This window comes from Bacillus cereus group sp. Bc010 (genome assembly GCF_027716745.1).
Taxonomy (GTDB): domain Bacteria; phylum Bacillota; class Bacilli; order Bacillales; family Bacillaceae_G; genus Bacillus_A; species Bacillus_A pacificus.
The window spans coordinates 172,155-229,825 of sequence record NZ_JAQFUY010000002.1 but is presented as its reverse complement, the minus strand read 5'-3'; the positions used below and the strand labels follow the sequence as shown (position 1 = coordinate 229,825).

Below are 57,671 nucleotides of genomic sequence, written 5' to 3'. Positions count from 1 at the left end.
TAAGGGGCAACAATAAGTATGAACGCTCTCGCTGGCAAAACGGTATTGATTACGCGTGCCCAGCATCAAGCAAAACAAATGAGTGTAGCGGTGAAAGAAAAGAGCGGAATTCCATTGGAAATTCCGCTTTTGCGTATGGAAGGTATGTCTCATAGGCAAATTCAACATATAGCAGGGCAGTTACATTCGTATGACTGGGTTATTTTTACGAGTAAAAATGGGGTAGCTTTTTTTCTAGATCGTTTGAGACAGAAGCTACCTGTAACGACTAAAATTGCTGCAGTAGGTGTGAAAACAAAGTTAGAGTTAGAAAAGCGAGGCTATGAAGTGGACTTCGTTCCAACTTCATTTGTTGCAGAAGTATTTGCAGAAGAGTTTGTAAAAAGACTAAGTGGAAACGAATGCATTTTATTTCCGAAAGGGAATTTAGCAAGAGACGTAATTCCAGTTGCGCTTCGTGAAATGGGTGTTTCTCTAGATGAGCTAATCGTGTATGGTACGAAAGAAAATGTAGAGAAAAAGCAAGAGCTTATAGAAGCGTTAGAAGTAGGGAAAGTAGACATTATTACATTTACGAGCCCTTCCACTGTTACTAGTTTTGTTCGTTTACTTGAGGGTACAAACTGGAGAGAATGGACAAAAAAATGTACAATTGCTTGTATAGGGCCTATTACGGAAAAAGAGGCGAGCCTTTATTTTCCGCATATTATTATGCCGAAAGAGTACACTGTAGAAGCATTACTACAATGTGTTTGTGAATCTATAAAATAAAAGAATGGGGATAGAAATCTATGAACTCTTTACAATTTAATCGTCATCGTCGCTTAAGACAAAGCGGGGGCATGCGTGCGCTTGTGCGTGAAACGTTTTTACATACGGAAGATTTTATTTACCCTATTTTTGTATTAGAAGGAGAAAATGTTCGTAATGAAGTGCCTTCTATGCCAGGCGTATATCAAATATCTTTAGATTTATTGCAAGCTGAAATGCAAGAAGTTGTTGATTTAGGTATTCGTTCTGTTATTGTATTTGGTTTACCTGCTGAAAAAGATGAAGTTGGATCATCAGCATATTGTGATCATGGAATTGTGCAACGTGCGATTCAGCAAATTAAAGGTGAATTCCCTGATCTAGTAGTAGTTGCGGATACATGTTTATGTCAATTCACAAGCCATGGTCATTGCGGTGTAATTGAAGATGGTATTATTTTAAATGACGAGTCTCTTGCAGTTCTTGCAAAAACAGCTGTAAGTCAAGCGAAAGCAGGGGCGGACATTATTGCGCCATCAAACATGATGGACGGATTCGTAACAGCAATTCGCCACGCATTAGATGAAAATGGTTTTGGACATGTACCAGTTATGTCATACGCTGTGAAATATTCATCAGCATTTTACGGACCATTCCGTGATGCTGCGCACGGTGCACCGCAATTTGGTGATCGTAAAACATATCAAATGGACCCAGCGAACCGCATGGAAGCATTCCGTGAAGCAGAATCAGATGTAATGGAAGGGGCAGATTTCTTAATTGTAAAGCCAGCTCTTTCTTACTTAGATATCGTTCGTGATGTGAAAAATAACTTTAACTTACCAGTCGTTGCTTATAACGTAAGCGGTGAATATTCAATGATTAAAGCGGCAGCGCAAAATGGGTGGATTAATGAAAAAGAAGTTGTACTTGAAAAATTAATTAGTATGAAACGCGCAGGAGCAGATTTAATTATTACGTATCATGCGAAAGATGCAGCAAGATGGTTACAAGAAGGAGGCGCTAAATAATGAAAAAGTTTGATAAGTCGATTGCAGCGTTTGAAGAGGCTCAAGATTTAATGCCTGGTGGCGTAAATAGCCCAGTTCGTGCCTTTAAGTCTGTCGGTATGAATCCGTTGTTTATGGAGCGTGGAAAAGGCTCTAAAGTATATGATATCGATGGAAATGAATACATCGATTACGTATTATCATGGGGTCCTTTAATTCATGGTCATGCAAATGATCGTGTTGTTGAGGCTTTAAAAGCTGTTGCTGAAAGAGGTACGAGCTTCGGTGCTCCAACGGAAATTGAAAATAAATTAGCAAAACTTGTTATTGAGCGTGTTCCATCAATTGAGATTGTGCGTATGGTTAACTCTGGAACAGAAGCGACAATGAGTGCGCTACGTTTAGCTCGTGGTTATACAGGCCGTAACAAAATTTTGAAATTTATCGGTTGTTATCACGGTCATGGTGACTCGTTATTAATTAAAGCGGGTTCTGGTGTAGCGACGCTAGGTTTACCAGATAGCCCAGGTGTACCAGAAGGTGTAGCGAAAAATACGATTACAGTAGCGTATAACGATTTAGAAAGTGTGAAATACGCTTTCGAACAATTCGGTGATGATATTGCCTGTGTCATTGTAGAACCAGTAGCAGGGAATATGGGTGTTGTTCCTCCGCAACCAGGATTTTTAGAAGGTCTTCGTGAAGTAACAGAGCAAAATGGTGCATTGCTTATTTTTGATGAAGTAATGACAGGATTCCGTGTTGCTTATAATTGTGGACAAGGTTATTACGGTGTAACACCTGATTTAACTTGTTTAGGTAAAGTAATCGGTGGTGGATTACCGGTAGGAGCATACGGTGGTAAAGCAGAAATTATGCGCCAAGTTGCACCGAGCGGACCGATTTATCAAGCAGGTACTTTATCAGGTAACCCACTAGCAATGGCGGCAGGTTATGAAACGTTAGTACAGTTAACGCCAGAATCGTATGTAGAATTTGAGCGTAAAGCTGAAATGCTAGAAGCTGGCTTACGTAAAGCGGCTGAAAAACATGGCATTCCGCATCATATCAATCGTGCGGGTTCTATGATTGGTATCTTCTTTACAGATGAACCAGTTATTAATTACGATGCAGCAAAATCTTCAAACTTAGAGTTCTTTGCGGCTTACTATCGTGAAATGGTAGAACAAGGTGTATTTTTACCGCCATCCCAATTTGAAGGTTTATTCTTATCGACAGCACATAGTGATGCAGATATTGAGGCGACAATTGCAGCGGCTGAAATTGCAATGTCAAAATTAAAAGCTTAATTGAATAAAGAAAATCGCTCTCCGTAAGGGGGGCGATTTTTTTTATTCATAAAGTCAGCTTTCCGTACATAAATCTGTAATGACATATAGTTTGGGAGGGGGAAAAGAAGTGGCAACAGATCATTCATTACGTTTTTCATTAAAAGAATCTGTTTGGTTCCAAAAAGGACAGGAAGTCGAAGAACTTTTGTCAATTTCGTTAGATCCAGACGTTGAGATAGAAGAGCTTGATCATGAGGTAATTGTGAGAGGGCAATTAGATTTAATGGGAGAGTATGTTGCACGAAAAGATGATTCAGCTTATTCATTAAGAGATCTATCGCCAGCGAAGTCCATTGATTATGTAGAAACAAGAGAAGATGGGGTTAATGAACTTGTTCATTCCTTCCCGCTTGAAATATCAATTCCAAGAAACCGTGTGAAAGTAATTGAAGAACTATATGTATCTATCGAGGAATTTGATTATGAACTAAAGGAAAATGGTTGCTTACAATTATTAGCGGATATATCTATTACAGGTTTATGTGATGAAGAAAGAATTGAGGATGAAGAGGAAGAAACGGCGTATGCTGAGTTAGAGGATGATTCTGCGCAAGAGCATGAAACTAGACCAACGCCACAAGTCGAAGAGCCAGCCTATAAGGAATCAGATGAGTGGGAAGATTACGCATTTGAACCGTTCCAACTAGAAGAAAGAAAAGAGCAGGAAGTAGAAGAAGAGGAAATAGAAGAACATGAATTTGTAGAGCGTGAAGAGGAGAAAGAAACAACGCCGCAATTTGAATTGTTCGGAAGAAAAGATTTCAAGAAAGAACAAGCGAAAAAACAAGAAGTACAAGAAGAGGAAACGTATTCACAGCGGGATGAAAATGCGCTTTATTTAACGAAATTATTTACGAAAGAACCGGAAGAAGAATTTACAAAGTTACGAATGTATTTTGTGCAAGAAGGAGATACGATCGAATCTGTTGCAGAACGTTATGAAACATCTGTACAAAACTTATACCGTGTCAATCAAACAGAAGATATATATTTAACTACAGGACAAATTATTTATATTCCTGTTTCAAGAGCAAAAGCGAAATAAGGGAGTGTTTTCACTCACTTATTTTTCTAAAGGCTATGTTTTGAATAGAAAGGGTTATTCGTATGGATATGGAATTACGAAATCGTTATGAACCCATTGTAAGGCAATATAGATTGGATACGCAGCATATGGAAGAGCACGGAAGTGTGACGAAAATTTATACGAATCAAGGTCCATATGCGCTCAAGAAAATAGAAGGCAGAAAGTTAGAGCGGAATAACTTTTTGCATCATATTCAATATTTGAAGGAGAAAGGTTTTTCAAATTATGTACCTATATACCATGCGACGGACGGAAATTATATTTTAAGTGATGGTACGTATAATTATTATTTAATGCCTTGGTTAGAGCGTGCGGAAGGGAACGGCGAGGATAATGATCAATACCATAAAATGTTTCAGACTCTCGGAACGTTGCACCAAAAAACGGTAAAAGAAGAAACGTATACAGAAGAGGATTTAGAAAAACATTATACAAATATATCCGATCGCTGGGAAAATGATGGAGAGATGTTAGAAGAGTTTCTTGTAGAATCGGAAGCGAAGTGGTATATGTCTCCGTTTGAATTGCAGTATTGTACGTACTATCATCATGTAATGAGGGCGCGTGAGTTTGCAACGAAGCAATTAAATGAGTGGAACGATGCGATGAAAGAAAAAGAAACAACGCGCATTACTTTTGTACATGGTAACGTATCGCTTAATCATTTTTTATTTGATTATGAACGGAATGGCTATTTTATTAGTTTAGAAAAATCGAAGTTTGCAACACCTGTGCAAGATATTGTAGGGTTTTATTCTCGGTCGTTAAACACATATCCAATTGCGCGAAGTGATCGGTTTGAATGGTATCAAATGTATCAAAAAAATTTCCCTTTTACGAAAGAAGAGCAACTACTCATGTTTGCGTATATGACGTATCCATCGCAATTTATTCGGCAAATCCAGTCTTATAAGAAAAGAAGAGAGCGGCGTAATGAGGAAAATGAACTTCTCGGAGTAAAGAGTTTGCAACAAGCGCATTGGCTCGTTAGTAATATAGAATATTTTCTTTCGCAATTACAAGCTGCCCAGCAAGGGAACGGATAAAGAAGATAAGTAGAAGATGCTACTTATCTTCTTTTTTTACTCAAAAAGCTGTAGTCTTAAATTTATCTTGACGAATAAGGTTTCGTTTTTTACACTATTGTATATAATAATTAACAATCATATAAATGCCTTGAAGGGGAAGAGTATAACAAGAAACGTCTTCAGAGAGGAGAATCATTAGCTGGGAGATTCTCTAGATAGTTATGTTAGAAGGTAGCCCTGGAGCATCTTTTCTGAACGGAGTAGTTCTCATTAGGAAAAGACGGATTTGTCCGTTATCAAATTAAGAGTATAAGCAAATTCCTGAATTTGTTTGTAAATAAAGGTGGTACCGCGATGTCCCTCGTCCTTTTTTTGGATGAGGGGCATTTTTTATTTTAAGGAGGGAAAATAATGTCAAACACGGAAAAGAATTTACCAACTAAATATGATCATATGTCCGTTGAAGAAGGCCTTTATCAGTGGTGGCTAGAAGGCAAATATTTTGAAGCAACAGGAGACGAGAAGAAACAACCGTATACAATTGTAATTCCACCTCCGAACGTAACTGGTAAGTTACACTTAGGTCATGCTTGGGATACAACTCTTCAAGATATTTTAACTCGTACGAAGCGTATGCAAGGTTACGATGTATTGTGGCTTCCAGGAATGGACCATGCGGGTATCGCAACACAAGCGAAAGTAGAAGGGAAACTTCGTGAAGAAGGTATTTCACGTTACGATCTTGGCCGTGAGAAATTCCTTGAAAAGGCTTGGGAATGGAAAGAAGAATACGCTTCTCACATTCGTCAACAATGGGGGAAAGTTGGTTTAGGACTAGACTATTCTCGCGAACGTTTCACATTAGACGAAGGTTTATCTGATGCGGTTAATAAAGTGTTCGTTCAATTATACGAAAAAGGCTTAATTTACCGCGGTGAATATATTATCAACTGGGACCCGGCAACACGCACAGCTCTTTCGGATATCGAAGTAATTCATAAAGAAGTTCAAGGTGCATTCTACCATATGAACTATCCGTTAACAGATGGATCTGGTCACATTCGTCTTGCAACAACTCGTCCAGAGACGATGCTTGGTGATACAGCGGTAGCGGTTCATCCAGAAGATGATCGTTACAAGCATTTAATCGGAAAAACAGTTACACTTCCAATCGTAGGCCGTGAGATTCCGATTATTGCTGATGAGTACGTAGAAAAAGATTTCGGAACAGGTGTTGTAAAAATTACGCCAGCTCATGACCCGAATGACTTTGAAGTAGGTAACCGTCATGACTTACCACGTATCTTAGTAATGAACGAAGATGGAACGATGAACGAAAAAGCTGGTAAGTATAACGGCATGGATCGTTTCGAGTGTCGTAAAGCGTTAGTGAAAGATTTACAAGAAGCGGGCGTATTAGTAGAAATCGAGCCTCATATGCATTCAGTAGGTCATAGTGAGCGTAGTGGTGCAGTTGTTGAGCCTTACTTATCAACACAATGGTTCGTAAAAATGGCTCCGCTTGCTGAGAAGGCAGTAGCGCTTCAGCAAAAAGAAGAAGAGAAAGTAACGTTCGTACCAGATCGTTTCGAAAACACATATTTACGTTGGATGGAAAATATTCACGACTGGTGTATTTCTCGTCAATTATGGTGGGGACACCGCATTCCAGCTTGGTATCATAAAGAAACTGGTGAAGTATACGTAGGTACAGAAGCGCCAGCAGATATTGAAAATTGGAATCAAGATAACGACGTACTTGATACATGGTTCAGTTCAGCGTTATGGCCATTCTCAACACTTGGTTGGCCAAATGAAGATGCAGCGGACTTCAAACGTTACTATTCAACTGATGCACTAGTAACTGGTTATGACATCATCTTCTTCTGGGTATCTCGTATGATTTTCCAAGGTTTAGAGTTTACAGGCGAGCGTCCATTTAAAGATGTATTAATTCACGGTTTAGTTCGTGATGAGCAAGGACGTAAAATGAGTAAATCTCTTGGTAACGGTATTGACCCAATGGAAGTTATCGAGAAGTACGGTGCAGATGCAATGCGTTTCTTCTTATCAACAGGAAGTGCACCAGGTCAAGATTTACGCTTCAGCATGGAGAAAGTAGAATCTACTTGGAACTTCATTAATAAAATTTGGAATGCATCACGTTTCGTATTAATGAACATGGATGACATGAAATATGAAGAAATCGATTTAACTGGTGAAAAATCAGTTGCAGATAAGTGGATTTTAACTCGCTTAAATGAAACAATCGAAAGCGTAACACGTAACATGGATAAATATGAGTTCGGTGAAGCTGGTCGCTCATTATACAACTTCATCTGGGATGATTTCTGTGACTGGTACATTGAAATGGCGAAACTTCCTCTATACGGTGAAGATGAAGCAGCTAAGAAAACAACTCGTTCTATTTTAGCTTACGTATTAGATCAAACAATGCGTCTATTACACCCATTCATGCCATTCGTAACAGAGAAGATTTGGCAACATTTACCGCATGAAGGCGAATCTATTACAGTAGCAGCGTGGCCAACAGTACGCGAAGATTTACAAGATGCAGAAGCTGCAGCAGAAATGCACCTTCTAGTTGATATCATTCGTTCTGTTCGTAACATCCGTGCAGAAGTTAATACGCCAATGAGCAAAAAAGTTCAAATGCAAATTAAAGCAAAAGATGAGGCTGTACTTGCTCAGCTTACGAAAAATAGCTCTTACATTGAGCGTTTCTGTAACCCAAGCGAGTTAACAATTCAAACGGATTTACAAGCGCCAGAAAAAGCGATGACTGCAATCGTAACAGGTGCAGAGTTATTCTTACCGTTAGCTGACCTTATCAATCTTGATGAAGAGAGAGCGCGTCTTGAGAAAGAACTTGAGAAGTTCGATAAAGAAGTAGAACGTGTACAGAAGAAACTTTCAAACCAAGGTTTCGTAGCAAAAGCTCCTGCAGCAGTTATTGAAGGAGAGCGTGCGAAAGAGCAAGATTACCTAGAAAAACGCGAAGCAGTTCGCCAACGTTTAGCGGATCTTGAGAAATAAAAATGTTTTTTAGAGACTCACTATATTGGTGAGTCTCTTTTCTTTGCGTATAATAGGAATATGAAGGTTGTCTTTTGAAAGGGGAAAGCATACGTGATACATACATACGAAGAAGCGATAGGCTGGATTCATAGCCGGTTGAAATTTGGTATTAAACCGGGATTAGAAAGAATGAGATGGATGCTAGAAGAGCTCGGAAATCCAGAGCGTCACATAAAATGTGTTCACCTTGCTGGTACAAATGGAAAAGGTTCAACGTTAACATATATGCGTTACATGTTAGAAAATGCAAAATATAAGGTAGGAACATTTACCTCCCCTTATATTGAAACATTTAACGAGCGTATTAGTGTGAATGGAACACCAATTGCAGATGAAGAGATTACTGAACTTGTAAAGATGGTAAAGCCAGTCGTTGAAAAACTAGATGAGACGGATTTAGGGGAAGCGACTGAGTTTGAAATTATTACTGTTATGGCAATTTGTTACTTCGGTAAAGTTAATTTCTGTGATGTTGTTTTATTTGAAACAGGACTTGGAGGACGCTTTGATTCTACGAATGTGATTCATCCAGTTCTCACGATTATTACGAATATCGGTCACGATCATATGCATATTTTAGGTAATACATTAGGAGAAATTGCATATGAAAAGGCGGGGATTATTAAGTCTGGTGTTCCGGTTATTACTGGTGTGCAAGATGAGGAAGCGCTGCAAGTCATTCAAAAAGTTGCAAAGGAAAATCATGCGAATGTATACGAGATGGGCAACCATTTTACATCGTTACATAAACAGTCTAGCGAAGATGGAGAACATTTCGATTTCACTTGCCCTTTCGCCTCTTTTGAAGATGTGCGAATTTCAATGAAAGGCAGCCATCAAGTAGGAAACGCAGCACTTGCACTTATGGCAGTCATGTATGTAAAAACATACTTATCATTTTTAATTGAGGAAGAAGAAATAAGAACGGGATTACAGGAAGCGTATTGGGTGGGGCGCTTTGAAAAACTGCAAAGTAATCCGGATATTATTATAGATGGTGCTCATAACCCAGAAGGTATTGAAAGTCTTGTGAAAACGGTAGAATCACATTACAAAGATAAAAATGTAATAGTTTTATTTACTGCCCTTGGTGATAAACAATTGCACAATATGGTAGGTCAATTAGAAAGCATCGCCGATGAAATTATTTTTACAACATTCGCCTTTGATCGTGCTATTTCTGCTGACAAACTTGCATCGTATGCAAAGGAAGAGTCAAAATTAGTTTTTGAAAATTGGAAAGAGGCAATTGATACGAAGGTTGAAATGCTTGGAGAAAATGATGTTTTTATCATAACAGGTTCTCTTTATTTCATTTCGGAAGTTCGAAAATATATTCGCGAAAAAAACTAGATAGTCTTTGCTATCTAGTTTTTTTGTTCTACAAATGAAGTCAAATGCATACATATAAGATAAATATATAGGGTTATTTGGCGAATTCCTCTGACAAATATCTCGTTTTTTTGTGAAATGAATATGATATGATGCGGACAACGATAAGAGGTGAGGTGTGAGTGTATGGACAAGCAATCACGAACGATCTCAGTGAAAGTGAATGGAACAGAAGCGAAGTATGAGGAGAAGAAGAAAGATGAATTTGACTGGATGGTAGTAGAAAGTGAAAGGCCAAAAAACGTTGTTCCGTTTCAAAAATCGAAAGTAGCGTCTACGGAAAAAAATCGAAAGAAGTGGAGCAATACGTTAATTGCAATCGTTGCAACTGCAATTATTATTGGTACGGCGTTTGGGATGGGGATGCTACAGTTACTGAAAGGACAAGGTGCGACAGGAGGAAGCGAAGTAACAGCTTCGAAGCAGATGCGAAAGGAAGAATCAAAGGTGGGCGGAACGGTAGAACAAACACCAGCACCAAAAGAGGAAAAGACAAAAGCACAGACAGGAACGTCATTAGATCCAATGAAATTATTTTTTGTTCAAGGAGGAATCTATTCTTCTGAAGAAAAGGGACAGGCCGCTCTTGAAGAGTGGAAAGGTAATGGAGGTGTAGCAGCCTTAAAACCGAGCGGTGATAAGTATGCATTAGTTGTTGGTATTGCTAGCGATGAACAAGGCATAAACCAATTAATGACGCAGTATAAAAATGATAATGTCTCCGTATTGAAAAAGGACTGGGATATAATAGATAAAGCGTTACTTAAAGATGATAAAGAAGTTGGGGCGTTTTTAACAAAAGTACAGCCATTATATACTCATTTAGCAAAATATGCTTCTAGCGTACAAGCTAGTGAAAAAAGTAATGCAAAAGATATAAGTGCAATCGAAAAAGAGTGGAAAGCGATTGAAAAAGAAGGGAAAAGTATGAAGCAGGAAGAAGCGAAGAAATTGTATATGTACACGTCAGTAGCTGTGCAAACAGTGAAGGACGGAAAAGGTGATAAGGAATCTTTAGCGAAATTAAATCAAGTTATCATTGATGGTATACTTTCATACGAAAAAATTGTTTCACAAAAGGTGAAATAATAGGATAATGAAATGACGAAGGAAGAAGTGTAGATGCTTCTTTCTTTTCTTTTGAATTTAGAGTAAAGTGCTTTCTCTATGACAGGAATATAATCGTGTTTTAGTAAGGAAGTATTATTTTGTTTAGAGAAAATAATATTTCTTTTATTTGTGGACAAACTATTCCTTTGATACGATTGATATAAATGATTCTGCTTCATGTGAGAAAGGAAGGAGAAAATATGAAAAAAATTATTTTAGCTTCAGGATCACCTCGCAGGAAGGAATTGCTTGAGTTAGCGGGTGTGCCATTTGAAATTGTTGTAAGTGAAGTAGAAGAAACGATTGGTGCGTATTCATCGCCTTCTGATATTGTTATGTCCCTTGCCCTGCAAAAAGCATCTGCGGTAGCAGAAAATAACAGTGATCATATTGTGTTAGGTGCAGACACAATTGTTACATATGAGTCGCGTATTCTTGGAAAGCCATCTAATGAGGCTGAGGCGAAAGAAATGTTGCAATTATTATCAGGGAAAACACATGAAGTGTATACTGGTGTTGCAATTATAGCAAAGGACAAAACAGTCACTTTTTACGAGCGTACAGAAGTTACGTTTTGGGAATTAACAGAAGAGGAAATTGATGCATACATTGCATCGAAAGAGCCTTTGGATAAAGCAGGAAGTTATGGGATTCAAGGTAAAGGATCTATTTTTGTTCAACATATTCAAGGAGACTACTATAGTGTAGTTGGGTTACCAATTTCACGTCTTGTTCGGGAATTAAAACAATTTAATATTGATGTAACCCATGCGTAAAATTGCATGGGATTTTCTTTGAGAGAACAAATAAAGGGGTGGAGAAATGAACGGTATTCGTGATGTTGTCAAAGAAGAACAGCCACGGGAGCGTTTATTGTTAGAAGGGGCTGGAAGTTTATCCAATCGGGAGCTTCTTGCAGTGTTACTCAGAACAGGTTCTAAAGAAGAAACAGTTTTGAAGTTATCAGATAAAATTTTACATCATTTTGATGGTTTACGTATGTTGAAAGATGCAACGTTAGAAGAGCTTGTCAGTATACATGGTGTCGGGGTTGCGAAGGCAACTCAGCTTATAGCTGCTTTTGAACTCGGTAGAAGAATGTTGCGTTTAGAATATCAAAATAGATACAGCATTCGAAGCCCGGAAGATTGCGCCACATATATGATGGAAGAAATGCGCTTCCTGCAGCAGGAGCATTTTGTATGTCTATATTTGAACACAAAGAATCAAGTTATACATAGGCAGACGATTTTTATTGGAAGTTTAAACTCATCAATTGTACATCCAAGGGAAGTTTTTAAAGAAGCGTTTCGCCGTGCAGCAGCCTCTATCATATGTCTTCATAACCATCCCTCAGGAGATCCCGCGCCGAGCCGAGAAGATATTGAAGTAACAAAACGCTTAGTAGAATGCGGCCGAATTATCGGAATTGAAGTGCTCGATCATATTATAATAGGTGACCATAAATTCGTGAGTTTAAAGGAAAAAGGTCATATTTAAGACTATGCTTTTTACTTATTTTGTTTTATAATGTGATTTATGAGTTTTTTGTAGAAAATTATCTACAAAAAGGATAAAGATATAAAAAACGTACTGTTTTTATAATATAAAGTAAGAAAAAATGAGTCCGTGAAAACAAGAAAGGAAGATAAATAATATGTTTGGATTTGGTGGCTTTACTCGCGATCTTGGAATAGACTTAGGAACTGCGAACACGCTTGTATATGTAAAGGGAAAAGGTGTAGTTTTACGTGAACCTTCAGTAGTAGCGTTACAAACTGATACGAAACAAATCGTTGCTGTAGGTAGCGATGCAAAACAAATGATTGGTCGTACACCAGGAAACGTTGTGGCACTTCGCCCGATGAAAGACGGTGTAATTGCTGATTACGAAACAACAGCAACAATGATGAAATATTACATTCAACAAGCTCAAAAATCAAATGGATTCTTCTCACGTAAACCTTATGTAATGGTATGTGTACCATCTGGTATTACAGCTGTAGAAAGACGTGCAGTAATTGATGCGACTCGTCAAGCTGGTGCTCGTGATGCTTATCCTATCGAAGAACCATTTGCAGCAGCAATTGGTGCAAACTTACCTGTTTGGGAACCAACTGGTAGCATGGTTGTTGATATCGGTGGCGGTACAACAGAAGTTGCAATCATTTCTTTAGGTGGTATTGTAACAAGTCAATCAGTTCGTGTTGCTGGTGATGATATGGATGATTCAATCATTCAGTACATTAAGAAAAGCTACAACTTAATGATCGGTGAAAGAACAGCTGAAGCATTAAAATTAGAAATCGGTTCTGCAGGCGAGCCAGAAGGTATCGAGCCTATGGAAATTCGCGGTCGTGATTTAGTAAGTGGTTTACCAAAAACAGTACTAATTCAACCAGAAGAAATTGCAGATGCATTAAAAGATACAGTAGATGCCATTGTAGAATCTGTTAAAAATACGTTAGAGAAAACTCCACCTGAATTAGCGGCAGATATTATGGACCGTGGTATCGTATTAACAGGTGGCGGAGCATTACTACGTAATTTAGATAAAGTAATTAGTGAAGAAACAAATATGCCAGTTCTTGTTGCAGAAGACCCATTAGATTGCGTAGCAATTGGAACGGGTAAAGCATTAGACAATATCGATCTTTTCAAAACTGCTGCTCGATAATATTGCAAAATAAAAATCAATGAAATTAAGAGGGTGTGAACGTGCCACAGTTTTTCTTAAACAAAAGATTAATTGTTTTGTTAGTTAGTATTATTCTTCTCGTGGCATTGATTGGAATCTCATTGAAAGAACGGAACAGTTTAACATGGCCAGAGCAGTTTGTTAAAGACACTGTCGGTGTTGTAGAACGTGTATTCCAAAAGCCAGCGAAATACGTAGCTGGATTCTTCGAAAATGTAGAGGATGTAAAGCGCACGTATGAAGAGAATAAAGAATTAAAAGCAAAATTAGACAATTATGCAGGTCTATCAGGGAAAGTAAAACAATTAGAAGATGATAAAAAGAAACTACAAGAGTTAACGGGTAAAGATAAGTTAAATAGCGGTTATACTGAAATTCCAGCGACTGTTGTTTCTCGTAATCCAGATAAATGGTACGATTTAGTTGGACTTGATAAAGGGGCACAGCAAGGAATTAAAAAAGATATGGCTGTATTAACTCCACAAGGTTTAGTTGGACGAGTGAAAAGTGTATCTCAGTTTACATCATCAGTAGAATTGTTAAGTTCTATGAGCCGAACAAATCGTGTTTCTGCTATCGTACAAGGTGATGAGAAAATCTTTGGATTGATTGAAGGGTACGACAAAGAAAAACACTTACTTCTGTTCACAAAGATTGGCTCTGATGCAAATGTAAAGACCGATCAACTAGTTGTAACATCTGGACTTGGTGATATTTTCCCGAAAGGTCTTGTAATTGGAACCATCGTTGATGTTCAGCCGGATCCATATGGTTTAACAAAAACAGCTTATGTAAAGCCAGCCGCTGATTTAAATGACGTAGAGCATGTTGTAGTTGCGAAACGTGAAACGCCTTCAGCGCCATTAGAATAGGAGGGGGAGAAGAGATAATGAAGATTTTAAAAAGAGCAGCTCTTCCTCTTTTGCTCCTTTTTGCTTTTTTATTTGAAAATATGTTTGCTACTATTGTTCCAACAGAGGTTTTTTGGAAAGACAGTATAGCATCACCTCATTTCTTTATCATTGTGTTATGTTTTATTACTGTGTACTATAGTCCGGTCCAAGGGATTTATTACGGACTATTATTTGGTTTCTTATTTGATACCGTATACACGGAACTTGTTGGTATATATATTTTTGCGTATCCGATTTTAGTTTATTTAGTTTATAGTGTGATGAAGGTACTACAATTGAATTTATTTATTGTTACTTCTATCGTACTAGCTAGCATAGTAGCATTAGAGTATTATGTGTATGGATTTTTAACTTTGTTAGGACGTACTCATATGTCGGCGTATGTCTTTTTCACAGATCGTCTCCTGTCTACTTTATTGCTAAATGCAATTTTCTTATTGATAGTTTGTTTCCCACTGAGACGATATTTAGTGCGTCTTTCAAAAGCGATGGAAGAAAAAGAAAAAAGGATTTTCTAATTTTATGTCGAATTGAATCGGTGGGGTGAACTTTAGTGGAAGAAAAAAAGCAACAAAATGTAACAATAAAAGGGACAAAAGACGGAATAACCCTTCATTTAGATGATTGTTGTTCATTCTCTGAATTATTGAAGGAATTGGATGAAAAGCTTTCTACACATTACTATGATGGTGATGGACGCTCTTTAATTGAAGTGCATGTGAAAGTAGGAAACCGTTATTTAACAGAAGTCCAACAAGAAGAGATTCGTACGTTAATTCGTAATAAAAAGAATCTCGTTGTGGATTCGATTGAAAGTGATGTTATAACGAAAGAGGAAGCAATAGCTTGGAAAGAAGAAACAGAAATCGTCCCTATTTCCAAAATTGTTCGCTCTGGACAAGTTTTACATGTAAAAGGAAATTTATTGTTAATTGGTGATGTTAATCCAGGCGGAACGGTTATCGCTGGGGGGAATATTTTTGTCGTAGGATCATTAAGAGGAATTGCACATGCGGGGTATTATGGGGATTCAGATGCTGTAATCGCTGCATCTGTTATGAACCCGATGCAACTTCGAATTAGTGATGTGGCAATGCGGGCTCCGGAAGAGAAAGAAGACGGAGCGGAGGCGGCAGAATGTGCGTATATTAATGAGAACAATCACATTGTTGTCGATCGACTGCAACTTCTCACTCATCTTAGACCTAATTTAACAAAGTTAGAAAGGGGAATTGTATAGCTGTGGGAGAGGCAATAGTAATTACATCTGGAAAAGGCGGTGTAGGTAAAACTACAACGTCTGCGAACATTGGGACAGCCCTAGCGTTATCTGGAAAGAAAGTGTGCTTAATTGACACAGATATCGGTCTTCGAAACTTAGACGTAGTAATGGGGCTGGAAAATCGTATTGTATTTGATCTTGTTGATGTCGTTGAAGGGCGTTGCCGTTTACCTCAGGCTCTTATTAAAGATAAACGTTTTGATGATCTTTATTTATTACCTGCAGCACAAACGAGTGATAAATCAGCGGTAACACCTGAACAAATGGATGAATTAATACAAGTATTACGTCAAGATTATGATTACATATTAATTGATTGTCCTGCGGGGATTGAGCAGGGATTTAAAAACGCGGTAGCTGGTGCGGATAAAGCAATTGTTGTTACGACGCCAGAAGTATCCTCAATGCGCGATGCGGATCGTATTATCGGGCTTTTAGAAAAAGAGGATATTGAACCACCGAAACTTGTTATTAATCGTGTGCGTAGTCATATGCTTCATGAACAGGATATGTTAGATGTTGATGAAATCGTACGTACATTGTCAATCGAGCTTCTTGGTGTTGTCGAAGATGATGATGAAGTTATTCGTGCTACAAATACAGGTGAGCCTGTAGCGTTGCAACCGAGCGGAAAAGCAGCGTTAGCTTATCGTAATATTGCAAGACGTTTGTTGGGTGAGAATGTCCCATTACAAGCATTTGAACAAGAAAAGGTATCGGTATTTACAAAGGTGAAAAACTTCTTTGGAATCCGTTAAAAGCACTTCGCATATTTGCGGAGTGCTTTCTTTTTTCTTCACACGAATATCTTCCATACCTAGCTCATACATATGTACAAACTGTATACAACTGTTTCTATGTACATTAGCTTAACGAAAGAAAGGAGACAGTATGAAGAATAGACGTGTAGAAGAAATTAAAAAACGGATTGCGAAGAGGAAGGCAGAGCAAGAAAGGATGGAGGAAGAGCAGTATTTTGCTGGAGGGAATTTTGATAGTGAAACAGTCTTTATTGAAGATGGAGAAAAGGAAATTCATCCTTTATTTCGAAAAGAAGTGTTTTTCTTCAAAGTATTGTTATCAGCAATATTAGTTCTTTCTGTCGCTATTTTATATAAGAATGCACCAGCTTCTTTCGACGGTGCTAAAGCTGTTACAGAAAAAGTGATGAAAGAAGAGTTTCAGTTTGCTACTGTAGCGAAATGGTACGAAAAACAGTTTGGAAAACCGCTCGTGTTCTATTCGCCTAATGAGAAAAAAGAAGAAACGATTCAGCAAAAAGATTATGCCATTCCTGCTTCCGGAAAGGTGATGCAAGGGTTTCAAAAAAATGGCCAAGGTGTATTTGTACAAACAGCTACAAATGCAACTGTTGAGTCAGTGAATGAAGGGCTAGTAGTTTTTGCGGGCAAGAAAGAGGAACTTGGTAATACAGTTCAAATTCAGCATGCAGATGGTACGGAGTCATGGTATGCAAATTTAAATGATATGTCAGTGAAATTATATGATTATGTTTCAAAGAAACAAAAAATTGGAACAGTGAATAATGATGCGAATAATAAAAATGGTAAGTTTTATTTCGCAATAAAAAAGGACGAAAAATTTATTGATCCGATTCAGGTGATTTCATTTGATTAAATATAGAGATGTTTTAACAAAGATTTCAGTACATCCGTTGTTTTGGGTTATTATTGTCATTGGTATTTTCACGGCACGTTTTAAAGAGTTACTACTGTTATTTTGTATCGTTCTCATCCATGAACTTGGGCATGCTTTTGCAGCGGCACACTATAATTGGCGTATTAAGAAGATTCAACTTTTGCCGTTTGGTGGTGTGGCTGAGCTTGAGGAACATGGGAATAAATCATTGAAAGAGGAACTAGTTGTTGTAATTGCAGGACCTATTCAACATATTTGGATGATGGCGGTAGGCTATATGTTGTTTGAAGCTGGTTGGCTTCATGCGGAATTATATTATTTCTTTATGTGGAATAATATAATTATTTTAGCGTTTAATTTACTACCTATTTGGCCTCTTGATGGTGGAAAAGTATTGTTTAACGTACTATCATATCGTTTTCCTTATTTACAAGCACATGAAAAGATGATGAAATTATCATGTGTTTTTTTTAGTGTCATACTAGGAGGGCAGTTACTTTGGAATAGTAACAATATTATGATGTGGGTACTACTCATATTTTTAGCGGTGTCGTTATATCAAGAATGGAAGCAAAGACGGTATGCCTTTATGCGTTTTTTATTAGAACGTTATTATGGGAACAAAAGAGGAATTGAAAAGATTGCACCGATTGAGGTGCAATCAGAAGATCATTTATATAAGATATTCACAAAATTTCGTAGAGGCTATAAGCATTCTATTATCGTCCGCGGAAAATATAAAGAACATTACACATTGGATGAAAATGAATTGCTTTATGCGTATTTTACTGAAAAACGAACAACTTCATCTGTTGAAGAATTAATCGGTTAGTGTTGACGTTAGCACTAACCTTTTATTATTGTAAAAGCAAAGAAGATTATAAAGTGAGGAAAGTATTTTGAAAACGTTATATATGAACTACGCTGGATCGGAAAAACGCGTTGCAATTGAAGAGAAGAAGAAAATTGTTGAGTTTTTATGGAAACGAAATGAAGTACAAGAGATTGTTGGGCATATTTATGTTGGACGTATCGTAAGAACGATTGCTGGAATGAATGCAGCTTTTGTAAATATAGGTTTAGAAAAACATGCTTATCTTTCGTACGATGATGTACCATCTTCTTATCATATACATGAAGGAAAAGCGGTACTCGTACAAGTTGTAAAAGAGGCAATTGATACGAAAGGGCCAAAATTGACAGCAAATATAGAATTTACCGGGAAATATGTCGTTTATATGCCATATGATGAAATGCGTGCGGTTTCTCGGAAAATAAAAAACAATAAAAGAAGGCAACAATTACTCCAAATTGAAGTAGAAGGGAAAGGAGGTTATATTTTCCGCTCAGCTTCTGAAAAAGGAGAAATTGAAGAAATACAAGCTGAAATGCAAAGGTTACAGCAGTTATATGAAGAGTTAAAAAGAAAAGAGGGACAAGGAAAGGCACCGTTACTAGTCCATCGACCAGCAACCTTTTTAGATCGTGTATTTCAAGAGAACCCAATTGAAACGATTGAAAAAGTAGTTGTAGATACAAGAAGTATAGTAAAAGAATTAGAAGAAAAAGTCGGTAAAGAAAAAATATCTTTTTATAATGAAAAGTCTTCAATGTTTAACCATTTTGGCATAGAGCGTGAGATTGAGAAAGCACTTCAAAAAATTGTTTGGCTCCCAAATGGTGCTTATTTAATTGTGGAACAAATGGAGACGATGACTGTAATTGATGTGAATACGGGTAAGTTTACTGGAAAACAGAATTTACAAGATACAGTCCTTCGTACAAATGAAGTAGCAGCTGAAGAGATAGCGCGTCAATTAAGACTCCGTGATATTGGTGGTATGATATTAATTGACTTTATTAATATGAAAAGAAGAGAAGATAAAGAAAAGATAAGAGAATGTCTCATCGCTGCTATGCAAAATGATCGAACATATACAAGAGTGCTCGGGTTCACAGAGTTAGGGATTTTAGAGATGACACGTAAACGTAAAAAACATTCTTTACGCGACGTATTACTTGAAGAGTGTGCACCGTGCAAAGCGACAGGCTATGTCATGTCGTATGAAACGATTGCGTATGAGCTAGAGAGAGAGCTAATTTCATATGGCAATATAGAAGATGAGGCAGTATTAATCTCTGCACCTAAAGAATTACAAAAACAATTTTTGCAAAAAGAATTACAAAAAAATATTCCATTTGAAATTTATTTCAAAGATGATATGATCGAAAAGTACGCTATTATCCGTTTTGGAAGTAAAAAAGAAATTATAGAACGGAAAAAATAGTTATTAGAACTTTCATTGACAATAGTCTATGATTCATGATAACATCTTTATGTTATAGTTTATAGCACCTAAACGGCTATATGCTACAACCGCACAAGACAGGTTCCTTAAAGGCATTTATGTCTACCTCGTTTTTGGCGAGTCTTAGTAATTAAGAGGAGGTGCAAGTATGTACGCAATTATCGAAACAGGTGGAAAACAAATCAAAGTTGAAGCTGGTCAAGAAATCTACATTGAAAAATTAGATGTTGAAGCTGGTGAAACTGTTACTTTTGACAAAGTTCTTTTCGTTGGTGGCGAAAACGTGAAAGTTGGTAGCCCAGTTGTAGAAGGTGCAACAGTTACTGCGAAAGTTGAAAAACACGGTCGCGCTAAGAAAATCATCGTTTTCAAATACAAAGCGAAAAAGAACAATCGTAAGAAACAAGGTCATCGTCAACCTTACACTAAGCTAGTTGTTGAAGCTATCAACGCTTAATTCTGGTTAACATGATTAAAATTACGATAAGTCGCACGAAATTAGGAAGTATCCAATCATTTAAAATGACTGGACATGCCGATTATGCGCCACATGGACAAGATCTTGTCTGTGCTGGAACTACAGCGGTTGTGTTTGGTTCCATAAATGCTGTGGAAGAACTTTGTAATGTGCAGGCAACTATTGAACTCGGAAGTGATGGTGGATTCTTAACGTATGAATTGCCTAATGATTTAGACGTTCATACAGCAGAAAAAGCACAGATACTTTTAGAAGGATTGGTTGTTTCGCTTAAGACGATCGAACTTGATTACGGAAAGTATATCCGTTTAATAGAAAAAGTGCAGGAGGTGTAACGTATGTTAAGATTAGATCTTCAGTTTTTCGCATCTAAGAAAGGTGTAGGTAGTACAAAGAACGGTCGTGACTCTCAGTCAAAACGTCTTGGTGCTAAACGCGCAGATGGTCAAACGGTTACAGGTGGTTCAATTCTTTACCGTCAACGCGGTACAAAAATTTATCCAGGTGTTAACGTTGGTCGTGGTGGCGATGACACTTTATACGCGAAAGTTGACGGCGTAGTACGCTTCGAGCGTCTTGGCCGTGACCGCAAACAAGTGAGCGTATATCCTGTTGCTCAAGAAGCATAAGAACTCACGGAAAACTCTAACCTGAGTGCAGGTTAGAGTTTTTCTATATTAAGGAGTATCTAAATGAATAAAAAATGGACAATTATAGATGCATTGCGCCATTCAAGACATGATTGGCTCAATCGTATGCAGATGGTGAAAGGAAACCTTTCCCTTGGAAAAGTGGAAGAAATTCATAGTCTCATCGATCGTTTTGTCCAAGAAGCGAGACAAGAATCCAATCTGATGGGGCTATCAATGCCTTTATTTTCAGAGTGGATTTTAACATATAATTGGAAACAGCAGCCGTGCTTATTGGAGTACGAAGTATTAGGGAATTTACATAACTTATCTCACTTAGATGAGACTGTATGTACATGGACGAATCAATTTTTCTCAATGCTTCAGCATAGTTTAGACGTATATGTTGAAAATTATGTTTGTATCACAATTGAATGTGACGCGGAGAATGCTCGTTTCTTTTTTGATTTTCGTGGTAAGCTAACGAGTGTAGAAGAACTACAGAATTGGCTTGCGAACCAAAACAATAAATGGTATTCCATTTCTTATACAGTAAGAGACGAAGAAGTCTCAGTTATATTACAACCAATTGAAAAAAGTGTGGTGAAATAATGTTTGTAGATCAGGTCAAGATATATGTAAAAGGCGGCGACGGTGGTAACGGAATGGTTGCGTATCGTCGTGAGAAGTATGTTCCAAAAGGTGGCCCAGCAGGTGGCGACGGTGGTAAAGGTGCAGATGTTGTTTTCGTTGTTGAAGAAGGCTTACGTACATTAATGGATTTCCGCTACCAACGTCATTTCAAAGCTGATCGTGGTCAGCACGGAATGAGTAAAGGGCAGCACGGTCGTAAAGCTGAAGATTTAATCGTTAAAGTTCCACCTGGAACGGTAGTAAAAGATGAAAAAACAGGCCAAATTCTTGCGGATTTAGTAACACATGGACAATCAGCTGTTATTGCAAGAGGTGGCCGTGGTGGTCGTGGTAACTCACGTTTTGCTACTCCAACGAACCCAGCGCCAGAAATCGCTGAGAACGGGGAACCAGGTCAAGAGCGTGATGTCATTCTAGAACTTAAAGTACTAGCAGACGTTGGACTTGTTGGATTCCCAAGTGTAGGTAAATCTACATTATTATCTGTCGTATCATCAGCACGTCCGAAAATTGCAGAGTATCACTTCACAACAATCGTTCCAAATCTTGGTGTTGTTGAAACTGGTGATAACCGCAGCTTCGTTATGGCTGACCTTCCTGGACTAATTGAAGGCGCACATGCTGGCGTCGGACTTGGTCATCAATTCCTGCGTCATATTGAGCGTACACGTGTAATCGTGCATGTAATTGATATGTCTGGTTTAGAAGGCCGTGATCCATATGAAGATTACGTAACGATTAATAATGAATTAAAAGAATACAATCTTCGCCTAACGGAGCGTCCACAAGTTGTTGTTGCAAACAAAATGGATATGCCAGATGCAGAAGAAAACTTACAAGCATTTAAAGAGAAAGTGGGAGACGAAGTAAAAATCTTCCCAATCTCAGCTGTAACGAAACAAGGTGTTCGTGATTTACTATTTGAAGTAGCGAACTTATTAGAAACAACACCTGAATTCCCAATACATGAAGTAGCGGATGAGTCTGATACAAGTGTAATGTACAAACTTGAGACTGAAGGTGTTAAATTTGACATTACACGTGAAAGTGATGGCACGTTTGTTATCTCTGGTTATGATATCGAGAAAACATTCAAGATGACAGACTTCTCACGTGATGAATCTGTACGTCGTTTCGCTCGCCAAATGCGCGGAATGGGTATTGATGAAGCGCTTCGTGCACGTGGCGCAAAAGACGGAGATATTGTAAAAATTCTTGAATATGAATTTGAATTTATCGACTAAGACTGCCGAAATACGGCAGTCTTTTTTTATCTCACTTTAATGGGCAGTAAGACCCTTATCTCAAAATGTAGCGAAAGCAAAGAAGTTAGGTGGAGGGAAGAAAAACCCCCCACTGATTAAAGGTTCACTTTATATCGTAAAAGTCTGATTTATACAGGAAAAAATCCCCACTAATTAAATTTTCAATTTATAATAGAAAAAGAAGTGGTTTTATAAGAACTTTTTATGGGGAGAAAGTGAACATGTATAAAATATTAATCGTAGAAGATGATGAGAAAATCGCGGGGATATTAGAGGAACATTTAGAAAGGTATGGCTATCAGTCATTTAGAGCGAGTGATTTACGGCATATAAAAGATGAGTTTGTAAAAGTAAATCCACATCTCGTGTTACTTGATATTAATTTACCGTATTTTGATGGTTTCTATTGGTGTCGTCAAATCCGCACTGTATCGAATGCACCAATTATTTTTGTTTCTGCAAGAACGGGGGAAATGGATCAAGTAATGGCAATTGAAAATGGCGGAGATGATTACATTACGAAGCCATTCCATTTAGACATTGTAATGGCTAAGGTGAAAAGTGCACTTCGTCGTGGGTATGGTGAGTATGCTTCTGCGGCAGAAAGCGATTGTTTAGGTGTAAATGGACTGTTGTTATTCCCATCTCAGCACGTTGTTGAGTGGCAAGGACAACAAACAGAACTGACAAAAAATGAATTTTACTTATTAGAGTGTTTAATGAAACAAGCAAATCAATATGTAACGCGCGAAGAATTGTTAGAAGCCCTCTGGGATGAGGTAGCTTTTGTTGATGATAATACATTAACCGTAAATGTAAAACGTGTAAGGAAGAAACTAGAGGAGCTCGGCATTAAAAATGCAATTGTAACGAAACGTGGATACGGTTATGCGCTTCTTACAGAGTGGGGAGAAGGACATGAAGGTTAAAGATTACCTTATGGACCGCTTTTCTTTAATTCTTTCTTACATTATTAGCCTCTGTTTATTTGGGCTCGTTTTGCAGTTGCAAAGTCTTTTAGAAAAGCGATCTATTGATTGGAATACATGGTTATACGGACTTTTATTAGGGATAGTTGTGTTTACTGTATACCTTATTTACGATTACCGAAAACGGAGTGTATTTTTAAGGAGGATCGAAAAATATGTTACTAGCGGAAATACATTACATGATTCCTTATTTATTGATACTTCTTATACGGCAGAGCAAGAGATGGTCGTTGAATCGTTTACGCTATTAAGACAGCAATATATGAATGAAGTTTATAAACAACATGCAAAAGAACAACAGCAAATGATATTTATGAACCAATGGATTCATCAAATGAAAACACCGGTATCTGTTATTGAGTTGCTATTACAGAAGTTTGGTAAAGAGCATCGTGAAGCAAGAGCGACAGTTGAAAGTATTCGTGAAGAAAATAATCGCATACTAAATGGTTTAGATTTAGCGTTACATATGGCAAGGCTAGAGAAGTTTGCGAAAGATTATAAAGTAGAAGTAGTAAATGTGATAGATATTATTAGAGGTATTATTAATGAAAATAGAAAGTCCTTCATTCAATCGTCTGTATTTCCGAAAGTGATGTTTGAGGAAGATACTTGTATGGTTGCCTCTGATAGAAAATGGCTTAGTATTGCTATAGGACAAATTGTTGTAAATGCAATTAAGTATACAAAAATTTCGGAAGCAGAGAAAAAGGAAATTCACTTTCAAATTGAAGAGAAAGATCAAAAGGTGTTATTACATATTAAGGACAATGGAATCGGTATTCCAGAGCAAGATGTAAAGCGTATATTTGATCCATTCTTTACAGGGGTAAATGGCCGGAAAACGAGAGAAGCGACTGGAATGGGTTTATATATTACGAAGGAAATTTGTGATAATTTACATCACGGTATGTATGTGCAATCGGCTGAAGGGGAAGGGACAACATTCACGTTCCAATTTGCAAAAGATGAAGAATATCATACATTAATGAGAAAAATGACAAAACTGTAAGATAACAAAACGTTTTGTAAGGGAAATCACTCGTTTCTTTTTCTTATTTTTCTTATAGTAAATGTAAGAAGAAAACACATAGGGGGATTAGAAATGAGTGTTCTTGAAGTAAAAGGATTAACGAAGGTGTACCAATCAAAAGGTTCAGTAGCGACGACTGCTTTAAACGATATAAATTTTAAAATAGAAGAAGGCAAATTTGTAGGGATTATGGGTCCTTCAGGGAGCGGGAAAACAACGCTTTTAAATTTATTAGCAACAATTGATAAGCAAACTTCAGGTCATGTGCTTGTAAATGGGGAAGAAATTAATCAAATGCGTGCTGCAAAATTAGCGGAGTTTCGCCGTACACATTTAGGATTCATTTTCCAAGATTTTAACTTACTTGATACGTTATCGATTAAAGAAAATATCATTTTACCACTTGTAATGGCGAAGAAATCTGTAAATGAAATCGATGCAAAAGTGCTTGAGATTGCAAAGTTTTTAAATATCGAGGGCATTTTAAATAAAAAGGTATATGAAGTATCAGGTGGCCAACAACAACGTGCAGCAGCTGCGAGAGCGATCATTCATGAACCGACGTTAATTTTAGCAGATGAGCCAACTGGAAACTTAGATTCTAAGTCGGCAAAATCATTAATGAGCGCGTTGCAAGATTTGCATGAACAAAAGAAAGTAACAATTGCAATGGTAACGCATGATCCAGTAGCGGCGAGTTATTGCGAACGTATTCTTTTCATACGTGATGGAGAGATTTTCTCAGAAATACATAAGGGAAGAACGAAACAAGCCTTTTTCCAAGAAATTCTGGACGTACTTGCGATGCTAGGAGGGGAATATCATGAACTTTCGCCAGCTCGCGCTTAATAATGTAAAAGGAAATTGGCGTAACTATAAAGCGTTTCTTATAAGCAGTTGTTTATCGATAGTCGTATTTTTCATGTATGCTTCCTTCATTTATCATCCAGATGTTGTAGGCGGTAATATTAGTATGAGGGAGATGATTTCAAAAGGGTTAGAATCGATGAATTATATTGTAGTCATCTTCTCAGCACTCTTTATTTTATATGCAAATTCAACGTTTTTACGAGCAAGGAAAAAAGAGTTTGGTCTATTAACATTAATAGGCGGAACAAAATCTCAGCTTGGCCGAATGATTATATTAGAACAGCTTATGTTAGGTAGTATTGCAATTGTAGTAGGTATTGGACTTGGTATGCTTTGTTCCAAATTATTCTTCCAAGCATTAAGCGTAATATTGAAAATAGATAAAACACTTCCACTCGTATGGAATAGTAAAGCGGTTTTGATTACAGCGGGTGTATACTTTATTTTATTTTTAATCTTATCATTGTTTAGCGTTTGGACAGTAGGACGCTTGCAAATTATTGATTTATTAAGAGAAGCAAGAAAGCAAAAAGTAGAGCCTTTTGCATTTACATGGTTATGTGTAGCCGGTATAGGATGTATTATTGCTGCATATGTTCTTTGTTTCCAAGTAACCATTATGAATTTTATTATATATTTCTTACCAATTGTAGGATTGACCATTGGCGGAACGTATTTACTATTTACACAAGGAAGTACAGTTGTATTACAAGCATTGCAAAAACGAAAACAATCTTTTTATACATATCCAAATATGTTCGTACTTAGCAATCTTATTTATAAAATGAAGGATAATGCTCGTTTTTTATTTGTAATTTCTATCATTACGGCGGTAGTATCTTCAGCAGTTGGTACGCTTTATGTATATTTTGAAAATATGAGTGCGAAAACGATAGAGCTTACGCCACATGCTATTTCATATGAGGAAAAGGGATTAAATACGCATAGCCTTATTAATGAAGAAAAAGTACAAGAGATTGTAAAAAGAAATGGGTTTGAAGATGCACGAAAAGTAACCTATGTAAAACTACCTGCAACACAGAAAATAATGTTGTTTAACAGTGAACGTGAAGTACCAATGGCGATTATTTCAGAAAAAGAATATAACGCGGAAGTGCGTAAACAAAAGAAAGAGCAAATTACAGAGGTTCATAATGCACCAGGTAGCGCGACGATGGTTATGGTTGATGCAGCAAATGAACTTATGAAAATAGATCGTACGAAACCGTATGAATTTAAGATTAACGGACAAAAGCAGTCTGTTCAATTAAACGAGCCAACGTCATATTCTGTTTTTAACGATAGCGAATATCTTATTGTGAATGATCAAGATTTTGAGAAATACGCAAAGCTCGTACCAGATGAAGAAAAGACGAAATATTACGGTTATTATATCGAGGATTGGAAAAATACAGAAAATCTTGTATTAGATTTGAAAAATGAAATTGCACCAGAAAAGCAAGGAGAATTGAGAAATTCAGTGTTTGCGTATAAGGATATAAGAGAAGGTGGAGCAATTACAATGTTCATCGGTTTCTTCGTAGCAGTACTATTCTTCTTCTTCGCTTGTAGTATGACATACTTTAAATGGTTTAACGATAAAGAGCAAGATCGTATTCAATTTAAATCGTTAAAGAGAATCGGTATGACAGATAAAGAAATTCGTAAAATTGCAATTCGACAAATGGGCGTTATCTTCTTTATCCCAATTGTAATTGGTGCCATTCATAGTGGATTTGCTCTTCATACGTTAGGAAAAATGCTTTATCTCGATTTATGGAAATCAGGTGCGCTTGTAATTGGAGCATACATTTTAGCTTCTGCGATTTACTTTATGATCGCGCAAAGAGGATATTTAAAACACGTGCAAAGCTAGAGAAACCTCTAGCTTTTTGCCTATGTAGTAAGTTACAGGAGGACGATAGATGAATATTCGGCAACTAGCGCTGCAAAATATAAAAGGAAATTGGCGTAATTATAAAGTGTTTTTCTTAAGTAGTTGTTTTGCAATATTTGCGTCTTTTGCATACATGTCTGTCATTGTACATCCGTATATGCAGGAGACGATGTGGTATCAAAACGTACGCTGGGGACTTATCATATGTAATGTTATTATCATTTCTTTTTTCGTCATATTTATTTTGTACTCTACTTCTATTTTCATAGAGGCACGTAAGAAAGAATTAGGATTATATATGTTAATGGGAGCGACGAAATCTAACGTAATTTGCGTAATTATGACCGAGCAAATGTTGATCGGAGTATTTGCTAATATTTTTGGCATTGGGCTTGGCATGATCTTTTTAAAGCTCTTCTTTATGGTGTTTAGTATGTTACTGGGGCTTCCGAAAGAACTCCCTGTCATATTTGACGTAAGGGCGATTGGTGTAACATTTATTACATATATGGTCGTTTTTATTTTGTTATCTTTTATAAGTGCTTTACGTATATGGAATATAAAAATCATTCGGTTATTGAAAGAATTTCGAGCAGATAAAAAAGAGAAGAAAACATCAATGTGGCTTTGTATATTCGGTTTTATTTGTTTAGGGATAGGATATGCGTTAGCGTTGCAAGCGACGATGCCAACGATAGCGTTATACTTTTTCCCTGTGTCTATACTTGTTTTTTTCGGAACATACTTTTCTTTTACACACGGTACAATCCAATTGTTAGAAATGATTAAACGAAATAAAAAGATTATGTATACATATCCGTATTTATTTATAGTGAATCAATTATCACATCGAATGAAGGAAAATGGTCGCTTTTTCTTTATGCTTTCTATGGCAACGACATTTGTAGTTACAGCAACAGGTACGGTGTTCTTATATTTTTCTGGTATGCAAGATATGTGGCGTGGCGGGGGCGTGCACTCATTTTCTTACATAGAAAAAGGTGCTTCTTCTCATGAAGTCTTTGCGGAGGGCACGGTTGAACAATTATTGCACCAATATGGATATGATGATTTTCAACTTATGAGTTTTGTTGGAGTGTATGCATCTTTTCAGTCCAATAAAGGAGAAACAGAAGTAGCGCCGCTTATAAAGGAAAGTGAGTACAATCAAGAGGCGCGAAAACAAAAACAGAAAACGTATCATCCTAAAAAAGGAACAGTTACACTTGTTTATTATAATAAATACAATAATTCGAATGTATATAATCAAAAAGAGATTCAATTGCAAGTAATGAATCAACCATATCAATTCGGATTTAACGGTCAGAAAGAAGGGGTTCAATTTAACCATCATCCTTCGCACATTAATGGTCTGTTCTTCGTTATGAATGATGAAGATTTTGACAGTATAGCAAATAAGGTTCCGGATTCTGAAAAAATGATATATCGAGGCTACACATTACCCAATATCGAAAATACGAAAAAATTAAATGAAGCTTTACGGAAACATATAAAACAAGATGATAATAACGCATTTCGAAGTAATATGGAGTTATATGTGAATATGAAAGAGTTCGGCGATATTACTCTATTTGTAGGCTCATTCATTAGTATATTATTCTTTCTTACTTCATGTAGTATTGTATATTTTAAATGGTTTCATAATATTTCATCAGATAGAAAGCAGTACGAAGCGCTATCTAAGCTTGGAATGACGAAAGAAGAAGTGTGGAAGATTTCTCGCTGGCAATTGTGTATGCTATTTTTTGCGCCAATTATAGTAGGGAGTATGCATAGTGCAGTTGCGTTATATACGTTTCATAATACGGTCTTTATGGACGGATCATTAAGAAAAGTAGGCGTATTTATTTTGTTCTACATTGCTGCATGCATTATTTATTTCTTCTTCGCCCAAAGAGAATATAGGAAACATTTAGACTAGCAAATGCTAGTCTTTTTTTAATATTCGAAATTTGCATAGAAGAATATAAAAAAGTATGGTATAACAGTAAGAAAACGAAAAAGAGGGGAAAAGACGATGATTCGAGTAGGATATTTAGGACCAGAAGCAACATTTACAAATATGGCGGTGAGTCGTTTTTTTCCGGAAGCAGAGCATGTACCGTATCGAACGATTCCAGATTGTATGGATGCAGCTGCAAATGGAAATGTAGATTATGCAGTGGTACCACTAGAAAATGCCATAGAAGGTTCAGTGAATATAACGATTGATTATCTTGTACATGAGCAACCACTTTCTATTGTAGGAGAAATTACAGTGCCCATTCAGCAACATTTACTTGTACATCCGCAGTATGCAGAAGTGTGGGAAGAAGTATATGCAGTGCATTCTCATCCACACGCTATTGCGCAATGTCATAAGTTTTTAAATGAAGAATTAAAAGGGATAACTGCTCGAGATATGACATCAACAAGTGCTGCAGCGCAATATGTGAAAGAACATCCTGAAGAAAAAATTGCGGCTATTGCAAATGAAGCGGCTGCAGAAAAATACGGATTAACGATCGTAAGACGAAGTATTCATACACATAAAAATAATCATACACGTTTCCTAGTGCTCCATAAGAAAAAGAAAGCAATACTCTCAAATAATGGAGAAAACCGCGGAGAGAAAACGACGCTTATGATAACGTTACCTGCTGATTATGCAGGGGCACTATATCAAGTGTTATCAGCTTTCGCATGGAGAAAATTAAACTTATCTAAAATCGAATCGCGCCCGATGAAAACAGGACTTGGAAATTACTTTTTCTTAATCGATGTCGATAAAGCATACGATGACGTATTATTGCCAGGCGTAACGATGGAACTTGAAGCACTTGGTTTTTCTGTTACGGTGCTGGGGAGCTATTCTTCTTATTGGTTGTAAGAGATGATTCTTTGATAATGAATAATTGGTTTTAGTGAATTCAAAAATGTCACCTTGTACCTAATAGATTATAAAGAAAAGGAGGATGCCATATTAAATATATCATCCTCCTTTTCTTACAGGCCTAAAAAAATCTAAAATGTAATATCCAATTTCGATAAGTAGTGGGTTAAATAGTAGTGTGGGATCAGAGGTAGAGCAGAATATCAGTCATAGAGGAAATTTAGAGAGGTCTTCTTGTTTTTTACTTATATAGATTGATTTAATTCGTAAAATAGCTCTACACTCTAATAACATGTACACTTATAAAAGTACTTTGATTAAGTTAGAATGCTAATGAGGGTGGTGGAAACATGAATGTCAGCTTATCAGCAACTGGATTTTGGAGGATGAAAGATTTAGAAAAGGAATATCCCGGAGATTTGTATTTAAATGAGGATGATGGGGGAATAGTATTATATATTCGTATACCTAATAAAGGACTTATTATGAGTTTTTTGGAACTGCCTCTTAAAATTCCCTTTATTACTGGAACTACTATAAATGGTGCTCAAATTACTCTTGTTGATTGTGTAAGAATAAGTACTGAGAGTAGGATAGGTTCAGAAGAGGTATTTGGATATCAAGCGACATTTATGCTTGATGGTGCAACTTTCAATCAAGAAGAAAAAATTAATTTTACACAAATGAAAATTGAAATACCAGGAATAATTCAATGGGGAGATACTTCAAACTATGTAAGGCCAGATTTAGATGATAAACATACACTTATAGGTTTAGAGATTGCAGAACCTATTAAAATATATGAGTGTGAAGAGTACAGCTTACTTTATTACTTGGATTTTAGCTCTCCATTTCAACTGATGAAAGAGGAGATAAATTTAAAACAAATTCCATATCTTATAATTGAATCTAGAACCGTCCAAACATTAGATTGGTTTATGGGGATAGCCAACCAAATGAAAAGGTTAATAGAAATAGCTATAGGAAAACCATTAGGTTTTGATTCTTTGATTGTAGAATCACCGGAAATTTATTATGAATTTGAAGGTAGAAAGAAACATAATAAACCATTAAAAGTTATACATGCATTTAAACAAAATATCAGTAGAGAAAGCAGCTCTAAACAGATGTTAAAGCATGATTATTTATTTAACTTAAGGGAGCTTGGACAAGCAAATTTTCCGCAATGGCAAGAAATATCGACTATTATGGAACCAATAATAGAACTGTATATTGATAGTCTATATAATGAAAATTTATCAATGAGTCGACATTTTTTGAATGTGGTACAGGCCTTAGAAACCTATCATTCTCGTAGAATTGCATATTCTCTTGATGCCTTTGAGATAAGGGTAGCTAAATTACTCGAAATCAGACCTGAACCCTTTCGAGAACAAGATAATAATTTCTTATTAGGTGGTAGTTACAAATTTGTTACATTAAGAAGTCGATTGGCTGATTTATTATTAGCGGACTTCAGTTTTTTCTTTCATACAGGAGACTTTAAACTGATGGATTTTCCTCAGTTAATTGCTAGTACAAGAAATTACTATACTCACTATGATCAAAAATTAGAAGAAAAGGCCCTTAAAGGTGATGATTTAATAAATGCTTATCATGTCCTCCAAAACATCTTGGAATTCTATTTACTTAAAGAATTTGGATTTGAAGAAGGCTTTATCCACGAAAGAATAAGAAAAAGAATACAGCCCATAGTAATTAGTAATGAAATAAAGAAAGCTGATAAAAATAAAAGCTATAAATAACTTATGAAAATTTGAATAATTACTATGGTTTCATTGGTATTACAATTATGCTTAGTAGTAACTATAGAAATTATATTGAATTTTATAAAATACTTTTTTGGATTTCTGTTAAATGGAATTTTGAACTCTACACAACAATACAAGTTTCGGTACTGTTAACAAATAATTAGAAATTTATAATAGAAAAAGCTGAATAAAATTATGTCTGTAATGACAACGCTAGTAGGGGAAATATAATTAAACTTTTTCGAAATACATTTAGTACGAATATGTGAGTTGAAAATTAAACAGTATTCGTTTGCATATGCAATAAAAATAAAAAGACCGACACATATTAAGACTAGTATGCGTTAGTCTTTTTATTTTTGAATTTTTACTTTGATAATATCTATAAGTGGGATTCTTTATTTTAACTTCGCAAGACGCTCTTCTAATTGACCACGCCAAACGTCAGCTAGTGCTGGAACAGCAAGAATCTTTTCGATGCCATCTCTATCTTTTCTATTATGAAAATAAATTTCGTTAGAGAACAAGACAGAAACATTGCTCGGTTGACGCTCTAGTAATGTGATTTTTGAATCTTTACGTACAGTACCTTCCTGAAGAACGCGGCATAGGTAGCCAGTAAATCCAGTTGCTACAATGCGCGGCAGTATGCCAGGAATGCCGAGGCGTTTTGAAATCGTACTACAAGGTACTCTTGCTTGTGTCACCTGAATGATTGCTTCACCTAATTTGTATGTATCTCCGATGCATACATCACGTTCTAACATATTTGTTACGGTAATGTTTTCGCCAAATGCAGAAGCGGGGAGTGTTGTTTGGAATTCCTCTTCCCATAGTGCGTAATGCTCGTGTGGATACACGCAAACGGCGCGATCAGGTCCACCATGGTGTTTTAAATCCGCTACGTCATCACCAAGGAAGCCATCTTTTGAGAGAAAAGCTTCTTCGGTAAGTTCTTTACATATACCAGTAATCATTTCTTTATCTTCGCTATATTTCATTTGTTTCGGTTTGCCAATGCTAAAGTGAACGAGTTCAATTCCCATATTTGATCTCCTTTACGATTGATTACAATATTATAGCATTAAAAAAGCACAGAGAATGATAAAAACTCTGTGCTTTACATTAATAAACGAGAAAACCAGCTTTATCTAGTGCCTCGCAAGCTGCATCTAACTTTTCTTTTGAATCTGCCTCAATAGTATGTAAGTGAATACCGTCTGTTAATTGCGAAAGATAGGACGCATTTGTGTTTTCGATTTTTTGTAAATATTGCTCTACATCAAAGCGATTGCTTACCATGATGGATGCTGTTAAGTCACCGTATACAGGATGCTCAACTTTTACATCTTTAATTGTAACGCCGTGGTCAACAAGCATTGTAAGTTCTTGATGTACTTCTGCTGGCTTATGTTGGCATACAATTACGCGTTCGAAAGCTTGTTGTTTCTCTTGTGGTTTTAAATATAAATAGCCTTGAGCAGTTGCAATGATCGGTTCGTTTCGTGCTTTAAGCAAGGAAATATCTTGCACGATAACTTGTCTACTTACATTCGTTTTTTTCGATAGCTCATTCCCGGATAACGGTTCATTTGCAGCGAGAAGCCACTGAAGGATAAGCTGTCGTCTTTCTTCACCTAAAATCTTTTTTTGTTCATTTTGTTTCATTATGATTTAACACCTCTATAAAATTGATTTCCAATTGTGTGTAGTGCATGAATAGTAGTATCAATTTGATCTTTCGTTGTTTGTTGTCCGAAAGAGAAGCGGACGTATTGTTTTGCCTCTTCATACGTTTTTCCAATTGCAAGCATTGTTTTCGAAGGTTCTTGTTTACCAACTTGGCAAGCACTTCCGGTAGAAATGGCAATACCGCGGCGATTACATTCTAGCATTGTATATTGACCTTCTATTCCTTTTATTGTAACCCCAATAATATGTGGTAAACAAGAAGTAGAATGACCTTCTACTTCAATTTCTAGAGGAAGTGCTTGTAATCGCTCTAAAAAGTAGGATCGTAACTCTTTAAAACGTAAACTTTCTTCCTGTTGATTTTTCAATATATTCTCAGCAGCTGTTAAAAAAGCTGCGATGCCAGGAACGTTCACTGTACCTGGACGAAATCCTTTTTCGTGAGAAGTCCCCGGAAATATTTGTGTCCAGCGAACTTGCGGATTGATATAGCAAGCGCCGACACCTTTTGGTCCGTATATTTTATGTGCTGAAACAGAAAGACTATCAATCCCCATCTCAAAAACATGAATAGGAAGTTTACCAAAGGTTTGTACACAATCTGAATGAAATAAAACGTTATATTTTTTTAAAAGTGCCCCAATCTCTGCGATATTTTGAACGGTTCCGATTTCAGAGTTTCCGTGCTGTATACTTGCTAGAACAGTATCTTCTGTAATAGCTGCTTCTAAATCTATTAAATGAATGAGTCCATTTTTATCAACAGGAATTTCAGTAATTGTATACCCTTTTGATTGTAAGGATTGAAAATAACTTCGAATGGATGCATGTTCCATAGGTGTAGTAATAATATGCTTCTTATTTTGGGCATTGAGAAGGGACTGAATCGCAAGGTAGTTCGATTCTGACCCACCGCTCGTGAAGAATACTCCTTGCTCCTTTCCGCCAATCATTTCGGCAAATGTTTTTCTACAAACTTGTAATAAAGAAGAGGCCGTTCCTCCAATATCGTGTAAACTTTGTTCATTTCCGAAGTATTGCGATGCTGCTTTCATATATGTTTGTAATGCTTCCGCGCTCATAGGTGTAGTAGCTGCATAATCAAGATATATCATCATGTAAGTTCCTCTCTCTAGTAAGAGTTACATTTCTTTTATTTTTTAAATGGTAGTGAAAATAAGAATTATAAAAAAACTCTTGTCATTATTTTAAAACTATGTAAATATAGGTGTCAAGACAGTTGAAAAGTGTAAAGTAGGAGGCAACAATTATGCCAAGTGCAGATGTCTTAATTATTGGAAGTGGCGTTGCGGCACTTCGTGTTGCAAAAGAGATTTGTCACGAAAAGAATGTGATTATTATCACAAAGGAAACGAATCGTAATAATAATACATATTTAGCGCAAGGTGGAATTGCCGCAGCGATAGCTACATATGACAATCCAAATGATCATTTTGAAGATACGTTAGTAGCAGGATGTCATTATAACAATGAAGATGCGGTTCGTTATTTAGTTGAAGAAGGGCCGAATGAAATGAATCATCTCATTGAAAATGGAATGAAATTTGATGGAGATGAAACGGGCCCTCACCTTGGAAAAGAAGGTGCACATCGGAAGCGTCGTATTTTACATGCAGGTGGCGATGCAACAGGAAAGAATTTATTAGAGCATTTCATTCAAGAAGTAGTTCCGTACGTTACGGTAGTGGAACAGGAAATGGTGCTTGATTTTATTATAGAAAACGAAAAATGTGCTGGAGTTTTAACGCGAGATAGTGAAGGGAAGTTGAAGCGTTACGATGCAGATTATACGGTGTTAGCCTCAGGCGGGATTGGTGGTTTATATGCCTTTACTTCTAATGACAAAACAATTACGGGTGATGGACTTGCGATGGTGTACCGCGCGGGTGGGGAGCTTGTAGATTTAGAATTTGTACAATTCCATCCAACGATGTTATATGCGGGCGGGCGATGCTGTGGCCTCGTCTCTGAAGCGGTCCGCGGTGAAGGGGCTGTCCTTATAAATGGAAAAGGGCAGCGTTTTATGATGGATATACACCCAGACCACGATCTCGCTCCGCGTGATGTAGTGGCAAGAGCGATTCATGAACAGCTTTTGTCGGGTGAAAAAGTGTATTTGAACATTGAGTCTATCCAAAATTTTGAAGAACGTTTTCCAACTGTATCATCATTGTGTAAAAAGAATGGTGTTCATATAAATGAAAAACGCATTCCGGTCGTACCTGGTGCTCATTTTCATATGGGCGGCGTGAAAACAAACTGTGATGGAGAGACGTCCATTCCACATTTATATGCGGTTGGTGAAGTAGCTTGTAACGGTGTTCATGGAGCCAATAGATTAGCGAGTAATTCATTATTAGAAGGTCTTGTGTTTGGAAAAAGAATAGGACAACATATTTTAACGAAAGCGACAAAAGACAGATTGAACAACTTTGCTGAGAAGGAAAAGAAGTTTATCGTTCTGAATCATTTGCCGACGAAAGAAGAAATACAAGAATGTATGATGAAATACGTTGGGATTGTGCGAACAGAACAAAGTTTATCTTATGCAAAGAGATGGCTTAGTAAATACGGTGTTCGAAATATGATATTGCAACATGATGCTCTTACAAATGAAGAGATAACGATTGTGAATATGTTAACAGTTTGTGAGCTTATCGTCGTATCAGCTTTGCAAAGAGAAGAAAGCATTGGTGGCCATTATCGAAGTGATTATCCACATAGAAATAGCGTGAAAAAAGAAATCGTTCGAGTGAAAAGAAAACTACAACTTGTGTAATGAGGGGAAGAGGGGCTTTATGAATACGATAAAGGTTAAAGAAGCATTAAATCGATTTTTTCTAGAAGATATAGGAGAAAGAGATGTAACATCTCAGCTTATTTTTCCAGATAATTTACTTTCAAAAGGAACGTTTCTTGCAAAGGATACAGGGGTCTTTGCGGGACGTTTAGTCATTGAAGAAGGGTTTAAATTAATTGATGAGAGAATTGAAGTGGAGCTTCATAAAAAAGATGGAGATCTTGTAGAAAAAGGCGAAATAATTGCAACTGTCCAAGGACCAATCGCATCGTTATTAACGGCAGAGCGCGTTATATTAAACATTATCCAGCGTATGAGCGGGATAGCGACAATGACATACGAGGCTGTTCGTGCCTTAGATAGCAGCCATACACGCATTTGTGATACGCGAAAAACGATGCCAGGGCTACGCATGTTTGATAAGTATGCAGTCGTGTGCGGAGGCGGATTTAATCACCGCTTCGGCCTATATGACGGTGTCATGATCAAAGATAATCATATTGCTTTTGCTGGTTCTATTACGAAAGCTGTTACATCGGTGAAAGAAAAAGTAGGGCATATGGTGAAAGTAGAAGTGGAAACAGAAACAGAGGAGCAAGTGAGAGAAGCTGTAGCTGCTGGTGCAGATATTATTATGTTTGATAACCGTACACCAGATGAGATTCGGGAGTTTTCAAAGATTGTACCAAGTGCCATCGTTACGGAAGCATCAGGAGGCATTACAATTGAAGATTTGTCGAAATACGGAAAAACAGGGGTAGATTATATTTCACTTGGATCGTTAACACATTCAGTGAAAGCACTTGATATTAGTTTCAATATTGAGGCGTAAGGAAAGTGGCTTAGAGGGGGAGAAAGGAATATGAGTATTTTAGAAAAAGTACAACCGATTGAAACGATGTTACCAGAGCGTTATTACACGATGTCAACAGAAGATATGGAAAAGCGGGTTCGTGAAATTAAAGAAAAAATGGGGGAAACACTATTTATTCCAGGCCATCATTACCAAAAAGATGAAGTGGTACAATTTTCTGATGCAGCAGGAGATTCACTTCAGCTTGCGCAAGTTGCAGCGAGCAATAAAAAGGCGAAATATATTGTATTTTGCGGTGTACACTTTATGGCAGAAACAGCAGATATGTTAACGACAGATGATCAAATCGTTATCTTACCAGATATGCGTGCAGGTTGTTCGATGGCAGATATGGCAGATATTGAACAAACAGAAAGAGCGTGGAAAGAGCTCACAAAATTATTTGGAGATACGATGATTCCGTTAACGTATGTAAACTCTACAGCTGCAATTAAAGCGTTTTGCGGTCGTAATGGCGGAGCGACAGTAACTTCTTCTAATGCAAAACAAATGGTATCTTGGGCGTTTACACAAAAAGAGCGTCTCGTCTTTTTACCGGACCAACATTTAGGAAGAAATACAGCGTACGACTTAGGTATCCCGTTAGATAAAATGGCAGTATGGGATCCGTATACAGATTCATTAGAGTACGAGGGAGATATAGAAGAAATTCAAGTGATTTTATGGAAAGGACATTGTTCTGTTCATCAAAATTTTACAGTGAAAAACATTGAGAACGTACGGAAAAATCAGCCGGACATGAACATTATTGTACATCCAGAATGTTGCTACGAAGTTGTAGCTGCTTCGGATTATGCAGGTTCAACGAAATACATTATTGATATGATTGAAGCGGCTCCATCCGGAAGTAAATGGGCGATTGGTACAGAAATGAATTTAGTGAACCGAATTATTCAACAACATCCAGATAAAGAAATTGTTTCACTTAATCCGTTTATGTGTCCGTGTTTAACGATGAACCGAATTGACCTACCGCACTTATTATGGGCACTTGAAACGATAGAAAAAGGAGAAGAAATTAACGTTATTAGCGTAGATAAACAAGTGACTGAAGAGGCAGTTCTTGCATTAAATCGTATGTTAGAGCGTGTGTAAAGCAGCGGATTCCCGTTGCTTTTTTTCGTACATATAATCATAACGAGAACAAAATGGGCATACATTGTTTTGAAGAAATCATTGCGATTATCTTATACTTATTCCGCTTCTAATGATATTGAAAATCGAAGAAGTGATACAAGTGAAAAGAGGTTAACGTTATTTAGAAAGGGTTACTTCATGAGATTTGTTACTTATAGATAAGTTATACAGGAGGGGGAAAATTTGAAAATTCATATCGTGCAAAAAGGGGATACCCTTTGGAAAATTGCGAAAAAGTACGGAGTGGATTTTGATACGTTGAAAAAAACAAATACACAACTTAGCAATCCAGATTTAATTATGCCAGGTATGAAAATTAAAGTACCATCAAACAGTGTACACGTAAAACAGCATGCTGGAGCAGGTTCAGCACCTCCAAAACAATACGTAAAAGAAGTGCAACAAAAAGAATTTGCAGCAACGCCAACGCCGCTTGGAATAGAAGACGAGGAAGAAGTTACGTATCAATCAGCACCAATTACACAAGAGCCTGCCATGCAACAAACACAAAAAGAAGTGCAAGTAAAACCACAGAAGGAAATGCAAGTGAAACCACAGAAGGAAATGCAAGTGAAACCACAAAAAGAAGTACAGGTAAAACCACAGAAGGAAATACAAGTGAAGCCGCAAAAAGAAATACAGGTGAAACCGCAAAAAGAGGTGCAAAAAGAACAGCCAATTCAAAAGGAAAAACCAGTTGAAAAACCGTCTGTTATTCAAAAACCACCTGTTATAGAAAAACAAAAACCAGCGGAAAAAGAAAATACGAAGTTTTCGGTAAATGTGTTACCGCAACCGCCGCAACCACCAATAAAAACGAAAAAAGAATATAAAATTTCAGATGTAATTAAAAAGGGAAGCGAGTTAATTGCTCCTCAAATTAATAAAATGAAACCTAATAACATCATTTCTCCGCAAACGAAAAAAGATAATATAGTGTCACCGCAAGTAAAGAAAGAAAATGTAGGAAACATAGTGTCACCGCAAGTAAAGAAAGAAAATGTAGGAAACATAGTATCACCACAAGTAAAGAAAGAAAATGTAGGAAACATAGTATCACCGCAAGTAAAGAAAGAAAATATAGGAAACATAGTGTCACCGCAAGTAAAGAAAGAAAATATAGGAAACATAGTGTCACCGCAAGTGAAGAAAGAAAATGTAGGAAATATAGTGTCACCAAATGTATCGAAAGAAAATGTAGTTATTCCGCAAGTAATACCGCCAAATATTCAAGTGCCAAACATAATGCCAATGTTGGATAATAATCAACCACCAAATATAATGCCAATCATGGATAACAATCAACCACCAAATATAATGCCAATCATGGATAACAATCAACCACCAAATATAATGCCAATCATGGATAATAACCCAATACCAAACATAATGCCGATCATGGATAACAACCAAATGCCGAACATGATGCCGATCATGGATAACAACCAAATGCCAAATATGATGCCAATCATGGATAACAATCAAATGCCGAATATGATGCCAACCATAGATAACAATCAAATGCCAAATATGATGCCGATCATGGATAATAATCAACCACCGAATGTGATGCCGCCGAATCCGTATTATCAACAACAAAATCCATACTATGGTATGCCGTATCAGCAAGGAGCGCCGTTTGGACCACAGTATACGTCTATGCCAAATCCCAATATGATGCCGATGGATAATAATATGCCGCCGCTTGTGCAAGGAGAGGAAGATTGTGGATGCGGTGGAGAGAGTAGGCTATATAGTCCACAACCTGGAGGGCCGCAATACGCGAATCCTTTATATTATCAACCAACTCAATCAGCATATGCACCACAGCCAGGAACGATGTATTATCAACCAGATCCACCAAATGTATTTGGGGAGCCAGTTTCAGAAGAAGAGGATGAAGAAGAAGTTTAAAAAAAGGTGGGATGATTATTCCCACCTTTTTTGTATGTAAAGTCGTTCTGAAAACGGAAGAGCTATATCAAATGTTAGAAAATTCCCAGTGAAATATTAACAGTGTAAAAACCTGCTCTGTTACTCATCATAAGAGGGAGCTTTGCAGAAGAGAAGCTCATTCTAACAGAGGGGGTTTTTCTATTGAATACGAAAGTAAAAGTGATTGCTGCTTCTTTGTTAGTTACTAGTGCATTAGCTGCATGTGGTACACCAAAAAACAATGCAATGGATGGACGTAACTACAATTACGAGCGTACATCTTATAATGATACTCACCAGTATCGTGATAATGTGACGCGTAACGATCGTTATACAGACTATGTAACATATAGAAATGGTCGTAACGATACAGGATACAACTATTACCGTGATGTAAATTACAACGGTCAAATTGCTAATCCGCATCCAACACGTAATATTACAATGAACAATTCATACATTAACAATGATGGTAAAACTGCAGAAAGAATTACGAATCGTGTGAAACGTATGAATAACGTGGACCGCGTGTCTACAGTTGTATATGGAAACGATGTAGCGATTGCAGTAAAACCACGTAATACAGTGACAAATGAAACGGCGATGGCGAACGAAATTCGTCAAGCTGTTGCAAATGAAGTTGGAAACAGAAACGTATATGTTTCTGTAAGAAATGACATGTTTACTCGTGTCGATGCAATGAGTACACGCTTACGTAACGGTACAGTTACAAACGACTTTAATCGTGACATAGTAAATATGTTCCGAGACATTCGTTACGGTTTAACTGGTACAGTACGATAGCGAAATAAAAGAGGAAGGGTAGCCCTTCCTCTTTATTGCTTTTGACTATAGTATACATTTGAACTCTATATACTTTATCTATAGAGTGCTTCTTCTAGCATTTTTTCACCATCTTCTTTTATTTTATCAGGATTGTTTTTATAATGGGAATCCCATTTGTTATACTCTTTACATTCATCGCTATTTAGAAACTCTGGACAACCGTTACTTGAGGAAGATTTAGTATTGTATTCTGAATTATTATTTTCACTGGAAATATCAATATCATATTCAGAAGAGGTGTTATTAACGGAATCATCATCTTCGTTGTCTTCATCATTAATGGGATTGGTATTAAGATATGAATCGTTTTCGTAAATGTCATCTTTTATTGAATCATTTGAGCAACTTGATAAGATGAATAGAGATGTAATAAGTAAGGTTAGTTGTAGTATTTTGTTCATAATAACTTTTCTCCAATTCTATTTTAAAATTCGATTAATCAATTATTGCATTTTAAAGCTTTTAATTCCATATAAAACCATTTTTATTGAATAGAAAATATATATAGAATAAATACAAAACAAAGATAATAAAAAATATCTTGTTTTTTATTTTTATTAATGTTATATTAGCAAAGCGATGAGCTAATTTACGTAAGACGAGAGATATGCTTAAGTGCTAAACACGCGAATGTGGTCGCCTGGTCTCTCGCCGTAAACGCATCAAGACGCCTGCTTTGCAGGCGTCTTTCATTTTATATAAAACAAATGCTAGTGCAGATAAGGATAAAACTTTATCTGCATTTTTTTATTTTTGAGAGAAATGTAATACGGTCATTTATATGGATAAAACCCCCATTTCCGGAAAAACTACTAATGAAAGTATGATCTTGCCTAAAAGAGGTGAACGGAAATGAAATGGATACTGATTGCGATGCAAGCTTTCGTTATGATGTTTTGTTTCGTTTATGGAACGAGTGCGAAGGCGGAAGGGCCAGTACCAGAAGTAACAGAGAAAGACCCTCAAGTTACAATTTTATTAGAGCGAATGTATGTTGATGGAGAAGTAAGTGAGGAAATCTTTACAGAAAAAGTAGCAAACTTAGAAAAGTTTTTACAGCAGTATAAAGAATGGCAGCTCGTTGATCGTGATGATGTACAAATCGTATTACAAAAGAAAGTTGACGATATTTCTCCGTTATTAAAAACGAGCGGTTATTTTGGAGTGTCAGAGGAAGGGATATTACAAATTTTCAAAGGTGTACCGAAAAGCGATAATGCGATTCATTCCTTCTTTCAAATTGATATGAAAAAGCTCGAGAGTTATGAGCGTGCGAAATTGAAACGTGGTATTCGTATTAAATCAAAAGAAGGTTTTGTGAAGACGATTGAAAAAATGAAACAATATGCAGTGCAAAATAAGAAAAAAAGCAGCTCATGGTGAGCTGCTTTTTTTCTTATTTATTTTTATCTAAAATTTGTTTTGCGATTTCATCGATTAGCATATCTTTTCCGATTGGATTGAAAGCTTTCGTAGGAAAATAACAGAAGTTTCAAATAGAGAACATTTGTTGGGGCAGTCTCGCTTTTCTATCATTAAATATGTTAAAATGGAATACATGATTTAAGAGGGAGAGATCGTATTTTGTTTGAATATGTTACAGGTTACGTGGAGTATGTAGGACCGGAATATGTCGTAATTGATCATAATGGAATTGGTTATCAAATTTTCACACCGAATCCGTATGTATTTCAAAGAAGTAAGCAAGAAATCCGTGTCTATACATATCATTATGTGAGAGAAGATATTATGGCGCTTTACGGGTTTAAAACACGTGAAGAGCGTTTATTATTTACAAAGTTGTTAGGTGTGTCTGGTATTGGACCAAAAGGCGCTCTTGCAATATTAGCTTCTGGTCAAACAGGACAGGTCGTTCAAGCGATTGAACATGAAGACGAGAAGTTTTTAGTGAAGTTCCCGGGCGTCGGAAAGAAAACAGCACGCCAAATGATTTTAGATTTAAAAGGAAAACTAGCAGACGTTGTACCAGATGCATTTGTTGATTTATTCTCAGACGAAGAACGTTTTGATGAGAAGAAAGGTTCGTCAGCTGAGCTTGATGAGGCGCTGGAAGCTCTGCGCGCACTTGGATACGCAGAACGAGAAGTTTCTCGCGTTGTACCAGAGTTATTAAAAGAATCATTGACGACGGATCAGTATATTAAAAAGGCACTTAGTCTTTTACTAAATGGTAAGAGGTGAGTATAATGGACGAACGTCTCCTTTCAGGGGAATCTGCATATGAAGATGCGGATTTAGAATATTCATTACGGCCACAGACGCTCCGTCAGTATATTGGCCAAGATAAAGCGAAACATAATTTAGAAGTGTTTATTGAAGCGGCGAAAATGCGTGAAGAAACGTTAGATCACGTGCTTTTATATGGACCACCAGGTCTTGGTAAAACGACGCTTGCGAATATTATTGCCAATGAAATGGGCGTAAATGTTAGAACAACTTCAGGACCGGCAATTGAAAGACCAGGTGATTTAGCAGCTGTATTAACATCGCTTCAACCAGGGGATGTATTATTTATTGATGAAATTCATCGTTTGCATAGATCAATTGAAGAAGTACTATATCCTGCGATGGAAGATTTTTGCCTTGATATTGTAATTGGAAAAGGACCTTCAGCACGGTCTGTACGTTTAGATTTACCGCCATTTACATTAGTTGGAGCAACGACGCGTGCAGGTGCGTTATCAGCGCCGCTTCGTGACCGTTTCGGTGTGCTTTCAAGATTAGAGTATTATACAGTAGATCAGCTTTCTGAGATTGTTGAACGTACAGCAGAAGTATTCGAAGTTGAAATTGACTCGTTAGCCGCACTAGAAATTGCAAGACGTGCTCGTGGTACACCTCGTATTGCAAATCGTTTATTACGACGTGTACGAGATTTTGCACAAGTTCGTGGTAACGGAACGGTTACGATGGAAATTACACAAATGGCATTAGAATTGCTGCAAGTAGATAAATTAGGTCTAGATCATATTGACCATAAATTATTGCTTGGTATTATTGAGAAGTTCCGTGGTGGTCCAGTTGGATTAGAAACGGTTTCGGCAACGATTGGAGAAGAATCTCATACGATTGAAGATGTGTATGAGCCGTATTTATTACAAATTGGCTTTTTACAACGAACGCCAAGGGGTCGAATTGTAACGCCACTTGCATATGAGCATTTCGGAATGGAGATGCCAAAAGTATGACGGAGATGCCAAAATTGCTTATTACAGCAGGGATCTTACTTATCGTTGTTGGCTTAGCTTGGAAGTTCATTGGAAGACTTCCAGGCGATATTTTTGTGAAAAAAGGAAACGTTACCTTTTATTTTCCTATCATTACATGTATTGTGTTAAGTATTGTATTATCTTTTATTATGTATATAATAAATCGATTCAAATAAGAAATAGGTGGATATAGTTATGGATATTAATCTGTTTGATTTTCATTTACCAGAAGAACTTATTGCACAAGTCCCATTAGAAGAGCGTGAAACATCAAGATTAATGGTGTTAGACCGTGAAACAGGCGATATTGAGCATAAACATTTTACGGACATTCTTTCTTACTTACATGAGGGGGATTGCTTAGTTTTAAATGAAACGAAAGTAATGCCTGCTCGTCTGCACGGTGTGAAAGAAGATACAGGCGCACACATTGAAGTACTTCTTTTAAAACAAGAAGAAGGCGATAAGTGGGAGACGCTTGTTAAGCCAGCGAAACGTGTAAAAGAAGGAACTGTTATCTCTTTTGGCGAAGGAAAATTAAAAGCAACTTGCACAGGAACTGCAGATCAAGGTGGACGTCAGCTTGAATTTTCATATGACGGCATCTTCTATGAAATTTTAGATGAACTTGGAGAAATGCCACTTCCTCCATATATTAAGGAAACGCTGGAAGATCGCGATCGCTATCAAACAGTATATGCGAAAGAAATCGGTTCAGCAGCAGCGCCGACAGCAGGACTTCACTTTACAGAAGAGTTACTGGAGAAGTTAAAACAAAAAGGCGTTGAGTTAGCTTTCATTACACTTCACGTAGGGCTTGGAACATTTAGACCAGTTTCTGCTGATACGATTGAAGAACACCATATGCACGCAGAATATTACCATATGTCTGAAGAGACGGCGGCATTATTAAACCGTGTAAAAGAGAATGGTGGACGTATTATTACGGTAGGTACGACTTCAACTCGTACGTTAGAAACAATTGCGACAGATCATGACGGCAAGCTTTGTGCTGCTTCTGGTTGGACAGACATTTTCATGTACCCAGGTTATGAATTTAAAGCAATTGATGGTTTAATTACAAACTTCCATTTACCGAAATCAACATTAATTATGCTTGTAAGTGCATTTGCAAACAGAGATAATGTACTTCATGCTTATAATGAAGCAGTAAAAGAAAAATATCGTTTCTTTAGCTTTGGTGATGCAATGTTCGTTGCCTCTCACGCTAAAATGGGAAACAAATAAAAGGAGTAAATTATGACAGCAATTCGTTATGAATTTATTAAAACTTGTAAACAAACAGGTGCCCGTTTAGGACGTGTACATACGCCGCACGGTTCATTTGATACACCAACATTTATGCCAGTTGGTACACTTGCAACAGTTAAGACAATGTCACCAGAAGAATTAAAAGCAATGGATTCTGGCATTATTTTAAGTAATACGTATCATTTATGGTTACGTCCAGGTCACGAAATCATTCGTGAAGCAGGCGGTTTGCATAAATTTATGAACTGGGATCGTGCAATCTTAACGGACTCTGGTGGTTTCCAAGTATTCAGTTTAAGTGACTTCCGTCGTATTGAAGAGGAAGGCGTTCACTTCCGTAATCACTTAAATGGAGATAAATTATTCTTATCACCAGAAAAAGCAATGGAAATTCAAAATGCATTAGGATCAGATATTATGATGGCATTTGATGAATGTCCTCCATTCCCAGCTACTTTTGAATATATGAAGAAGTCTGTAGAGCGTACAAGCCGCTGGGCAGAGCGTTGTTTAAAAGCGCATGAACGTCCACAAGATCAAGGTTTATTCGGTATTGTACAGGGTGGGGAGTTTGAAGAGCTTCGCCGTCAAAGTGCAAAAGACCTTGTTTCAATGGACTTCCCTGGTTACGCGGTAGGTGGTTTATCTGTAGGTGAGCCGAAAGATATTATGAACCGTGTACTTGAGTTTACAACACCACTTCTTCCAGACAATAAGCCACGTTACTTAATGGGAGTAGGTTCTCCTGACTCATTAATCGATGGTGCAATTCGTGGTATCGATATGTTTGACTGCGTACTTCCAACTCGTATCGCTCGAAATGGTACATGTATGACAAGTGAAGGCCGTCTAGTTGTCAAAAATGCGAAATTCGCAAGAGACTTCGGTCCGCTTGATCCAAACTGTGATTGCTATACATGTAAAAATTACTCTCGTGCGTACATTCGTCACTTAATGAAATGTGATGAAACGTTCGGAATTCGTTTAACGTCTTATCACAACCTTCATTTTCTGTTAAACTTAATGGAGCAGGTGAGACAAGCTATTCGTGAAGACCGTCTTGGCGATTTCCGCGAAGAATTCTTTGAACAGTATGGCTTTAATAAACCGAATGCTAAAAACTTCTAATACATAATTTAAAAGGAGGAACAAAAGATGAATCCAGGTATGATGAATATCGTTATGATCGTTGCGATGTTTGCGATTTTCTATTTCTTATTAATTCGCCCGCAACAAAAACGTCAAAAAGCAGTTGCTCAAATGCAAAGTGAGTTAAAAAAAGGTGATGCTATCGTAACAATCGGTGGCTTACACGGTACAATCGAATCAGTAGATGAGACGAAAATCGTTATTAAATCTGGTGGTTCACACTTAACTTTCGATCGTAATGCGATTCGTGAAGTTGTGAAAAACTAATGAGGAAGGCCCTGCATGAAATGTGCAGGGCTTTTTTTAGTTATTTTGTTTGGACATATTTACACCGAAAATGCCACCAAGTGTACTCGCACCCATTAATGCTAATTGGTAAAGTAACTGTGAGTTCGATAAAGTTTGAGAGAAACCTAAATAGTTAACTAGAAAAACAAGTATAGTGAATGTAAGTCCTGTTGTGAAGCCTACTAGCCAACCTTTCCCTTGTGCTTTTTTGCCGGCAGTAAACCCGGATATAAGCATAGATAAAAGTGCTAGTATAAAAATAGTAACAGCTAATGTTCCTTCATTCATATCTGTAAATTTTAATAAAAGAGCCATAATCATGCTAGTAACTGTTGCGAGAATTAATAGGATAACGATACCGAAGCCGATTGCAGTTGATAATTTTTTCGTTCCATCCATTTATACATTCCCCCTTTTTAATACAAGCATATTTTCCTTTTGCCTAAGTTAGACTATTTTCTTTTTTATAGGGGAGTCTATACGTAAAAAGGAGATGTAGAAATGGAATGGGTATCAATCATTGGCCGGACGATGCTTTTGTATATCATCATCTTAATTATTTTTCGTCTTATGGGTAAACGTGAAATTGGAGAGCTAAGTGTATTAGATTTAGTCGTATTCATTATGCTTGGTGAAATGGCAGTAGTCGCAATTGAAAATACCGATAAATCACTTTGGCACCAATTAGTTCCGATGACTTTTCTCATGTGTATACAAATTATTTTGTCAGTTATTTCGTTAAAGTATCAACGATTTCGGCATTTAATAGAAGGTGAGCCGGCTATTCTTGTAAATGCGGGAAAGATTGATGAAAAGAAGATGAGAAAGCAACGTTATAATATAGATGATTTAATGATGCAATTAAGGGAACAAGGAGTTGGAGACATCCGGGATGTAGAATACGCTATTTTAGAACCATCTGGGAAGTTATCTGTCTTTCAAAAACAAAAAGGCGGGCAGGATGTATTACAGTTTACTCTTCCTCTTATTATCGATGGCGAAATTCAATCGAATCATTTGCAAATGATTGAACATACAGATGAGTGGCTTGTTGGAAAATTAAAAAACTTAGGCTATAACGATGTAACACAAATTTTATACTGTAGCTTTCAAAATGGACAATTTTTTGTTGATTTGAAAGAAAACTAGAGGCTTACTATATGGAATAGTAAGCCTATTTACTTCAAAAATGAAAGTTTTCGAATGATAGGGAGACGACTTAACTCTTCTTTTCGAATGAGCTTGAAAATGAAGAGGAGCACAATATAAACGAGTGTTGTTAAAGCGATTTCCCATAATGTTTGTATGCCAAGTGAATGAGAGAAAACTATATACTTATGAAGGTAAAAACCGAAGGAGCCTGCGATACCGATGGCAAGTCCGCCAAAAATATAGTCTTTTGCGTAAATGGTAAATGTAATTTTCTTTAAAACAGTAGCATAATGAAGAAATGTTACCGTTACGATATTTGCTGCAATTGCAAGGGCAACCCCCATCATTTGAAACTCTGGCCTTGAAGCTAGTACGAAAATAACGATTAATTTCACGATTGCACCAATAAACGTATTCATCATGGCCGCACGTGCTAAGTTTAAAGCTTGTAAAACAGAGGTAAGTGGACTTTGAAAATAATGAAATAAAAAGCAAGGTGCAAGAAGCTGGATGAACGCTGTTGCACTATCCGATCCATACATAAGAGTTAAAACAGGAGAAGCAAATACGTATAATATAACGACTGACCACCCGCCAGTAATGAGTGAGATCCGAAGAGCTTGTTGTAAGCGGTGTTCTACTAATTTATGCTGTCTTTTTGCCATTGCCTCGCTAATAGATGGAACGAGTGCTGTCGAAAGAGCGTATGTAATAAAGGCTGGTAGTGAAAGAAGCGGGAATGCATACCCGTTTAATATACCGTATTGCTGAGTTGCGACGGAGGCAGCAACGCCGGCAATCGCTAAGCTTTGCATAACGACGATAGGTTCAAAAAAATAGGAAACGGAACCGATTAAACGACTTCCTGTAGTTGGAAGTGCAATATCCATAAGAGAATAAAATGTCCCCTTGCTTTCCTTTACAGTAGTGAAAAATCCCGAGCGTATAGATAAATGTTTTTCGCGCTGGAATAAAGTGAGTAAAAATAATAACGATGCCACTTCACCGAGAACGGCTGATAACATAGCACCAGCTGCAGCATATTCTACGCCGTAAGGTAAAAATAATTGAATACATATAGCGATAATTGTAATGCGGACAATTTGTTCTATCACTTGGGCGTAAGCGCTAGGTTTCATATTTTGTTTCCCTTGGAAATAGCCACGTAAAACAGAAGAAACAGCAATAACAGGAACGACAGGCAAAATGGCCATTAATGGATAGTACGTTCGTTCATCAGTTAATAATGTTTTTGCTAAAATAGGTGTGAGGAGCATAATTCCAATTGTTAAAATGATACTAATAACAGATGTAACAGCTAATGATACTGTTAATATTTTTTTAACTTTTTGTTTATCATTCACAGCTTCTGCTTCTGCTACAAATTTTGCGATTGCGACAGGAAGACCGATTTGTGTTAATGTAATTGCTAGAATAAATGTAGGGACGGCCATCATATAAAGGCCAACGCCTTCTTCTCCTAAAATACGTGCCATTACAATACGATTAATAAATCCTAGAATTTTGGTAATAAAGCCGGCTATCATTAAAATAAATGCGCCTTTTAAAAAGCTTTGTCTCGTCATGGTCTTCTCCTACCTTCTCAAAATCAGTGGAATGATTTACAATAATTTATATGCACGTACGAGACAAGAATGACAAGCATTTAAGAGAGTACTCTTGAAAGTAGTTATTGCTGTCCATTAGAGCGGGATTAAAAGCGACTTTTCGTGCTGAAATAAGAAGGAGATGTTATATATGTTAGATAGAGAGGCTTTGGTAGAATCATACCGCGGACAGTTACAAGTCGTTTTAGAAAGTAAAGTAGAAGAGTTCCAAATGTTCGGCTACGACCGAGTAACAGATGATGACATTTGGAAGTTTCTTAAAGTGAAAAAGTGGAAGAAGATAGACAGTGACGTTAGATTGTATGAATTAGTTAATGACGTATTAACAGTAACAGCTAATGAATATATGACGTATTTAACTGTTGAAGCATATCAAGCCCCGCTTTGGTCATTTGATGAATATGAAAATAAATAACCGACTGCAATTGGTTTGTTCTTCCTTTTGCAGTATAATGATAGGTATTGATAATGAGGAAATAATTATGTCTAAGATCATATATAAAGGAGGTAGTGAAGAGAGAAAACAAATAATGAAAGTGTAGGTAATGTGAAAAACTTACCGACACAGCTGGTGAGGAACTAGCAAAATTATAGAAAGGAAGTCTACTAACTAGGCGTATGCACACGTGTGAAGGTGAATCGTAAAAGATTTATTTGAAGTGTTAGTAGCGGAAAGAGGGTACATATGGCAAAGCGTGGTACGAGAATTGCCGCCTTTTTCCTCATCGTTTTATTAATCGGTGGAGTAATTGGTGCGGCAGGAAAAGACATAGCAAAAGGAATTAGTCTAGGACTAGACCTTCGCGGTGGTTTTGAAATTCTTTATGAAGTAAAACCAGCCAAAAAAGGTGATAAAATTGACCGAGAGGCACTTGTAAGTACAGTAGGTGCTCTTGAAAATCGTGTCAATGTACTTGGTGTAAGTGAACCGAACATTCAAATTGAAGGGCAAGACCGAATTCGTGTACAGCTTGCTGGTGTACAAGATCAGCAAAAAGCACGTGAAATGTTATCAACACAAGCGAAATTAACATTCCGTGATGTAGATGACAACCTTCTTATGGATGGAACGGATTTAAAAGGCGGCGGAGCGAAGCAAACATTTGATGAGCAAGGTCGTGCGAGTGTAGGTCTTACACTAAAAAGCGCTGAAAAATTCCGTGAAGTAACTGAAAAAATTTCAAAAATGCCACCACCAACGAATTTAATGGTAATTTGGCTTGATTTTGAAGAAGGAAAAGATTCGTACAAAGCAGAATCTGCAAAACCGAATCCGAAGTTCTTATCAGCAGCAACAGTAAACCAAGTGTTTAACCAAGCTGAAGTATCTATCGTAGGTGGAAACTTTACAGTTGAAAGCGCGAAACAACTTTCATCTTTATTAAATGCAGGTGCACTTCCTGTTGATTTAAAAGAAATGTATTCAACATCTGTTGGAGCGAAGTTTGGTCAACAAGCGTTAGAGCAAACAATTTTCGCTAGTGCGATTGGTATCGCTCTTATTTTCTTATTTATGCTTGTATTCTACCGTTTACCAGGACTTGTAGCGGTTATTATGTTAGGTTTATACATTTTCGTTACATTACTTGTCTTTAACTGGATGCATGCAGTTCTTACGTTGCCAGGTATTGCGGCGTTAGTGCTCGGGGTAGGTATCGCGGTTGATGCGAATATTATTACGTACGAGAGACTGAAAGAAGAGCTGAAAATTGGTAAGTCAATGATGTCGGCATTCCGTGCTGGTAACCATCGTTCATTAGCAACTATTTTAGATGCGAACATTACAACACTTGCAGCAGCTGGTGTATTATTCGTTTATGGTAATAGCTCTGTAAAAGGGTTCGCAACAAGTTTAATCGTAAGTATTTTAGTCGGTTTTATTACGAACGTATTCGGTACTCGTTTCTTACTAAGTTTACTTGTAAAGAGCCGTTACTTCGATAAAAAACCAGGATACTTTGGTGTGAAACAAAAGGATATTATTCCATTAACAAAAGGTGTAGTACATCCACCGACAAGATTTGATCGTATTAACTTCGTAAATGTCGGTCATAAATTCCTTATCTTCTCGCTGGTAGTTGTAATTGCAGGTGCAATTATTTTACCAATTTTCAAATTGAATCTTGGTATTGACTTTGCGAGTGGTACACGTATCGACTTGCAATCAAAACAAGCAGTTACTGTGTCTGATGTTCATAAAGATTTTAAAGAATTGAACATTGACGTGAAGGAAGAAAATATTGTACCGACTGGAGATGACAATAAAGGATTCGCAGTTCGTACATTAGGTGTTCTATCAAAAGATGAAATTGCGAAAACAAAAACATTCTTCCACGATAAATATGGTACAGATCCAAACGTAAGTACAGTTTCACCAACAATCGGGAAAGAGATTGCACGAAATGCATTTATCGCAGTATTAATTGCTTCTGCGGTTATCATTTTATACGTAAGTATTCGTTTCCGATTTACGTATGCATTATCTGCAGTACTTGCATTATTACATGATGCATTCGTTATGATTGTTATATTTAGTATTTTCCAGTTAGAGGTAGACTTAACGTTTATCGCTGCGGTATTAACAATCATTGGTTATTCTATTAATGACTCGATCGTTACATTTGATAGAAACCGTGAATTATACAAACAGAAAAAACGAGTACGTGATATAAAAGACTTAGAAGAAATCGTAAATGCAAGTATTCGTCAAACGCTTGGTCGTTCGATTAATACTGTACTAACAGTGCTATTCCCAGTAATTGCATTGCTTATCTTCGGTAGTGAGTCACTACGTAACTTCTCGTTTGCGTTACTTGTTGGATTAGTTGTAGGTACGTATTCTTCTGTTTTCGTTGCTTCTCAAATTTGGTTAATGCTTGAAAACCGTCGTTTGAAAAAGGGCAAAAACAAGAAAAAGGTTGAGAAAGTAGAATCTGAACCGCAAGTATAAAAAAGATGATGTCTCTTTATGAGGCATCTCTTTTTTCGTTTGTGGATACAATAAGATAGTGACTTTGAAATGGAAAATGGAAGAAAGTGGTGATGTTATCGCTGTTTTTGTTACAATAAAGTGAAACTTTAATCAGTGGGGGGGTTCTTCATCCCCCCCACTGATTATTAGTTGAACCAATCGGACTTTAATGGGCAGCCCGACCCCCACCTAAATTTTTTGCTTTCACTGAATTTTGAGGTAGGGGTCTTACTGCCCATTAAAGTGGGATAAAAAGATAGGTTAAGAAAAGAAGGGATTTTAATGATGGAAAAAGATGAACGTTTTAAACAGGCCGAGTTTGGTGCTATTGTCGGGATCGTTGGTAATATTATATTAGCAATCATAAAAGCGGTAATTGGTTATATTGGGAACAGTAAAGCGCTATTAGCGGATGCTGTGCATTCTGCATCAGATGTAATTGGTTCGCTAGCTGTACTGTTTGGATTACGAGCAGCAAAGCAGCCGCCCGATGAAGATCATCCGTATGGTCACGGTAAAGCGGAATCGATTTCAGCGATTATTGTTGCAGTATTATTATTTATTGTGGGAATCGAGATAGCGATTTCGTCCATAAAAGCTTTTTCACAGGAACTAGAACCGCCGAAGGGAATTACGATTTTTGCTGTTGTTCTTTCGATTATTGTGAAAGAAGGAATGTTTCAATATAAATTTCGATTAGGGAAAAGGGTAAATAGCGATGCAATTATTGCAAATGCATATGAGCACCGTTCGGATGTATTTTCTTCAATTGCAGCTTTAATCGGTATTTGTGCAGCGATTATTGGTGGTAAGTTCGGGTTAGATTGGCTTGTGTATGCCGATCCAATTGCAGGATTATTTGTTTCACTTCTTGTTGCAAAAATGGCATGGAGTATTGGGGCAGAAGCAATTCATGCAACGCTTGATCATGTTCTTCATGAGGAAGATGTTATTCCGCTTAGAGAAGCAGTACTTCAAATAGATGGTGTGAAAAAAACCGGTTCGTTATATGCAAGGGAGCATGGTCATTACGTTATTGTAGATATTAAAGTTTCTGTAGATCCATATATTACTGTAGAAGAAGGGCATCGCATTGGAAAGCGTGTGAAAGAAACGCTTATGCTGCAAGATAACGTACAAAATGTATTTGTACATATAAATCCGTATTCTCCAAATTAAACATTAGTAACATTTTAGTATACAGATATTACATCGTAGTTTGCATGATATTGTCACCCCTTAATCTGTCTTGTATAATGAACAGGTTAAGGGGTGATTTCGTGTTACAACCGAAGACGCGTTGGAAAGAAAAAGAATATAATAGCGAGCGAGTGAGTGAATTAGCAAGTAAATTACAATTATCACCACTTGTCGTTTCGTTATTCCTCGGTAGAGGACTAGATACAGAAGATAAGATTTTAGATTTTTTAAATACAGAAAATCAAGAATTTCATGATCCGTTTTTATTAGAAGGAATGGATAGAACGGTAGAACGTGTAAATAAGGCGATTCAAAATGGAGAGCAAATATTAATATTTGGTGACTACGATGCGGACGGAGTAAGTAGTACAACTGTTTTATATATTGCCTTACAAGAATTAGGTGCAGACGTAGAATTTTATATCCCAAACCGTTTTACAGAAGGTTATGGACCGAATGAAGAAGCATTTCGTTGGGCGCATAGCGCAGGATTTTCACTCATTATTACTGTCGATACTGGTATCGCAGCTGTACATGAAGCGAAGGTAGCGAAGGAACTTGGGATAGATCTAATTATTACAGATCACCATGAGCCACCACCAGAATTGCCAGAAGCACTTGCGATTATTCACCCGAAATTAGATGGCGGTGTGTATCCGTTTCACTATTTAGCTGGTGTAGGTGTTGCGTTTAAAGTTGCACATGCACTACTGGGCCGTGTACCAGAACATTTATTAGAAATTGCAGTAATTGGTACGGTAGCCGATTTAGTATCACTTCACGGTGAGAATAGATTGCTAGTGAAGCGTGGTTTAAAGCATATGCGCATGACGAAAAATATCGGACTAAAGGCGCTATTTAAAGTTGCTAACGTTTCGCAAAGTGAAATTACAGAAGAGAGTATTGGCTTCTCAATCGCGCCTCGTATTAATGCAGTTGGACGTTTAGAAGATGCTACGCCGGCTGTACATCTTTTATTATCAGAGGATCCCGAAGAAGCGAAAGAGCTGGCTGAAGAAATTGATGAGCTGAACAAACTGCGAAAAGATATTGTAAAGCAAATTACAGAAGAAGCTATCGCTGAAGTGGAAACGAATTTCCCGCCTGAAGACAATAAAGTATTAGTGCTTGCAAAAGAAGGATGGAATCCAGGTGTAATTGGAATTGTCGCTTCTAAATTAGTTGAACGTTTTTATCGTCCAACGATTGTATTATGCATTGATCCTGTAAAAGAAACTGCAAAAGGTTCAGCGCGTAGTATTGCAGGATTTGATTTGTTTGCAAACTTGTCAGATTGTAGAGAGTTATTGCCACACTTCGGAGGACATCCGATGGCAGCGGGAATGACGCTACATATGAATGATGTAGCTGAATTACGCCGCCGTTTAAATGAACAGGCAGATACAATTTTAACAGAAGAAGATTTTATTCCAATTACAGCTGTCGATGCTTTTTGCAAAGTGGAGGACGTAACACTTGCAGCAATTGAAGATATGCAAAAGTTAGCGCCATTTGGTGTTGGCAATCCAAAGCCACGTATTGCAGTGAAAGATGCGGAGCTAGAAAGTATTCGTGCAATCGGATCAGATGGTTCTCATTTAAAGATGTCTCTTCGTGATGGACAAGCAACATTGGATACAATTGGATTCGGTTTTGGTGCGTACGCGAAAGAAATTTCTCCAGTTGCAAAAGTATCTGTAATAGGAGAAGCGTCTATCAATGAATGGAATAATTTTAAGAAGCCGCAATTAATGGTACAAGATATTGCTGTAGAGGCATGGCAATTATTCGATTGGCGTAGTATGCGTAACGTAGAAGCAAATTTAGCAGAACTTCCGAAAGGGAAAATCACGATGGTGTATTTTTCTGAAGAGGTATTGAATAAATTTTCTTTAGAAGACTATAAAGAGCATATGATGCATGCATCAGAAGTGACCGAGTTAGATGATCAATACATCGTATTACTTGATTTACCAAAAGGGACAGATGAATTAAGAGAGCTATTTAAAGTAGGATTCCCGTCGCGAATTTATACACTATTTTATCAAGAGAATAATCATTTATTTAGTACTGTTCCAACGAGAGAACATTTTAAATGGTACTATTCGTTCTTGAGCCAAAAATCACCATTTTCTTTAAGACAATATGGAGAACAACTATGTCAACATAAAGGTTGGTCAAAAGATACAGTAAATTTCATGACACAGGTGTTTTTTGAGTTAGAATTTGTTACAATAAAAGATGGCGTCATTTTTATGGCAGACAAAAAACAAAAGCGTGATTTAATTGAATCGAACACATATCGTGAGAAAATGAACCACTTACAATTAGAAAAAGAATTGGTTTATAGCACATATCAGCAACTATATACATGGTTTGAAACGATTCGTAATCATAAAGAAGTAGAACAGTTAGGGTAAAGGATTTGTATTTACAAACCTTTTAGATCTGAGGAGGATTCAGAAATATGGATTTCAAGCAACATATCGCAATTGTACCGGATTATCCGAAAGAAGGTATCGTGTTTAAAGACATTACACCGTTAATGAACGACGGTAAAGCATACAAAGCAGCAACAGATGCAATCGTTGAGTATGCAAAAGAAAGAAACATTGATCTTGTAGTAGGACCAGAAGCGCGTGGTTTCATTATCGGTTGCCCAGTTTCTTATGCATTAGAAGTAGGATTTGCGCCAGTTCGTAAATTAGGAAAATTACCACGTGAAGTAATTACAGTTGACTACGGTAAAGAATATGGTAAAGATGTTTTAACAATCCATAAAGATGCAATTAAACCAGGTCAACGCGTATTAATTACAGATGACTTATTAGCTACAGGTGGAACAATTGAAGCGACAATTAAGTTAGTTGAAGAGCTAGGCGGAGTTGTAGCAGGAATTGCATTCTTAGTAGAACTTACTTACTTAGATGGTCGTAAAATGTTAGATGGTTACGATGTATTAGTATTAGAAAAATACTAATCACTATATAGGTAAAACTACGGTGATAAAAAGTACCCGTGAATCTCTTGGAGAGGAGCGGGTACTTTTGTATAATTGAACAAAAAATTATAGTGAAATGTCAGTAAAATCTTTTCCTTTTCACAATTCACAATCATTGGGTTATAATGATAGAATATAATTTATTCTATTCAATAAAGATAAAGTCAATTTTCAATAAAAGGTGATTCGATGGCAAATGAGCAGGTACTAACAGCTGAACAGGTACTCGAGAAAGCAAGTCAATATTTAGTGGATGAAGATATTGAGCTAGTAGCACGTGCCTATGAATATGCACGCGATGCGCA

General features: G+C 37.0%; 55 protein-coding genes, 1 pseudogene and 2 other annotated features (2 of these 58 cut by a window edge). Of the genes and pseudogenes, 50 read left to right on the top strand and 6 right to left on the bottom strand.

The genetic code is table 11. The annotated features are described in order from the left end of the window. The 31 genes from hemC to PDQ68_RS04065 form a co-directional block, all read left to right on the top strand. Positions 1 to 16, top strand: partial view of a hydroxymethylbilane synthase gene (gene hemC / locus PDQ68_RS04215; protein WP_061184117.1) — the final stretch only. It extends 914 nt beyond the left edge of the window; 16 of the gene's 930 nt are visible here — the last part of the coding sequence; its start codon lies beyond the left edge, outside the window; the stop codon is at positions 14 to 16. 2 nt (positions 17 to 18) lie between these two features. Then, a complete protein-coding gene (gene hemD, locus PDQ68_RS04210; protein ID WP_016718604.1) occupies positions 19 to 771 on the top strand; it encodes a uroporphyrinogen-III synthase in 753 nt (250 codons plus the stop codon). A 20-nt stretch (positions 772 to 791) separates the two neighbouring features. Further along, positions 792 to 1,781 (top strand): porphobilinogen synthase, encoded by a 990-nt coding sequence (gene hemB / locus PDQ68_RS04205; RefSeq protein WP_001087058.1) that lies wholly within the window; start codon positions 792 to 794, stop codon positions 1,779 to 1,781. Next, complete coding sequence (gene hemL, locus PDQ68_RS04200; RefSeq protein ID WP_000712928.1) at positions 1,781 to 3,070, top strand: glutamate-1-semialdehyde 2,1-aminomutase; 1,290 nt, start codon at positions 1,781 to 1,783, stop codon at positions 3,068 to 3,070. The genes hemB and hemL overlap by 1 nt, the downstream gene beginning before the upstream one ends. A 109-nt stretch (positions 3,071 to 3,179) precedes the next feature. Continuing rightward, positions 3,180 to 4,157, top strand: coding sequence for a stage VI sporulation protein D (gene spoVID, locus PDQ68_RS04195; protein WP_061184116.1), 978 nt, complete (start codon positions 3,180 to 3,182; stop codon positions 4,155 to 4,157). Between the two features lie 62 nt (positions 4,158 to 4,219). Further along, entirely contained in the window at positions 4,220 to 5,245 is a 1,026-nt protein-coding gene (ysxE, locus tag PDQ68_RS04190; RefSeq protein WP_000366998.1) for a spore coat protein YsxE, read from the top strand. Positions 5,246 to 5,366: 121 nt separating this feature from the next. Further along, positions 5,367 to 5,599: a binding site (T-box leader), on the top strand. 39 nt (positions 5,600 to 5,638) lie between these two features. Next, complete coding sequence (locus tag PDQ68_RS04185) at positions 5,639 to 8,284, top strand: valine--tRNA ligase (RefSeq protein WP_000072228.1); 2,646 nt, start codon at positions 5,639 to 5,641, stop codon at positions 8,282 to 8,284. A gap of 93 nt (positions 8,285 to 8,377) precedes the next feature. Continuing rightward, positions 8,378 to 9,679 carry a bifunctional folylpolyglutamate synthase/dihydrofolate synthase gene (locus PDQ68_RS04180; RefSeq protein ID WP_044791194.1) on the top strand — a complete coding sequence of 434 codons (1,302 nt, stop codon included), beginning with the start codon at positions 8,378 to 8,380 and terminating at the stop codon, positions 9,677 to 9,679. A gap of 165 nt (positions 9,680 to 9,844) precedes the next feature. Then, on the top strand, positions 9,845 to 10,807 hold the full coding sequence (locus tag PDQ68_RS04175; protein ID WP_061184115.1) for a hypothetical protein: 963 nt from the start codon (positions 9,845 to 9,847) through the stop codon (positions 10,805 to 10,807). Between the two features lie 221 nt (positions 10,808 to 11,028). Continuing rightward, positions 11,029 to 11,604 carry a Maf family protein gene (locus tag PDQ68_RS04170; RefSeq protein ID WP_000720486.1) on the top strand — a complete coding sequence of 192 codons (576 nt, stop codon included), beginning with the start codon at positions 11,029 to 11,031 and terminating at the stop codon, positions 11,602 to 11,604. Positions 11,605 to 11,650: 46 nt separating this feature from the next. Continuing rightward, positions 11,651 to 12,328: a DNA repair protein RadC gene (radC, locus tag PDQ68_RS04165; RefSeq protein ID WP_061184114.1), complete on the top strand. Its 678-nt coding sequence runs from the start codon at positions 11,651 to 11,653 to the stop codon at positions 12,326 to 12,328. Between the two features lie 157 nt (positions 12,329 to 12,485). Continuing rightward, the gene (mreB, locus tag PDQ68_RS04160; protein ID WP_000466737.1) at positions 12,486 to 13,505 is read left to right on the top strand and encodes a cell shape-determining protein MreB; all 1,020 of its coding nucleotides are present in this window, start codon (positions 12,486 to 12,488) and stop codon (positions 13,503 to 13,505) included. A gap of 41 nt (positions 13,506 to 13,546) precedes the next feature. Continuing rightward, on the top strand, positions 13,547 to 14,398 hold the full coding sequence (gene mreC / locus PDQ68_RS04155; protein WP_001135480.1) for a rod shape-determining protein MreC: 852 nt from the start codon (positions 13,547 to 13,549) through the stop codon (positions 14,396 to 14,398). A 14-nt stretch (positions 14,399 to 14,412) separates the two neighbouring features. Continuing rightward, positions 14,413 to 14,958: a rod shape-determining protein MreD gene (mreD, locus tag PDQ68_RS04150; RefSeq protein WP_000975746.1), complete on the top strand. Its 546-nt coding sequence runs from the start codon at positions 14,413 to 14,415 to the stop codon at positions 14,956 to 14,958. A gap of 35 nt (positions 14,959 to 14,993) precedes the next feature. Then, entirely contained in the window at positions 14,994 to 15,680 is a 687-nt protein-coding gene (gene minC, locus PDQ68_RS04145; RefSeq protein ID WP_000391517.1) for a septum site-determining protein MinC, read from the top strand. Positions 15,681 to 15,682: 2 nt separating this feature from the next. Beyond that, positions 15,683 to 16,480 carry a septum site-determining protein MinD gene (gene minD, locus PDQ68_RS04140; protein ID WP_000503311.1) on the top strand — a complete coding sequence of 266 codons (798 nt, stop codon included), beginning with the start codon at positions 15,683 to 15,685 and terminating at the stop codon, positions 16,478 to 16,480. Positions 16,481 to 16,613: 133 nt separating this feature from the next. After that, the gene (gene spoIVFA / locus PDQ68_RS04135) at positions 16,614 to 17,360 is read left to right on the top strand and encodes a stage IV sporulation protein SpoIVFA (RefSeq protein WP_000797468.1); all 747 of its coding nucleotides are present in this window, start codon (positions 16,614 to 16,616) and stop codon (positions 17,358 to 17,360) included. After that, on the top strand, positions 17,353 to 18,213 hold the full coding sequence (spoIVFB, locus tag PDQ68_RS04130; RefSeq protein WP_000599048.1) for a stage IV sporulation intramembrane metalloprotease SpoIVFB: 861 nt from the start codon (positions 17,353 to 17,355) through the stop codon (positions 18,211 to 18,213). Before spoIVFA ends, spoIVFB begins: the two co-directional genes overlap by 8 nt. Positions 18,214 to 18,280: 67 nt before the next feature. After that, complete coding sequence (locus PDQ68_RS04125) at positions 18,281 to 19,669, top strand: Rne/Rng family ribonuclease (protein ID WP_061184113.1); 1,389 nt, start codon at positions 18,281 to 18,283, stop codon at positions 19,667 to 19,669. A gap of 77 nt (positions 19,670 to 19,746) precedes the next feature. Next, positions 19,747 to 19,824 (top strand) — a sequence feature (ribosomal protein L21 leader region). 14 nt (positions 19,825 to 19,838) lie between these two features. Next, positions 19,839 to 20,147 (top strand): 50S ribosomal protein L21, encoded by a 309-nt coding sequence (gene rplU, locus PDQ68_RS04120; protein ID WP_000270908.1) that lies wholly within the window; start codon positions 19,839 to 19,841, stop codon positions 20,145 to 20,147. Positions 20,148 to 20,158: 11 nt separating this feature from the next. Continuing rightward, the gene (locus PDQ68_RS04115; protein ID WP_001993153.1) at positions 20,159 to 20,503 is read left to right on the top strand and encodes a ribosomal-processing cysteine protease Prp; all 345 of its coding nucleotides are present in this window, start codon (positions 20,159 to 20,161) and stop codon (positions 20,501 to 20,503) included. Between the two features lie 3 nt (positions 20,504 to 20,506). Further along, complete coding sequence (gene rpmA, locus PDQ68_RS04110; RefSeq protein ID WP_000944958.1) at positions 20,507 to 20,797, top strand: 50S ribosomal protein L27; 291 nt, start codon at positions 20,507 to 20,509, stop codon at positions 20,795 to 20,797. Between the two features lie 63 nt (positions 20,798 to 20,860). Continuing rightward, positions 20,861 to 21,409: a sporulation initiation phosphotransferase B gene (locus tag PDQ68_RS04105; protein WP_001037006.1), complete on the top strand. Its 549-nt coding sequence runs from the start codon at positions 20,861 to 20,863 to the stop codon at positions 21,407 to 21,409. Further along, positions 21,409 to 22,695 carry a GTPase ObgE gene (obgE, locus tag PDQ68_RS04100; RefSeq protein WP_000497114.1) on the top strand — a complete coding sequence of 429 codons (1,287 nt, stop codon included), beginning with the start codon at positions 21,409 to 21,411 and terminating at the stop codon, positions 22,693 to 22,695. The genes PDQ68_RS04105 and obgE overlap by 1 nt, the downstream gene beginning before the upstream one ends. Positions 22,696 to 22,937: 242 nt before the next feature. Continuing rightward, positions 22,938 to 23,645: a response regulator transcription factor gene (locus PDQ68_RS04095; RefSeq protein ID WP_000276717.1), complete on the top strand. Its 708-nt coding sequence runs from the start codon at positions 22,938 to 22,940 to the stop codon at positions 23,643 to 23,645. After that, the gene (locus PDQ68_RS04090; protein ID WP_061184112.1) at positions 23,635 to 24,717 is read left to right on the top strand and encodes a HAMP domain-containing histidine kinase; all 1,083 of its coding nucleotides are present in this window, start codon (positions 23,635 to 23,637) and stop codon (positions 24,715 to 24,717) included. The genes PDQ68_RS04095 and PDQ68_RS04090 overlap by 11 nt, the downstream gene beginning before the upstream one ends. Positions 24,718 to 24,810: 93 nt before the next feature. After that, positions 24,811 to 25,587, top strand: a complete 777-nt coding sequence (locus PDQ68_RS04085; RefSeq protein WP_061184111.1) for an ABC transporter ATP-binding protein — start codon at positions 24,811 to 24,813, stop codon at positions 25,585 to 25,587. After that, positions 25,562 to 27,484, top strand: coding sequence for an ABC transporter permease (locus PDQ68_RS04080; RefSeq protein ID WP_061184110.1), 1,923 nt, complete (start codon positions 25,562 to 25,564; stop codon positions 27,482 to 27,484). Before PDQ68_RS04085 ends, PDQ68_RS04080 begins: the two co-directional genes overlap by 26 nt. Positions 27,485 to 27,533: 49 nt before the next feature. After that, positions 27,534 to 29,447: an ABC transporter permease gene (locus tag PDQ68_RS04075; protein WP_061184109.1), complete on the top strand. Its 1,914-nt coding sequence runs from the start codon at positions 27,534 to 27,536 to the stop codon at positions 29,445 to 29,447. A 96-nt stretch (positions 29,448 to 29,543) separates the two neighbouring features. Next, positions 29,544 to 30,395: a prephenate dehydratase gene (gene pheA, locus PDQ68_RS04070; protein ID WP_000621719.1), complete on the top strand. Its 852-nt coding sequence runs from the start codon at positions 29,544 to 29,546 to the stop codon at positions 30,393 to 30,395. Positions 30,396 to 30,748: 353 nt separating this feature from the next. Further along, positions 30,749 to 32,164, top strand: a complete 1,416-nt coding sequence (locus PDQ68_RS04065; protein WP_061184108.1) for an ApeA N-terminal domain 1-containing protein — start codon at positions 30,749 to 30,751, stop codon at positions 32,162 to 32,164. Positions 32,165 to 32,568: 404 nt separating this feature from the next. On the opposite strand, the gene PDQ68_RS04060 is transcribed toward PDQ68_RS04065, so the two are convergent. The 3 genes from PDQ68_RS04060 to PDQ68_RS04050 all read right to left on the bottom strand — a co-directional run bounded on the left by PDQ68_RS04060 (position 32,569) and on the right by PDQ68_RS04050 (position 34,980). Further along, positions 32,569 to 33,216: an MOSC domain-containing protein gene (locus PDQ68_RS04060; RefSeq protein WP_061184107.1), complete on the bottom strand. Its 648-nt coding sequence runs from the start codon at positions 33,214 to 33,216 to the stop codon at positions 32,569 to 32,571. 79 nt (positions 33,217 to 33,295) lie between these two features. Beyond that, positions 33,296 to 33,838, bottom strand: a complete 543-nt coding sequence (locus PDQ68_RS04055; protein WP_061184106.1) for a transcription repressor NadR — start codon at positions 33,836 to 33,838, stop codon at positions 33,296 to 33,298. Continuing rightward, positions 33,838 to 34,980 (bottom strand): IscS subfamily cysteine desulfurase, encoded by a 1,143-nt coding sequence (locus PDQ68_RS04050; RefSeq protein ID WP_000973743.1) that lies wholly within the window; start codon positions 34,978 to 34,980, stop codon positions 33,838 to 33,840. The genes PDQ68_RS04055 and PDQ68_RS04050 overlap by 1 nt, the downstream gene beginning before the upstream one ends. Positions 34,981 to 35,132: 152 nt before the next feature. On the opposite strand from PDQ68_RS04050, the gene nadB reads away from it, so the two are divergent. From nadB to PDQ68_RS04025, 5 genes and pseudogenes are all read left to right on the top strand, one after another. Continuing rightward, a complete protein-coding gene (gene nadB, locus PDQ68_RS04045) occupies positions 35,133 to 36,662 on the top strand; it encodes an L-aspartate oxidase (RefSeq protein WP_061184105.1) in 1,530 nt (509 codons plus the stop codon). A 19-nt stretch (positions 36,663 to 36,681) separates the two neighbouring features. Beyond that, on the top strand, positions 36,682 to 37,515 hold the full coding sequence (gene nadC / locus PDQ68_RS04040) for a carboxylating nicotinate-nucleotide diphosphorylase (protein WP_016718538.1): 834 nt from the start codon (positions 36,682 to 36,684) through the stop codon (positions 37,513 to 37,515). 30 nt (positions 37,516 to 37,545) lie between these two features. After that, on the top strand, positions 37,546 to 38,652 hold the full coding sequence (gene nadA / locus PDQ68_RS04035) for a quinolinate synthase NadA (protein WP_061184104.1): 1,107 nt from the start codon (positions 37,546 to 37,548) through the stop codon (positions 38,650 to 38,652). 225 nt (positions 38,653 to 38,877) lie between these two features. Continuing rightward, positions 38,878 to 39,034, top strand: a pseudogene (gene safA / locus PDQ68_RS28970) (SafA/ExsA family spore coat assembly protein); the annotation flags it as partial. Positions 39,035 to 40,791: 1,757 nt separating this feature from the next. After that, a complete protein-coding gene (locus PDQ68_RS04025; protein WP_001093542.1) occupies positions 40,792 to 41,433 on the top strand; it encodes a YhcN/YlaJ family sporulation lipoprotein in 642 nt (213 codons plus the stop codon). Positions 41,434 to 41,507: 74 nt separating this feature from the next. Here PDQ68_RS04025 and PDQ68_RS04020 read toward each other — a convergent pair whose 3' ends face one another. Beyond that, positions 41,508 to 41,876 (bottom strand): hypothetical protein, encoded by a 369-nt coding sequence (locus tag PDQ68_RS04020; RefSeq protein ID WP_001033734.1) that lies wholly within the window; start codon positions 41,874 to 41,876, stop codon positions 41,508 to 41,510. 451 nt (positions 41,877 to 42,327) lie between these two features. On the opposite strand from PDQ68_RS04020, the gene PDQ68_RS04015 reads away from it, so the two are divergent. From PDQ68_RS04015 to yajC, 7 genes are all read left to right on the top strand, one after another. Then, positions 42,328 to 42,858 carry a BofC C-terminal domain-containing protein gene (locus PDQ68_RS04015; RefSeq protein WP_000871195.1) on the top strand — a complete coding sequence of 177 codons (531 nt, stop codon included), beginning with the start codon at positions 42,328 to 42,330 and terminating at the stop codon, positions 42,856 to 42,858. 201 nt (positions 42,859 to 43,059) lie between these two features. Further along, the gene (gene ruvA / locus PDQ68_RS04010) at positions 43,060 to 43,677 is read left to right on the top strand and encodes a Holliday junction DNA helicase RuvA (protein WP_000464508.1); all 618 of its coding nucleotides are present in this window, start codon (positions 43,060 to 43,062) and stop codon (positions 43,675 to 43,677) included. 5 nt (positions 43,678 to 43,682) lie between these two features. Beyond that, positions 43,683 to 44,684 carry a Holliday junction branch migration DNA helicase RuvB gene (gene ruvB / locus PDQ68_RS04005; RefSeq protein ID WP_000344461.1) on the top strand — a complete coding sequence of 334 codons (1,002 nt, stop codon included), beginning with the start codon at positions 43,683 to 43,685 and terminating at the stop codon, positions 44,682 to 44,684. Then, positions 44,681 to 44,881 carry a DUF2905 domain-containing protein gene (locus tag PDQ68_RS04000; protein ID WP_000138162.1) on the top strand — a complete coding sequence of 67 codons (201 nt, stop codon included), beginning with the start codon at positions 44,681 to 44,683 and terminating at the stop codon, positions 44,879 to 44,881. The genes ruvB and PDQ68_RS04000 overlap by 4 nt, the downstream gene beginning before the upstream one ends. 19 nt (positions 44,882 to 44,900) lie before the next feature. Beyond that, positions 44,901 to 45,953: a tRNA preQ1(34) S-adenosylmethionine ribosyltransferase-isomerase QueA gene (gene queA, locus PDQ68_RS03995; protein WP_000354028.1), complete on the top strand. Its 1,053-nt coding sequence runs from the start codon at positions 44,901 to 44,903 to the stop codon at positions 45,951 to 45,953. Between the two features lie 12 nt (positions 45,954 to 45,965). Continuing rightward, complete coding sequence (gene tgt, locus PDQ68_RS03990; protein WP_000125362.1) at positions 45,966 to 47,105, top strand: tRNA guanosine(34) transglycosylase Tgt; 1,140 nt, start codon at positions 45,966 to 45,968, stop codon at positions 47,103 to 47,105. 27 nt (positions 47,106 to 47,132) lie between these two features. Beyond that, the gene (gene yajC, locus PDQ68_RS03985; protein WP_001068066.1) at positions 47,133 to 47,393 is read left to right on the top strand and encodes a preprotein translocase subunit YajC; all 261 of its coding nucleotides are present in this window, start codon (positions 47,133 to 47,135) and stop codon (positions 47,391 to 47,393) included. Positions 47,394 to 47,429: 36 nt separating this feature from the next. Here the strand turns inward: yajC and PDQ68_RS03980 are convergent, their stop codons facing one another. Further along, entirely contained in the window at positions 47,430 to 47,813 is a 384-nt protein-coding gene (locus PDQ68_RS03980) for a TIGR04086 family membrane protein (RefSeq protein WP_014893502.1), read from the bottom strand. Positions 47,814 to 47,915: 102 nt separating this feature from the next. On the opposite strand from PDQ68_RS03980, the gene PDQ68_RS03975 reads away from it, so the two are divergent. Further along, a complete protein-coding gene (locus PDQ68_RS03975) occupies positions 47,916 to 48,563 on the top strand; it encodes a DUF421 domain-containing protein (protein ID WP_000455384.1) in 648 nt (215 codons plus the stop codon). Positions 48,564 to 48,592: 29 nt separating this feature from the next. Here the strand turns inward: PDQ68_RS03975 and spoVB are convergent, their stop codons facing one another. After that, positions 48,593 to 50,152, bottom strand: a complete 1,560-nt coding sequence (spoVB, locus tag PDQ68_RS03970) for a stage V sporulation protein B (RefSeq protein ID WP_016718529.1) — start codon at positions 50,150 to 50,152, stop codon at positions 48,593 to 48,595. Positions 50,153 to 50,324: 172 nt separating this feature from the next. Between spoVB and PDQ68_RS03965 the strand changes: the two genes are divergently transcribed. From PDQ68_RS03965 to relA, 6 genes are all read left to right on the top strand, one after another. Then, positions 50,325 to 50,609 carry a post-transcriptional regulator gene (locus tag PDQ68_RS03965; protein ID WP_000886980.1) on the top strand — a complete coding sequence of 95 codons (285 nt, stop codon included), beginning with the start codon at positions 50,325 to 50,327 and terminating at the stop codon, positions 50,607 to 50,609. 270 nt (positions 50,610 to 50,879) lie between these two features. Continuing rightward, the gene (gene secDF, locus PDQ68_RS03960; RefSeq protein WP_016718528.1) at positions 50,880 to 53,144 is read left to right on the top strand and encodes a protein translocase subunit SecDF; all 2,265 of its coding nucleotides are present in this window, start codon (positions 50,880 to 50,882) and stop codon (positions 53,142 to 53,144) included. A 306-nt stretch (positions 53,145 to 53,450) separates the two neighbouring features. Further along, positions 53,451 to 54,344 (top strand): cation diffusion facilitator family transporter, encoded by an 894-nt coding sequence (locus PDQ68_RS03955; RefSeq protein ID WP_061184132.1) that lies wholly within the window; start codon positions 53,451 to 53,453, stop codon positions 54,342 to 54,344. Positions 54,345 to 54,445: 101 nt separating this feature from the next. After that, positions 54,446 to 56,785, top strand: a complete 2,340-nt coding sequence (gene recJ, locus PDQ68_RS03950) for a single-stranded-DNA-specific exonuclease RecJ (protein ID WP_061184102.1) — start codon at positions 54,446 to 54,448, stop codon at positions 56,783 to 56,785. 47 nt (positions 56,786 to 56,832) lie between these two features. After that, positions 56,833 to 57,345 (top strand): adenine phosphoribosyltransferase, encoded by a 513-nt coding sequence (locus tag PDQ68_RS03945; RefSeq protein ID WP_000346219.1) that lies wholly within the window; start codon positions 56,833 to 56,835, stop codon positions 57,343 to 57,345. 210 nt (positions 57,346 to 57,555) lie between these two features. Continuing rightward, positions 57,556 to 57,671, top strand: the start of a protein-coding gene (gene relA / locus PDQ68_RS03940) for a GTP diphosphokinase (protein WP_001262814.1). It continues 2,068 nt past the right edge of the window; the window shows 116 of its 2,184 coding nt (coding positions 1-116); its start codon is at positions 57,556 to 57,558; the stop codon falls past the right edge of the window.

Excerpts from the sequence above, each read along its gene's own strand:
- queA (WP_000354028.1), top strand. The coding sequence starts at position 44,901 with ATGGATATTAATCTGTTTGATTTTCATTTACCAGAAGAACTTATTGCA.
- PDQ68_RS04080 (WP_061184110.1), top strand. The coding sequence starts at position 25,562 with ATGAACTTTCGCCAGCTCGCGCTTAATAATGTAAAAGGAAATTGGCGT.
- PDQ68_RS04065 (WP_061184108.1), top strand. The coding sequence starts at position 30,749 with ATGAATGTCAGCTTATCAGCAACTGGATTTTGGAGGATGAAAGATTTA.
- PDQ68_RS04085 (WP_061184111.1), top strand. The coding sequence starts at position 24,811 with ATGAGTGTTCTTGAAGTAAAAGGATTAACGAAGGTGTACCAATCAAAA.
- pheA (WP_000621719.1), top strand. The coding sequence starts at position 29,544 with ATGATTCGAGTAGGATATTTAGGACCAGAAGCAACATTTACAAATATG.
- hemD (WP_016718604.1), top strand. The coding sequence starts at position 19 with ATGAACGCTCTCGCTGGCAAAACGGTATTGATTACGCGTGCCCAGCAT.
- PDQ68_RS04020 (WP_001033734.1), bottom strand. The coding sequence starts at position 41,876 with ATGAACAAAATACTACAACTAACCTTACTTATTACATCTCTATTCATC.
- ysxE (WP_000366998.1), top strand. The coding sequence starts at position 4,220 with ATGGATATGGAATTACGAAATCGTTATGAACCCATTGTAAGGCAATAT.
- PDQ68_RS04050 (WP_000973743.1), bottom strand. The coding sequence starts at position 34,980 with ATGATGATATATCTTGATTATGCAGCTACTACACCTATGAGCGCGGAA.
- ruvB (WP_000344461.1), top strand. The coding sequence starts at position 43,683 with ATGGACGAACGTCTCCTTTCAGGGGAATCTGCATATGAAGATGCGGAT.
- nadA (WP_061184104.1), top strand. The coding sequence starts at position 37,546 with ATGAGTATTTTAGAAAAAGTACAACCGATTGAAACGATGTTACCAGAG.
- PDQ68_RS03945 (WP_000346219.1), top strand. The coding sequence starts at position 56,833 with ATGGATTTCAAGCAACATATCGCAATTGTACCGGATTATCCGAAAGAA.
- yajC (WP_001068066.1), top strand. The coding sequence starts at position 47,133 with ATGAATCCAGGTATGATGAATATCGTTATGATCGTTGCGATGTTTGCG.
- nadC (WP_016718538.1), top strand. The coding sequence starts at position 36,682 with ATGAATACGATAAAGGTTAAAGAAGCATTAAATCGATTTTTTCTAGAA.
- PDQ68_RS04185 (WP_000072228.1), top strand. The coding sequence starts at position 5,639 with ATGTCAAACACGGAAAAGAATTTACCAACTAAATATGATCATATGTCC.
- secDF (WP_016718528.1), top strand. The coding sequence starts at position 50,880 with ATGGCAAAGCGTGGTACGAGAATTGCCGCCTTTTTCCTCATCGTTTTA.
- tgt (WP_000125362.1), top strand. The coding sequence starts at position 45,966 with ATGACAGCAATTCGTTATGAATTTATTAAAACTTGTAAACAAACAGGT.
- rpmA (WP_000944958.1), top strand. The coding sequence starts at position 20,507 with ATGTTAAGATTAGATCTTCAGTTTTTCGCATCTAAGAAAGGTGTAGGT.
- PDQ68_RS03955 (WP_061184132.1), top strand. The coding sequence starts at position 53,451 with ATGGAAAAAGATGAACGTTTTAAACAGGCCGAGTTTGGTGCTATTGTC.
- hemL (WP_000712928.1), top strand. The coding sequence starts at position 1,781 with ATGAAAAAGTTTGATAAGTCGATTGCAGCGTTTGAAGAGGCTCAAGAT.
- obgE (WP_000497114.1), top strand. The coding sequence starts at position 21,409 with ATGTTTGTAGATCAGGTCAAGATATATGTAAAAGGCGGCGACGGTGGT.
- PDQ68_RS04000 (WP_000138162.1), top strand. The coding sequence starts at position 44,681 with ATGACGGAGATGCCAAAATTGCTTATTACAGCAGGGATCTTACTTATC.
- PDQ68_RS04060 (WP_061184107.1), bottom strand. The coding sequence starts at position 33,216 with ATGGGAATTGAACTCGTTCACTTTAGCATTGGCAAACCGAAACAAATG.
- PDQ68_RS04095 (WP_000276717.1), top strand. The coding sequence starts at position 22,938 with ATGTATAAAATATTAATCGTAGAAGATGATGAGAAAATCGCGGGGATA.
- PDQ68_RS03975 (WP_000455384.1), top strand. The coding sequence starts at position 47,916 with ATGGAATGGGTATCAATCATTGGCCGGACGATGCTTTTGTATATCATC.
- hemB (WP_001087058.1), top strand. The coding sequence starts at position 792 with ATGAACTCTTTACAATTTAATCGTCATCGTCGCTTAAGACAAAGCGGG.
- PDQ68_RS04115 (WP_001993153.1), top strand. The coding sequence starts at position 20,159 with ATGATTAAAATTACGATAAGTCGCACGAAATTAGGAAGTATCCAATCA.
- spoIVFA (WP_000797468.1), top strand. The coding sequence starts at position 16,614 with ATGAAGAATAGACGTGTAGAAGAAATTAAAAAACGGATTGCGAAGAGG.
- nadB (WP_061184105.1), top strand. The coding sequence starts at position 35,133 with ATGCCAAGTGCAGATGTCTTAATTATTGGAAGTGGCGTTGCGGCACTT.
- PDQ68_RS03965 (WP_000886980.1), top strand. The coding sequence starts at position 50,325 with ATGTTAGATAGAGAGGCTTTGGTAGAATCATACCGCGGACAGTTACAA.
- PDQ68_RS04105 (WP_001037006.1), top strand. The coding sequence starts at position 20,861 with ATGAATAAAAAATGGACAATTATAGATGCATTGCGCCATTCAAGACAT.
- PDQ68_RS04055 (WP_061184106.1), bottom strand. The coding sequence starts at position 33,838 with ATGAAACAAAATGAACAAAAAAAGATTTTAGGTGAAGAAAGACGACAG.
- rplU (WP_000270908.1), top strand. The coding sequence starts at position 19,839 with ATGTACGCAATTATCGAAACAGGTGGAAAACAAATCAAAGTTGAAGCT.
- PDQ68_RS04090 (WP_061184112.1), top strand. The coding sequence starts at position 23,635 with ATGAAGGTTAAAGATTACCTTATGGACCGCTTTTCTTTAATTCTTTCT.
- mreB (WP_000466737.1), top strand. The coding sequence starts at position 12,486 with ATGTTTGGATTTGGTGGCTTTACTCGCGATCTTGGAATAGACTTAGGA.
- PDQ68_RS04170 (WP_000720486.1), top strand. The coding sequence starts at position 11,029 with ATGAAAAAAATTATTTTAGCTTCAGGATCACCTCGCAGGAAGGAATTG.
- PDQ68_RS04015 (WP_000871195.1), top strand. The coding sequence starts at position 42,328 with ATGAAATGGATACTGATTGCGATGCAAGCTTTCGTTATGATGTTTTGT.
- radC (WP_061184114.1), top strand. The coding sequence starts at position 11,651 with ATGAACGGTATTCGTGATGTTGTCAAAGAAGAACAGCCACGGGAGCGT.
- PDQ68_RS04175 (WP_061184115.1), top strand. The coding sequence starts at position 9,845 with ATGGACAAGCAATCACGAACGATCTCAGTGAAAGTGAATGGAACAGAA.
- spoVB (WP_016718529.1), bottom strand. The coding sequence starts at position 50,152 with ATGACGAGACAAAGCTTTTTAAAAGGCGCATTTATTTTAATGATAGCC.
- PDQ68_RS04075 (WP_061184109.1), top strand. The coding sequence starts at position 27,534 with ATGAATATTCGGCAACTAGCGCTGCAAAATATAAAAGGAAATTGGCGT.
- PDQ68_RS03980 (WP_014893502.1), bottom strand. The coding sequence starts at position 47,813 with ATGGATGGAACGAAAAAATTATCAACTGCAATCGGCTTCGGTATCGTT.